Genomic DNA, 43,419 nt, shown 5'->3' with positions numbered 1-43,419 from the left:
GGCGGGGGGTCAGCCGTCGAGGAGGTCGTCGACGGTGCCGTCGACCGGGCGGCCGCGGGCGGCGAGTTCCTCGGCCTGCCGGGCCAGCACGGCGCCCACCTCGGTCATGTCCGCGCCGGCCAGGCCGGTCCGCCGCACCGCGTCCCCCGGGTCCCGGAAGTAGGTGCGGCTGAGCAGGCCGCTCACGCTCGCCGCCGCCAGCCGCGCCTCGCCGAGCATCAGCAGGGCCTGGTCCGTCTCGTACCACTCGGCCAGCCGGGCGGCCCGGGCGTGCGCCGCGCTGCCCCGGTACCAGGCCCGGCGGGCGGCGGTGCTGAACTCGGCGGGCCGGGCCCGGGCCAGCCGGCCCAGGTGCTCGTCGCGCAGCGTGCGCAGCCAGCCGGTCGGGTCGTGCAGCGGCCGGGTGGTGACGAAGCGGTCGGCGGTCAGCGGCCACAGCGAGGTGATCGTGCGGGCCCGGGCCAGGTAGTCGTCCGCGCCGGCGACGGTCAGGTCGACCAGCACGCCGTCCACCCGGCGGGTGGCCGCCGGCGGCCCGGCGCCGGGCCGGTAGGTCACCACCAGCAGCCCGAGTTCGCCGTTGCCGCCGCCGTCGTCGTCGCCGTGGGCCAGCGGGCCGTGCACCGCCACGGCCAGCACGTCGGCCGGGAACCGCCGCCGGACGGCGTCGGCCACCCGCTCGGCCACCGGCCACCGTGGATCGCCCAGGTACCCGTCCGTCCCGGCGTTCGCGGTGCTCGCGTCCACGCCGATCACCCCTGCCTCGTGCGGAGTGCCGCCCGTCGGCCGGGCGCCGGGTCCACCCTAGTCAGGCTCCGCCGGGGTGGCGGGTGCGCCGCGCCCGGTGGGCACCAGCCGGAAGACGCGGATCTCCCGGCCGCCGGCCCGCTGGACGTACGCCCGGTAGGCCGGCCACTCGGTGACCAGCAGCCGCCAGAGCCGCTCCCGTTCGGCGCCGGTGGCCACCTCGGCGCGCACCGGGATCCGGCGGCCCTTGACGGCCACCGCGGCGGCCGGGTCGGCGAGCAGGTTCAGCGACCAGCCGGGCTGGTGCGCCTGGCCCCAGTTCGAGCCGACCACCACGTACGCGTCGCCGTCGGGCACGTAGAGCAGCGGGTTGCTGCGTGGCTTGCCGGAGCGGCGGCCGGTGGTGGTGATGACCAGCGACGGGATCAGGCCGAGGGCGACCACCCGCCCCCGGGTGAGCCGCCCGACCAACCGGTCGGCGGGGACGAGCAGGCGGGCGGCGGCACCGAACCAGCGGTGGTGGCCGACCCGGCGGGTGAGGGATCCCAGTACGGGCACGGTCTCCAGTGTGCCGGCCGGCGGCCGTCCGCGGCACCCCCGGAACCGGCACCCGGTGCTCAGTCGAGCCGGCGCTCCACCGGCAGCCGGGACCGGGTGAACAGGCCCGCGCCGAGCATCGCGACCAGCGGCACCAGCACCAGGACGCCGAGGACGGTCCACGGGACCACCACCGGGTACGGCTCCGACACCGGCCAGGTCGAGGCGTACCGGCGGTTGGTGGCGGTGAGGATGATCAGGGCGGTGCCGAGCCCGGCGACGATGCCGAGCGTGGAACCGAGCACGGCGATCACCCCGGCCTGGCAGAGCGACAGCAGCCGGCGTACGCCCGGACCGGCGCCGACCGCCGCCAGGGTGGACAGGTCCCGGCGGCCCTCGGCCGCCGCGAGCCCGGTGGCGATGCCCGCGGCCCCCACGGTGACCACCCCGGACGCCGCCGCCAACAGGAGCAGCAGCGGACGCGCCCCGCTGTCCGGCCGGCCCCGTTCGATCTCCACCTGCAGGCCGAGCGGCCGCAGCGCGGCGACGAAGCGGTCCTGCCGGCGCTGGTCCGTCACCCCGTCGACCGCCCAGCCGACGGGCCGGGTGACCAGACCGAGCCGGTCGGCCGCCGGCGCCGAGAGCAGCAGCCGGTCGATGCCGGTCCCGGTGCGCAGCGCGTAACCGGGCAGGGCGGCGGCTGCCGGCAGCGGAGCGTCCGGGTCGTCGGCGAAGTGGTTGACCAGCACCCGCACCCGGTCGTCGACCAGGTAGCGCGGATCGGTCACCACGGCCCCACCGCCGCGCAGCACGGCGGTGGCGGCGGCCACGTCCGCCGGGTCGGCGCCGGTGAGGATCGGCAGCGCGGTCCCGTCGTCCACCACGACCTCGAAGTACTGGCCGTACTGGTCGGCCGGCGCATGCCGGCAGCGGGCGTCGGCCAGGGCCTGCCGGCGCTCGGCGGCGGAGAGGCCGTCGCCGGGCGGCCACGGGCAGGTCCGCTCCGGCGGCAGCACCGGGGTGACCGAACAGGAGTCGACCGCCGGCGGGCAGTCCGCCGTGGTCAGCGCCGCCACCTGCTCGGCGCCGAGGTGGGCGCGGGCCGCCGCGACGACCCGGGCCCGCGTCCCGGCGTCCGCCGCCCGCTCCGGGTTGGGCGGGCTGACCACCACGTTGCCGTACGGGACGGTCGGCTCGTACATCCGGTCGGCGCGGGCCTCGTCGCTGGCCAGGTAGACGCCGAGGGCGACGCTGCCGGCGACCGCGGCCATCACCGCGGAGATGGCCGGCGCGGTGGAGGACCGGTTGCGGCTGGCGTCGCGCAGCGCGATCCGCGGGGCCAACGGCAACGCCCGGCCGAGCCGGGCGAGCAGCCCGACCAGCGTCGGCGTGGCGAAGACCAGCCCCAGCTCGCCGACGACCAGCCCGGCGAGGGTGACGCTCGGCGTGCTCCCGGCCGCTCCGGCGGCAGCCACCGCGGCGCCCCCGGCCGTCAACAGCAGCCCGGCGGCCAGCCACCGCCGCCGGTGCGCCGGGGCCGTGCGCCGCCCGGCCAGCCCGGCGACCACGTCCTGCCGGGCCGCCGTCCAGGCCGGCGCCAGCGCGGCGAGCACCCCGGCCAGCACCGCCACCGCGGCGATCGCCAGCAGCGCCGCCGGCCAGCAGCGGTACCCGCCGAAGCGCGCCCCGAACAGGTACTGCTCCACCAGGGGCCGGCCGGCGAACGCGACCGCGACGCCGAGCACCACCCCGGCGGCGGCCCCGACGGCGCCCAGCACCACCCCGTCGGCCAGCACGACCCGGCGGAGCTGGGCGGCGTCCCCGCCGGCCACCGCGACCAGCGCGAGGTCCCGCCGCCGACGCCGTACGCCGACCGCGAAAGCCGGCCCGACCAGGAGCACGACCTCCAGCAGCCCGAGCCCGCCGACCAGCACCATGGTGCTCATCTGCTCGACGTCGACCGCCGGGGAGCGGCTCGGCACGAACACGGCCTCGCCGGCCGGTGGGGCGACCGGTGCCGGGGTGCGCCCGGTGACGACGACGCCGTGCGCGTTGAGTCGGCGGACCAGGTCGCCGTCGAGCCCCGCGGGCAGGTCGACCAGGAAGGTGTTGTCCGGCTCCGTCACCGGCCCGGGCACGGCGGCCGGGTGCAGCGCCGCCACCGGGCGCAGTTCCTCGGGGAACTCGACCACGCCGACGACCCGGTAGCTGGCCGAGCCGTCGGCGGTGGTGACGGTGTCACCGGGGCGGGCGTGCAGGCGGCGCAGCGCCGCCGGGTTCAGCGCGATCTCACCGGCCCCGCCGGGTGGCCGGCCGGCGAGCACCCGGGCCAGCCCCACGCCGAGCGGATCGGTGAGGTCGACGATCCGGCCGGAGAACGTCTCGTCCCGGTCGCCGATCCGGAACGGGACCGGCGCCCAGCGGCGTATCTCCAGGACCCGGCTGCCGGCCGGGAGCAGCCCGCCGACCTGCTCGGCGGTGACCGGCGCGGGCTGGACCGGCTCGCCCTCGTGGCTCCAGCCGTCCCCCCAGGCGCTCTGCACCACCGGGCCGCGGGCCACCCAGCGCAGCTCCGCGTCGGCGGTCCCCAGCTGGCGGTCGACCTGCTCGGCGGGGGTCAGCTCGGACATGTCGTAGCTGGCGGCGGCGAAGCTCAGCGCCAGCACCGGCAGGGTGATCATCGCGAGCACCAGCGCGGTACGGCCCCGGGCCCGGCGGGCCTCCCGCCGGGCGATGCGCAGCGCCGCCCGCCAGGACCCGATCGCCCCGGCGAGCCGCGCGCCGCGGCCCGGGTTCACCGTCCGCTGCCGCTGAGCAGCTGCTCGACACCGACCAGCGGCGCGGTGGTGTCGACCAGCACCCCGTCGCGCAGGAACACCACCCGGTCGGCCCAGCCGGCGTGCCGCGCCTCGTGGGTGACCAGCACCCCGGCCGCGCCCGCGTCCACCCGGCGGCGCAGCAGGTGCAGCACCGCCTCGCCGGTCTGCGAGTCGAGCGCGCCGGTCGGCTCGTCGGCCAGCACCAGCCGGCGCTCACCGACCAGCGCCCGGGCGATCGCGACCCGCTGCTGCTGGCCGCCGGAGAGCTGGTCGGGGAAGCGGTCGCCCAGCTCCGGCAGGCCCACCTCGGCGAGCGCGTCCGCGGCCAGCCGGCGGGCCCGCCGCACGCCGGCGCCGTCGAGTTCGAGCGGCAGCGCCACGTTCTCCATCGCGGTGAGGCTGCCGAGCAGGTTGAGGTCCTGGAAGATGTAGCCGATCCGGCGCCGGCGCAGCTGCGCCAGCCGCCGCCGGTCCAGCTCGCCCAGCGGCTGGCCCTCGACCCGCACCTCGCCGGCGGTCGGGCTGTCCAGCCCGCCGGCGAGGGCCAGCAGGGTCGACTTCCCTGAGCCGGACGGACCCATCACGGCGACCAGCTCGCCCGGCCGCACCGACAGGCTCACCCCGCGCAGGGCGTGCACGGCGGCCGGTCCGGTGCCGTGGGTGCGGTGCACGTCGCGCAGGTCGAGCACGGCCTCGTCGGTCGCGTTGCGCGGGCCGTCCGGTCCGCCGTCGGTGCTCACCGGCGCGCCTCCTCGTCGGTCCGGTCCACCGCCCCGGAGGTCGCCGCCGGACCGCCGGCGGGCGGCCGGTACCGCACCAGGCTGGTCTCGCAGTGGTCCAGCCAGCGCACCTCCGCCTCGGCCTGGAACACCATCGCGTCCAGCACCAGCCGCCACGGCAGGTCCTCGGGCCGGTCGCTGGCGTACTTCAACCGGGTCAACTCCTGCAGCGTGCGCATGGTCGCGCTGCGCTGGTTCTGCACCACCGACCGGACGTCCACCCCGGGGGTGGTGAGCGCCAGGGCGAGCTTGATCGCCAGTTCGTCGCGGGGGCGGTCGGTCCGGCTGATCGGGGTGGCGAACCACAGCGCCAGGTCCGCCCGCCCGGCGTCGGTGATCTCGTACGGGCGTTGCCCGGCGTCGCTCTCCGGCAGCGACCGGACCAGCCCGTCCCGTTCCAGCCGGGACAGGGTGGTGTAGACCTGCCCGATGTTCAGCGGCCAGGTCGAGCCGGTCGACTCCTCGAACGCGGCGCGCAGCTGGTAGCCGTACATCTGGCCGCGTTCGAGCAGGGCGAGCAGCCCGTGACGGATGGACATGGCAACGGAGTATGCATACCTGGTATGTCACCCGCAACCGGAGCGGCGACCGTGCCGCGTCCCGGTTCAGGCAGGTCGGCCGGGGAACGGCACGGTCAGCGGGGTGATCCCCGCGGTGCGCCGCCAGCGGGTGGCCCGCAGCGCGTACTCCACCAGCGCGGCCAGCGCCTGGTCGCGGTCGGCGCCGGTGGTGTGCGGCAGCGCCGCCCGCCAGAACGCCGCGGTCCGCTCCTCGACCTCCACCGCCAGCCGCAGCGCGCTGGCCCGGTCGGTCACCGGGAACGGCAGCGCGTAGCCGGCCCGGTCCGCCGGGACCGTGCCGCCGGTGCTCAACCGCAGCACCAGGGTGTCCCGCCGGCGCCGGTGGGCGGCCTCGGCGTCCCGGGCGGCCGCCCGGGCGGCCCCGCTGAGGCGTACCCCAATCGGGCCGTAGGCCCAGATGGCCGCGTACTCGGCGGTGAGCGCGTCGGCCAGGGCGGCGGGCGGCCCGGCCGGGGTGGTCGGCTGCGTCACTTCAGTGCCTCCACGTGGGTGGCCCGGGCGGCGGCGATCGAGCCGAGCAGCGCGGCCCGCTCGGCCGGTGCCGCCGCGCAGGCCCTCGTCGCGGTCTCCCGGCCGGCGCGCTCGGCCTCGCGCAGCCCGGCGAGGGCGGCGTCCGGGTCGGCCGCGGCGGGTTCGGACGGGCTCGGCGCGGGCGCCGACGGCAGCGGCGTGCCGATCACCCGGGCGAGTTCGGCCGCGTGCGCCTGGTGCGACTCGGCGATCGGGGTGAGCCGGTCGGCCAGCTCCGGGTGGGCGCCGGCAGCCGCCCGGAGCCCGGCGGCCAGCCGGAGCGCCTCGTCGACCAGCGGCGCGAGCGGGTCGGGTCCGGGGGCCGGGTCGTCGCGGTCGAGAAGATCACAGCCGGTCAGCGGCGCGGTCGCGCCACCGAGGACCAGCACGGCGCCGGCCCGCAGCACCGTTCGCCGGGAATGCCCGGATCTCTGACTGTGTTGTGTCGTTCTGCCCGTCGCCACCGGACAAGTCAACACCATCCGTGGCGGTACGTGGGCCAGAGGCGTCGGTGCGCCGCCCGGTCCGGGACGGCGTCGGCGCGTTACGCTCTGCGCAGCCACCGGCGCGTCCGCCCCGGTGGCGTGCCGGCATGGCGGCAGATCGCCGCCGCCGCTCCAGGAGAAGGGTGCGCCAGATGACGCAGCGTGGCCGAGCCACCAGGTCGACGGGGCCGACGGGACGACCCCGCCGGGCCGACGGCCCGCGTGGCCTCGAGCGCGCCGGCGCCCCCCGTGGCGACCTGGCCGCCCGGCGCGCCCGGCTGCGCGAGGTCGTCGAGCCGGTGGTCGGCGCGGCCGGCTACGACCTGGAGGAGCTCACCGTCTCCCGGGCCGGCCGGCGGCACGTGGTGCGGGTGATCGTCGACGCCGACGGCGGGATCAACCTGGACGCCGTCGCCGACGTCTCCCGGGCCGTCTCGGCGGCGCTGGACGCGGCCGAGGAATCCGGCGACGACCTGATCGCCGGGGAGTACCAGTTGGAGGTCAGCTCCCCCGGCGTGGACCGGCCGCTCACCCTGCCCCGGCACTGGCGGCGCAACGTGGGCCGGCTGGTGAAGGTCACCGCCCGCGGTGGCCTGCCCGAGCAGCGTGGCGAACGCCCCGCGGGGGACCGGCAGGTCACCGGCCGGGTGGTCGCGGCCGACGACGAGCGCGTGGTGCTGGAGACCGAGGCCGGCCGCGCCGGGTGGGCCTACGCCGATCTTGGCCCGGGCCGGGTGCAGGTCGAGTTCACCCGCCTCGACGAGATCGAGGAGACGGACGAACTCGACGAGACAGACGACACCGACGACTTCGACGACGACGATGATGTGGAGGACGAGGAGAGGTGAACATCGACCTCGCGGCGCTGCGCGCACTGGAGCGCGAGCGGGAGATCCCGTTCGACACGATCCTCGCGGCGATCGAGACCGCGCTGCTGACCGCCTACCGGCACACCGAGGGCGCGGAGCCGCACGCCCGGGTGGAGATCGACCGCAAGACCGGCGCCGCCCTGGTGTACGCCCAGGAACTGGACGACGAGGGCGGTGTGGCGCGGGAATGGGACGACACCCCGCACGACTTCGGCCGGATCGCCGCCATGACGGCCAAGCAGGTGATCCTCCAGCGGTTGCGGGAGGCCACCGACGAGGTGCACTTCGGCGAGTACGTCGGGCGCGACGGTGACCTGGTCACCGGCGTGGTGCAGGCGCACGAGGCACGGGCCGAGAAGGGCATCGTCAGCGTCGACCTGGGCAAGCTGGAGGGCGTGCTACCGCAGTCCGAGCAGGTGCCCGGCGAGCGGTACGCGCACGGCGAGCGGATCCGCTGCGTGGTGGTGCACGTCGCCAAGGGGATGCGCGGCCCGCAGATCACGCTGTCCCGTTCGCACCCGGCCCTGGTGAAGAAGCTCTTCGCGCTGGAGGTCCCGGAGATCGCCGACGGCACCGTCGACATCGCGGCGATCGCACGTGAGGCAGGTCACCGTACGAAGATCGCGGTCCGCTCGACCGCCCCCGGGGTGAACGCCAAGGGGGCCTGCATCGGCCCGATGGGGCAGCGGGTCCGCGCGGTGATGAGCGAGCTGCACGGCGAGAAGATCGACATCATCGACTGGTCGGACGACCCGGCGACCTTCGTGGGCAACGCGTTGTCGCCGGCCAAGGCGCTGCGCGTCGAGGTGGTCGATCTGGCCAGCCGGACCGCCCGGGTCACCGTCCCGGACTTCCAGCTGTCGCTCGCGATCGGCCGGGAGGGGCAGAATGCCCGGCTCGCGGCCCGACTGACCGGTTGGCGGATCGACATCCGTTCCGACGCGGAGCAGGCGGCCGCACCGGGCCGGGGCGAAGCTGATCACGTACCCGAGCCGGGCGGCGCGATCTCGAGCAGCTAGGGGTAGACTTTCGCCAGTGGTACGACGCGCGCTGCCGGAGCGCACCTGTGTGGGTTGCCGGCGACGTGCGCCGGCCAGCGAATTGCTGCGGATCGTCGCGGTCGGCGACGAGGCTGGCTACAGCCTCCGGCCCGATCCGGCCCGCAGACTGCCGGGTCGGGGAGCGAACATGCACCCGGATCCGGCCTGCTTCGCGCTGGCGGTGCGGCGTCGCGCCTTCGGGCGTGCGCTGCGCATCACCGGGGTCCTCGACCACGGTGCGCTGGCGGAGCACGTCGATGCGCCAACCACTACGTCCGGTCAACCCGACCGGACGAGGGTCGCTAGCAAGGTAGGACGACCGACATGAGCACACGATGAAGTCGCAGAAATGACCAGGCTTCAAGTGCACGAGTGAGGTCGCTGCGGGTGCTGCCCGCACGACCTCGGAGTGAGGAGTGCAGTGGCAGGTAAGGCCCGCGTACACGAGCTTGCTAAGGAGCTCGGGGTCGAAAGCAAGACCGTTCTCGCCAAGCTCAAGGAGATGGGCGAGTTCGTCAAGTCCGCGTCGAGCACCGTCGAGGCGCCCGTCGCCCGACGGCTGCGTAGCGCATTCGTCGCCTCCGCCGGCGCGCCGGCCCCGGCCGCCTCGCCGGCGGCCGCGCCGTCCCCGGCTCCGGCGCCGTCTCCGGCGCCGACCCCCGGCGAGCCCCGGATCACCGCGAAGCCGACGCCGCCCCGGCGGCCGGCGGCGCCCGGTCCGAAGCCGAAGGGGCCGGTGCCCGGTCCGCCGCAGCCGGCGGCTCCGGTCGCCAAGCCGGCGAGTGCCCACGACATCGAGGTGGCGGCCGCCGAGGCGCGTGCCGCCGCGCTGAAGGCTGAGCAGGAGGCCGCGGTCAAGGCCGCGCAGGCCGCCCGCCAGCAGCAGCGCGAGAACGTCCGCCGGGAGCCCCCGACCGAGGGTGGTCCGCGGCCCGGTCCCCGACCGGGCCCGAACGCGGTCCCGCCCCGTCCGGGTCCGGCGACCGCTGGTCGTCCCGGCCCGGCCCCGGGTCCGGGTGGCCGTCCGGGCGGCCGTCCGCCGGCGCGTGGCGCCGGTAACAACCCGTTCGGCATCCAGGGCGGCCAGCAGCAGCGGCCGCCGGCCGCCGGTGCGGGTGGCCCCCGGCCGAGCCCGGCCGGGATGCCGCCGCGGCCGAGCCCGGCGTCCATGCCGCCTCGGCCCAGCCCGGCCTCCATGCCGAGCCAGCGTCCCGGTCGCCCCGGCGGCCCGGGCGCGGGTCGGCCCGGCGGCGGCGCCGGTCGTCCCGGTGGCGGCGGTGGTTTCCGCGGCGGCCCCGGTGGCGGTGGCGGCGGCGGTGGCGGCGGTTACCGTGGCGGCCCCGGCGGTGGCGCCGGCGGTGGCGGCGGTTACCGCGGTGGCCCCGGCGGCGGTGCCGGTGGTGGCTTCCGCCCCGGCGCTCCGGCCGGTGGCGCGGGTCGCCCCGGTGGTGGCGGTCGTGGCCGTGGCGGCGGCGCCGCGGGTGCCTTCGGGCGTCCGGGCGGCAAGCCGACCCGCGGTCGCAAGTCCAAGAAGCAGCGCAGACAGGAGTTCGACAACCTGTCGGCCCCGACCATGAGCTCGGGTGCTCCCCGGGGTCAGGGTCAGGTCGTCCGGCTCTCCCGTGGCGCCTCGCTGTCGGACTTCGCCGACAAGATCAACGCCAACCCGGGTTCGCTGGTCCAGGAGATGTTCAACCTGGGCGAGATGGTCACCGCGACCCAGTCGTGCTCCGACGACACCCTGCTGCTGCTGGGTGAGCACCTCGGCTTCAACGTGCAGATCGTCAGCCCGGAGGACGAGGACCGCGAGCTGCTCGCGCAGTTCAACATCGACCTCGACGCCGAGGTCGACGAGGACCGCCTGGTCAGCCGGCCGCCGGTGGTGACCGTCATGGGTCACGTCGACCACGGTAAGACCAAGCTGCTCGACGCGATCCGCAAGGCGAACGTGGTGGCCGGCGAGGCGGGTGGCATCACCCAGCACATCGGCGCCTACCAGGTCCACGTCCCGCACGAGGGCGAGGACCGGGCGATCACCTTCATCGACACCCCGGGTCACGAGGCGTTCACCGCCATGCGTGCCCGTGGTGCCCAGGTCACCGACATCGTGATCCTGGTGGTCGCGGCCGACGACGGCGTGATGCCGCAGACGATCGAGGCGCTCAACCACGCCAAGGCGGCCGACGTGCCGATCGTGGTGGCGGTCAACAAGGTCGACAAGCCCGAGGCGAACCCGGACAAGGTCCGCCAGCAGCTGACCGAGTACGGCCTGGTCGCCGAGGAGTACGGCGGCGACACGATGTTCGTCAACGTGGCCGCCAAGCCGGGCATCGGCATCGACGACCTGCTCGAGGCCGTCCTGCTGACCGCCGACGCGTCGCTGGAGCTGACCGCTCCGATCGACGGGCCGGCGCAGGGTGTGGCCATCGAGGCGCACCTGGACAAGGGCCGCGGTGCGGTGGCGACGGTGCTGGTGCAGAAGGGCACCCTGCGGGCGGGCGACTCGATCGTCGCCGGTGGGGCGCACGGCCGGGTCCGCGCGATGCTCGACGAGAACGGCAACCAGGTCGCCGAGGCCGGGCCGGCGCGTCCGGTGCTGGTGCTCGGTCTGACCGCGGTGCCCGGTGCCGGCGACACGTTCCTGGCGGCCGAGGACGACCGCACGGTGCGGCAGATCGCCGAGCAGCGGCAGGCACGGCGACGGGCGGCGGCATTCGCCAACTCCCGGGGCCGGGCCACCCTCGAGACGCTCATGGAGCAGCTCAAGGAGGGCGAGAAGACCTCGCTCAACCTGGTGCTCAAGGGCGACGTCTCCGGTTCGGTGGAGGCGCTCGAGGACGCGCTGTTCAACCTCGACATCCCCGAGGAGGTCCAGCTCAGGATCATCCACCGGGGCGTCGGCGCGATCACCGAGAGCGACGTCATGCTCGCGAGCGCCTCGTCCGAGGCGGTCACGATCATCGGCTTCAACGTGCGGGCGGCCAACAAGGTTCGCGAGATCGCCGACCGCGAGGGCGTGGAGATCCGGTACTACACGGTCATCTACCAGGCCATCGAGGAGATCGACGCGGCGCTCAAGGGCCTGCTCAAGCCGGAGTACGAGGAGGTCGAGCTGGGCACCGCGGAGATCCGCGACGTCTTCCGCTCGTCCAAGATCGGCAACATCGCCGGTTGCATCGTCCGCTCCGGTCTCATCCGCCGCAACGCCAAGGCGCGGCTGCTGCGGGACGGGTCGGTCGTGGCGGACAACCTCACGATCAACTCGCTCAAGCGGTTCAAGGACGACGCGACGGAGGTCCGCGAGGGCTTCGAGTGTGGTCTGACCCTGGGTGGCTACAACAACGTCCAGGTCGGCGACATCATCGAAACCTTCGAGATGCGGGAGAAGCCGCGCGCCTGATCCCGAGGTGACGCACTGATCAAGGGGTTTACGCCGGAAGGCGTAAACCCCTTGATCATGTGGGGGTACGTCCCGGTATCGTCCGGAGCGATGTTCACCGGAACCGCGGTCTTCGACCTGCTGCTGCCGGGCGACTCCCGGTCGCTCAAGGCCAAGAGATCATACGTACGCCCAATCGTCGCGGCGCTGCGCCGCTTCGAGGTGTCCGCCGCCGAGGTGGGCGCGCTCGACCTGCACGGTCGGGCGCAGATCGGGGTGGCCGTGGTGGCCGCCGAGGCGGCCCACGTCCGCGAGGTGCTCGACTCCTGCGAGCGGCTGGTCGCCGGCCGTCCCGAGACCGAGCTGCTGTCGGTGCGCCGCCGGCTCTACGGCGCGGAGGACTGACCCGGCCGGTGCCGGCTCGGGCCACCCGGTGCCGCGCGGCGGTCCGGGCCGCGCGGGTAGTGTTCGAGATGTTGGCCGGTCGGCTCCGGCGGCGCCACGGGCGTCGCCGCCCGGCCGGGAGCGGGACGCCGTGGAGGTGGCGGAGATGACGGATCCGGCCAGGGTACGCCGGCACGCGGAGCGCATTCGCGAACTGGTCGCGTCGGTGGTGCGGAGCCAGATCAAGGACCCGCGGCTCGGGATGATCACCATCACCGACGCCCGGATCACCGCCGACCTGCGCGACGCCACGGTCTTCTACACAGTGCTCGGTGACGCCGCGGCCCAGTCCAGCACCGCCGCCGCGCTGGAGAGCGCCAAGGGCATGCTGCGCAGCACGGTGGGCAAGGCCCTCGGGCTGCGGCACTCGCCGACCCTGACGTTCGTCCTCGACGACGTGCAGGACCAGGTCAAGCACATCGACGACCTGCTCGCGGCGGCCCGTAACGCCGACGCCGAGGTGCAGCGGCTGGCCGCCCGGGCCGAGTACGCGGGCGAGGCCCAGCCCTACCGGCTGGACGAGGAATCCGAGGACACCGACGCCGTGGGCGAGGACGCCGAGGACGAGGACGAGACCCCGCCCCGGGGCGGGGACCGGCGGTGACCGACGCCGCCAGCCAGCCCGGAAGCGCCGTCGTCACGGCGGCACCCCCGGCCGGCGCCGGCCCCACCGAGGCCGATTGGACCGCGGCCGTGGCGGCCGTACGACAGCTGCCGGCCGACGCCCGGGTGCTGCTGATCTGCCACGTCAACCCGGACGGCGACGCGCTCGGCAGCATGCTCGGCTTCGGCCTCGGGCTGCGCCGGCTCGGCGTACGCCGGTTGCAGGCGACGTTCCCCGGCCCGCCGGAGGTGCCCGAACCGTTCCGCGGGCTGCCCGGGCTCGACCTGCTGGTGCCGGCCACCGAGGCGTACCCGGATCCGGACCTGGTGGTCTGCTTCGACGCGGCGAGCGAGTCGCGCCTCGGCGAGCTGGCCGACCGGCTGACCGGCGCGGGCGCCGCGGTGGTGCTCGACCACCACGCGTCCAACACCGGCTTCGGCGACGTCAACCTGGTGGACCCCCGGGCCGCGGCCACCTCGGTGGTCGCCGAGGAACTGCTGGCCCGGCTGGACGTGCCGCTGGACGCCGGCATCGCCGAGTGCCTCTACGTGGCGCTGACCACCGACACCGGCTCGTTCCGGTTCGAGGCCACCACCCCGGCGGTGCACCAGATGGCGGCCCGGCTGCTGGGCACCGGCATCAGCCCCGGGGACATCTCCCGGCGGGTCTTCGACACCCGGCCCTTCGGCGCCGTCCGGCTCTTCGGCGAGGTGCTCGGCCGGGCCCGGCTGGAGCCGGCCGCGGCCGGCGGGCACGGTCTGGTCTGGACCTACGCCACCCAGGACGACCTGGCCCGGCACGACCAGCGGCCGTACGTGCTGGAGGCGCTGATCGACTCGGTCCGGTGCACGGCCGAGGCCGACGTGAGCTGCGTGGTCAAGCAGACCACCGCCGGCGAGTGGGCGGTATCGCTGCGCAGCAAGGGGGCGGTCGACGTGAGCCGGGTGGCGGTGGCCCTCGGCGGCGGCGGGCACCGGTTCGCCGCCGGCTTCACCGGCCAGGGCACCGTGGACGAGGTGGTCGACCGGATCCGGGCCGAACTGCCCGGCGCGCTGCTCGGCCCGACCAACGCCTGACGGCGGCGCCGTCCGGCGCGTGCGGTGTGGCCGGCGGCGGTGGCGTGGCGGTGTGGCCGGCGCAGGGTGTGCCGGCCGGCGCGATCAACACCGGCGGCGTGGCCGGTGCGCGTGGTGAGCGCAGAGATCAGGGTCAGCTCCGGGGAGTGTTGACCTTTCCGCGTTTGGTGACGGCGGGGAGAATTGCCGGATGGAGCAGCCCCACGACCTCACCGTCGACGCGCCCCGCGCCTGGGACCGGCCCGCCGTGGCCGTCCCGGTGCTGGTCTGCCTCTCCCTGGTCGGCGGTCGGTTCCCGTCCTTCTCGACGGAGGCGAATCTGTACACCCTCGGCGCCGGCGGCGTGCTGATCTGGCTGGGTCTGAGCAACCGGGTGCCCCGGCGGCCGGCACCGGTCCGGCTCGGGTCCGGGGCGATCTGGTGGACCCTGCCGGTGGTGGTCTTCGGGGTCTTCGAGGGCGCCACCTTCGTGCTCGCCGCGGGCGACGAGTTCCCCACCTTCTCCCGGTTGGCCGACCCCTTGCTGGAGGACCAACTGGTCCGTTCGGCGGGCTGGCTGGTCTGGCTGTCCGCGTTCTGGGGGCTGGTGCGGCGATGATGCGGACCCTGGCCATCGCGGGCTTCCTGACCGCGCTGCTGCTCTTCGCCGCCGTCGAGTGGCTGGCCCGCCGGGAGGGCTCGCGCATCCCCACGCTGGGCGAGGTCTGCGCGTACGTGATGCGGTACGAGGTGGGCTCGGTGCCGGTCGGCCGGATCGGGCTCTTCGGCTTCTGGTGGTGGCTGGGCTGGCACTTCCTGGCCCGGTGACCTGATCAGGTCCGAATGGCGGGAACCTTGGGCAACATGTGGACCTGAACGATAGCTTGGGAAACGGCCGGCGCCGCGCGTGGCGGCGGCCGTGGGCGGTGGGGCCACACCCGGCGCCGCCTCCCTCCAGGGTCGACCGACCCGGGCTCACGCTGCCCCACCAGTCGCTCCGGTGACCCCGGATCGCTGCGCCGGGCGCTCATCACGACCGCCCGTGAGAGCTGCCGTCCGCCGGTGGCCCGCACCCTGGAAGGGGATCACCACCATGCCGAACAAGCCCAAGCCCGAGACCACCGACGAGGCCCGCGAGCAGATGCGCCGCGCGCTGCAGACGTCGATGGACACCCGTCAGTGACGCTGACCGACCGGCGGTGACGCCGCCGACGTCCCACGCCGACGACGTCACCGCCCACCCAGGCGCCTCCGTGGTTACCGTCCACGGGTGCGCCGCATCCTCATCGCCGGCAGCCCGGGCGCCGGCAAGAGCACCCTCGCCCGCGAGGTCGCGCGGCGGCTCGACCTTCCGCTGATCCATCTCGACCGGCACTACTGGCGAGCCGGCTGGGTGCCCAGCGACGACGCCTCCTGGCGCGCCACGGTCGCCGACCTGGCCGCCCGACCGGCCTGGGTGATGGACGGCAACTACGGCGGCACCCTCGACCTCCGCCTGCCCCACGCCGACCTGCTCGTCTTCTGCGACCTGCCGCGGCAACTCTGCCTGTTCCGGGTGCTGCGCCGACGCTGGGCGTACCGCGCCGCCGGCCGGGCCGACCTGCCGCCCGGCTGCCCGGAACGGGTCGACCTCCAGTTCCTCCGGTACGTCTGGCGCTATCCCCGGCAATCCCGCCCCCGGCTGTTGTGCGGCGTGCGGACCTGGGCGCCCGAGTTGCCGGTGGTCTGGCTCCGCACCCGCGCCGAGGTGCGCTGCTGGCTCGCCGCGCTGTCGCATCCGTGATCGTCTGATCCTCTGCAGGGCGGATCCGTGCTCCGGACCCTGCTGACCGACAGACGATCATGTGAGCGGCCGATGTGTAAGTGGTGAGGGGTGTTGCATACCTTACGGGGGGTGTGCCAGGATCGGCGGCGATGAGCCAGGACACCCTCACCGCACCGCGGTCGGCGTCGCCCCGCCGGATCGCCGCGCTCGCCCTGCCGGCCCTCGTCGTGCTGGCCGCGGAACCGCTCTACGTGCTGGTCGACACGGCCGTGGTGGGGCACCTCGGCCGGGTGCCGCTGGCCGCGCTCGCCGTCGGCGGCACCGTGATGACCCTCACCGCCTGGCTCGGCACCGTGGTCGCGTACGGCACCACGGGGCGGTCGGCCCGACGGTTCGGTGCCGGTGACCGGGCCGCGGCGGTGGCCGAGGGGGTGCAGGCGTCCTGGCTGGCGCTCGGCGTCGGGCTGCTGGTCGCGGTCGGCATGCAGCTCGGCGGCGGCGCGCTGGCGCGTACCCTCGCCGGCGGCACCGGCGAGGTGGCCGACGCCGCGGCGCAGTGGCTGCGGATCGCGGCGCTCGGCGCCCCCGGCCTGCTGCTCGCCGCGGCCGGCAACGGCTGGCTGCGCGGCATCCAGGACACCCGCCGCCCGCTCTGGTTCGTGCTCGGCCCCAACCTGCTCTCGGCGGTGCTCTGCCCGGTGCTGGTCTACCCGGTGGGGCTCGGCCTGGCCGGCTCGGCGGTGGCCAACGCGATCGCCCAGACCATCTCCGGCGGGCTGTTCGCCGCCGCGCTGGTCGGCGAGCGGATCGCCCTGCGGCCCCGGCCGCGGCTGATCCGGCACCAGCTGGTGCTCAGCCGCGACCTGCTGATCCGGGGCGTGGCGTTCCAGGCCAGCTTCCTGTCCGCCACGGCGGTCGCCGCCCGGTTCGGCGCCGCCTCGGTCGGCGCGCACCAGATCGCCCTGCAACTGTGGTTCTTCACCGCGCTGGTGCTCGACGCGCTGGCCATCGCCGCCCAGTCGCTGGTCGGCGCCACCCTCGGGGCCGGCGACGCGGTCGGCGCCCGCGCGCTGGCCCGCCGGGTCGCGCTGCTCGGCGGGGCCTGCGGGGTGGTGTTCGCGGTGCTGATCGCCGCCGGAGCGGCCGTGGTTCCCGGCTGGTTCAGCTCCGATCCGCAGGTACGCGAGCAGGCCATGGTGGCCTGGCCGTGGTTCGTCGCGATGCAGCCGCTGGCCGGGGTGGTCTTCGCCCTCGACGGCGTGCTGATCGGCGCCGGGGACGTGCGCTACCTGCGCAACCTCACCGTGGTGTCGGCGCTCGGCGGGTTCCTGCCGGCGATCTGGCTGGCGTACGGCCTGGATCTCGGGCTGGGCGGGATCTGGGCCGGGCTGACCCTGTTCATCGTGCTCCGACTGGCCGCCCTGCTGCTGCGGCTGCGCTCCGGCGGCTGGGCCGTGGTCGGCGCGGTGCGCTGAGCCGCTGGTCGGCAATCCGCACCGGGTACGGCGGCGCGGGCCGGTCGGGTGCCGTCTGGCAGGCTTGGGGGTCGTGAGCACAGACGGTCTGATCGTGGTCGACAAGCCTGGCGGCATGACGTCGCACGACGTGGTGGCGCGGATCCGCCGGCTGGCCCGGACCCGCCGGGTGGGCCACGGCGGCACGCTCGACCCGATGGCCACCGGGGTGCTGGTGATCGGGGTGGGCCGGGCCACCCGGCTGCTGACGTACGTGATCGGCGCGGGCAAGGGCTACACCGGCACCATCCGGCTCGGCCAGGCCACCGTCACCGACGACGCCGAGGGCGACGTGATCGCCACCACCCCGGCCGGCCGGGTCACCGACGACGCGATCCGGGCCGCGCTGGCCGCGCTGACCGGCGAGATCGACCAGGTGCCGAGCGCGGTGAGCGCCATCAAGATCGACGGGCAGCGGGCGTACAAGCGGGTGCGCGAGGGGGAGAGCCTCGAGCTGCCCGCCCGCCGGGTCACCGTGTCCCGGCTCGACGTGCTGGCGATCCGCCGTGCGGGCGACGTAGTGGACGTGGACGTGGCCGTGGACTGCTCGTCCGGGACGTACATCCGGGCCATCGCCCGGGACGCCGGGCTGGCGCTCGGGGTCGGTGGCCACCTGACCGCGCTGCGGCGTACCGCGGTGGGCGGTTTCACCCTCGCCGAGGCCGCCACCCTCGACGAGCTGGAGCAGCGCGCGCCCGAGGTGGTCAACCTGCCGCTGGCCGCGGCGGCCGACCGGTTCTTCCCGCGCCGCGACGCCGGCGCGGACGAGGCGAAGGTGCTCTCCCACGGCGGGCCGCTCGACCCGGTCGGGATCGCCGGCCCCTACGCGGTCTTCGACCCGGCCGGCACGTTGATCGCTATCGTCAGCGAGCGGGACGGTCGGGCCCGCGCGGAGATCGTGCTCGCGCCGGCCTGACGGCGGGGCGAGGTCCGGAGGGTGAGCCCCCAGGTCGCTCAGCCTGCGCCCGGCGGAGGAGGGGCCGATCAGTGGGGGAGTTCTTGTCTACTGTTGCGTATAGTTCGCTGATGTGGGCAAGATCTATCGGATAGGAGAGTTCGCGGAGCGTATCGGGCGGTCGACGAGCACTGTGCGCCGCTGGGAGTCCGAGGGGCGCCTCGTAGGCAAACGCACCCCATCCGGGCAGCGGTACTTCGACGAAAGCGACGTTCGGAAGGTCCTCCGACCCAGCTTCGCCGAACAGGCCCGTCGGACCGTCGTCTACTGCCGGGTGTCTTCACCAGGTCAGAAGAATGATCTCGCCGCGCAGGTCGCAGCCATGGAGCAGTTCTGCCTCGCCCGTGGACTTGCGGTCGACGAGTGGGTGTCCGAGATCGGCGGCGGCATGAACCTGCGCCGCAAGAAGCTCCTCGCGCTCATGGACGCCGTGGACCGTGGCGAAATCAGCACGATCGTGGTAGCGCACCGAGACCGACTGGCCAGGTTCGGGGTCGACTTCCTGGAGCATGTCGCGAACCGCAACGACTGCGAGATCATCGCGGCGAACCAGGAGTCGCTATCGCCGCAGCAGGAGCTTGTTGAGGATCTACTTTCGATCGTGCACACCTTCTCGTGCCGCCTTCGCGGTCTGCGTCGCTTCGAGAGGGCCCTGAAAGACGAGTTGCCAGGCGGTGGCCGGTGAAGGTCACCCGCATCGCCTACTCGGCTCGCCTCAACCCGGGCAAGTATTTTGCTCTGCTAGAGCAGGCGCGGCGCCTTGGCCGGGTCAGGTCCGTGGTGTGGCAGCGATTCGGCTCCGTCGCCGGAGCGGCGTTGCGGGACCGGCAGGTCCGCGATCGGTGGCTGGCCGACGGCGCCGCATGGCGGTTCGGGGTGCCGGCGAACGCGTGGAAGGAGACCCTTCGTGATGCGATGGCCGACATCGCCGCGAACCGCGAGGCCGCGAAGGCTGACGTTCGTCGCACGGTCGCCCGACGGACGGTTGATCCGGTCGAGCGGAAGCGGTTGTTCGCCCTGCTGAAGGCCGACCGGTGGGCCGAGGACGCCTACCTGTCCCGGCTGATGCGTAGGCGCTGGCGGCGGGGCAAGAACCACACCCACGACCAGATCATCGTGCGTGCCGATAAGGCGCGCACCTACACCCTGACCGACGGCGGGAACGTGTGGCTTGCCGTCCCGGGCCTTGAACCGCGCAAGCCGGTCATGGTTCCGCTGTCCACGACAGTCGCTCCGTCGGGAACGCTGCGTCTGATCCTGCGTGGCGGCCGCGTCGAGGTCCATTACCAGTACGACGCCGCGGACATGCCGTCGTCGCGGCGACCGTGCGGTGACCGGAAAATTGGTGTCGACAAGGGCTACACCGAAGCGCTCACCGATTCCGACGGCGACCACCACGGTGCCAACCTAGGCGCGCTGCTGACCGCCGCGTCGGACCGACTGACGCAGCGCAACCGGCGTCGTGCGAAACTTCGCTCGATCGCTAACAACGCCACTCAGCGTGGCAAGCACGCCAAAGCCGCCCGCATCAAGGCGAACAACCTCGGCACGGCAAAGCGGGACCGACAGGCTACCCGGCGGCGTGCCCAGATTCGGACGGAGATCTTCACAGCCGCCCACAGCGTGGTCGACAAGGCCAACCTCGTCGTGGCCGAAGACCTCACCAAGACTTTCGCCGGGCGCAAGAAGCTTGGCAAGAACATGAGCCGGCGCCTCGCTGCATGGACGAAGGGTGTCACCGCCGAAGCGCTGGAGAATGTGTCGGAGCGCAGAGGTTCTGCGTTCGTGCTGGTAAACGCCGCCTACACGTCACAAGTTTGTCCTCGATGCGGCGGCCTCGGCCACCGTGACGGGGATCGGCTTCACTGCACCGGTTGCGGGGTCGTGTGGCAGGCGGACCATGCCGCCGCGATCAACGTCCTGCGAAGACACGGTGACCCCGACATCACCCTCCACACCCCCCATAAGCGGGTGAAGGGAATCTTGCGGGCACGGGCCGATCGCCATCGGATCAGACTGCCGATCCAGGACTCTAGCCGGGCTAACGACGGCGGAGAGCGAATCATCCAACCACGTCCATCCCTGCACAGGGGTGAGCGGTGAAAGGAAGCAGGAGCAGCATGCAGCGGTGGCGGGGGTACGACGCGGCGCCCGGTGGCTGGGGGCGGTCGGTCGTCACCATCGGCGTCTTCGACGGGGTGCACCGCGGGCACCAGGCGACCATCGGGCACGCCGTGGCCCGCGCCCGGGAGCTGGGCGTGAAGTCGGTGGTGGTCACCTTCGACCCGCACCCGGCCGAGGTGGTCCGCCCCGGCTCGCACCCGGCGGTGCTCACCGAGCCGGCCCGCAAGGCGGAGCTGATCGAGGCGCTCGGCGTCGACGTGCTCTGCGTGGTGCCGTTCACCCCGGAGTTCTCCCGGCTGCCGGCCGAGGCGTTCGTGCACGACGTCCTGGTGGAGCACCTGCACGCCGCCCTGGTGGTGGTGGGCGACAATTTCCGCTTCGGGCACCGGGCCGCCGGCGACGTGGCGCTGCTGGAGCGGCTCGGCCGCACCTTCGGCTTCGGGGTGGAGGCCGGCCCGCTGGTCGCCGAGGCGGGCACGGTCTTCTCCTCCACCTACATCCGCTCCTGCGTCGACGCGGGCGACGTGGGCGCGGCGGCCGCCGCACTGGGCCGCCCGCACCGGCTGGAGGGGGTGGTGGTCCGCGGCGACCAGCGCGGCCGCGAGCTCGGCTTTCCCACCGCCAACCTGCTCTGCCACCGGTACGCGGCGGTGCCCGCCGACGGCGTCTACGCGGCCCGGCTGGTGCGCCGCGGGCAGCGCGAGCCGCTGGCCGCCGCGGTGTCGGTCGGCACCAACCCGACCTTCTCCGGCCGGGAACGGCGGGTGGAGGCGTACGCGCTGGACTTCACCGGTGACCTCTACGGCGAACGGCTGGCCCTGGACTTCGTGGCGCACCTGCGGGGGCAGATCCGGTTCGACGCGGTCGAGCCGCTGATCGCCCAGATGGAGCAGGACGTGGAGCGGACCCGCCGGGCGCTCGGCTGAGCACGCCCGGCGGGCGGGTCGCCGGCGCGGACGCCCCGGTTCGCGGCCCTTGACCGGCCGGGGCTCGGGTGGGCTGGTAGTCTTGCGGGGACGTCGGCTGACCGACGTGGGGCCTCGCGTGCCTGCACGACGCCGCGGGTGCGAGGTACCGGTCCGTTTCCGGTCCCCTGACCGATCGACGGACACCATCGAACAACCCACGAAACAGGGAGAACATGGCGCTCGACCAGGAAGCCAAGGCCAAGATCCGCGCGGAGTACGCGACCGCCGAGGGCGACACCGGTTCGCCGGAGGTGCAGGTCGCGGTCCTGACCAAGCGGATCGCGGAGCTCACCGAGCACCTGAAGGTGCACAAGCACGACCACCACAGCCGCCGCGGGCTGCTGCTGCTGGTCGGCCGTCGCCGTCGGCTGCTCAACTACGTCCAGAAGAAGGACATCAACCGCTACCGGTCGCTCATCGAGCGGCTCGGTCTGCGCCGGTGACGTGACGGGGGAGTGGCCGCAAGGCCGCTCCCCCGTTCCACACCACAGAAGAACAGGGCCGCGCGACCACCCGAACAGGGAGCCGGTCAGCGTACCGGTCTCCGGTAGTGGCCCCCGGGCACCCGGCATCTCGCCGCCACCCGGGCGCTTCGATCGAAGACCGGCCGTCTGAGCAGCTCTCCGCGTCGTGGGCCCCCGATGCGAAGGAGCACGACCGCACATGACCGAGAGCAACCTCGGCACCCAGTCCCGCACCGCCGTGATCGACAACGGGTCCTTCGGCACCCGTGAGGTCACCTTCTCCACCGGCCGGCTGGCCCGGCAGGCCGCCGGCTCCGTCATCGCCCAGCTCGGCGAGACGGTGGTCCTCTCCGCCACCACCGCGGGCAAGCAGCCCAAGGAGCAGTTCGACTTCTTCCCGCTGACCGTGGACGTGGAGGAGCGGATGTACGCCGCGGGCCGGATCCCCGGCTCGTTCTTCCGCCGCGAGGGCCGGCCCAGCGAGGACGCCATCCTCACCTGCCGGCTGATCGACCGGCCGCTGCGCCCGTCGTTCGTCAAGGGCCTGCGCAACGAGGTCCAGGTCGTCGAGACCGTCCTCGCCCTCGACCCGCAGCACCCGTACGACGTGGTGGCCATCAACGCCGCCTCGATGTCGACCAAGCTCTCCGGCCTGCCGTTCTCCGGCCCGATCGGGGCCACCCGGATGGCCCACGTCGACGGCCAGTGGGTCGCCTTCCCGACCTACGAGGAGCTGGAGCGGGCCACCTTCGACATGGTGGTGGCCGGCCGGGCGCTGCCCGACGGCGACGTCGCGATCATGATGGTCGAGGCCGAGGCCACCGAGCACACCGTGAAGCTGGTCGCCGGCGGCGCCCCCGCCCCGACCGAGGAGGTCGTGGCCAGCGGCCTGGAGGCGGCCAAGCCCGCCATCCGCGAGCTGTGCCGGGCGCAGGGCGAGCTGGCCGAGGTGGCCGCCAAGCCGGTCGCCGAGTTCCCGGTCTTCCTGGACTACCAGGACGACGCGTACGACGCGGTGGCCGAGCTGGCCCGCGCCGACGTGGCCGAGGCCCTGAAGATCGCCGGCAAGGCCGACCGCGAGGAGGCCCTGGACCGGATCAAGGCCCGGGTGGCCGAGGAGCTCGGCCCGCGCTTCGAGGGCCGGGAGAAGGAGCTCAGCGCCGCGCTGCGGTCGCTGACCAAGTCCGAGGTCCGCAGCCGGGTGCTGCGCGAGCAGGTCCGCATCGACGGCCGTGGCCCGCGCGACATCCGCCCGCTGACCGCCGAGGTCGGCGTGCTGCCGCGGGTGCACGGCTCGGCGCTGTTCGAGCGGGGCGAGACCCAGATCCTGGGCGTCACCACGCTGAACATGCTGCGCATGGAGCAGTCGCTGGACACCCTCTCCCCGGAGAAGTCCAAGCGCTACATGCACAACTACAACTTCCCGCCGTACTCCACCGGCGAGACCGGCCGGGTCGGCTCGCCGAAGCGGCGCGAGATCGGCCACGGCGCGCTCGCCGAGCGGGCGCTGATCCCGGTGCTGCCCTCGCGCGAGGAGTTCCCGTACGCCATCCGGCAGGTCTCCGAGGCGCTCGGCTCGAACGGCTCCACCTCGATGGGCTCGGTCTGCGCCTCGACGCTGGGCCTGCTCAGCGCGGGTGTGCCGCTGAAGGCGCCGGTCGCCGGCATCGCCATGGGTCTGATTTCCGACGAGGTCGACGGCAAGACCCAGTACGTGACGCTGACCGACATCCTCGGCGCCGAGGACGCGTTCGGCGACATGGACTTCAAGGTCGCCGGCACCCGGGACTTCGTGACCGCGCTGCAGCTCGACACCAAGCTCGACGGCATCCCGTCCGACGTGCTGGCCGCCGCGCTCCAGCAGGCCCACGAGGCCCGGCAGACCATCCTCGACGTGATGCAGCGGGCCATCGAGGCGCCGGCCGAGATGTCCGACTACGCGCCGCGGGTCACCACCGTCAAGATCCCGGTCGACAAGATCGGCATGGTGATCGGCCCGAAGGGGCAGACCATCAACGCCATCCAGGACGAGACCGGCGCCGAGATCTCCATCGAGGACGACGGCACCATCTACGTCGGCGCCACCAACGGCCCGTCGGCGCAGGCGGCGGTGGAGCGGATCAACGCGATCGCCAACCCGACCCTGCCCAAGGTCGGCGACCGGTTCCTCGGCACCGTGGTGAAGACGGCCGCGTTCGGCGCGTTCGTCTCGCTGCTGCCGGGCCGTGACGGCCTGCTGCACATCTCCAAGGTGGGCGACGGCAAGCGGGTCGAGAAGGTCGAGGACTTCCTCAACGTCGGCGACAAGGTCGAGGTCGAGATCGCCGACATCGACCAGCGCGGCAAGATCTACCTGGACAAGGTCCGCCCGGAGGGCGCCGAGGCGCCGGCCGAGGGCGAGGCCGCCGGTGGCGAGCGGCCGGCCGGCCGGGACCGGGGCGACCGGGGCCCGCGCGACCGGGGTGACCGCGAGCGCGGCGGCGAGCGGGGCGGCCGTGGCCCGGAGCGGGGCGAGGGTGGCGAGGGCGGCGAGCGTCCGCGCCGCCGGACCCGGCACAGCTGACGCCTGACAATCGCACCACCCACCCCTCGTCGATCTGGGAGCACCACGTGAGTCGGGCCGCAGCTGCGCCGTTTCCACCGGATCGACGGGGGGTGGTCGCGTCCGCCGGGGCCAGCCGCGCCGGCGGCGCCGCCCGGGCGGTGACCCGGACCCTGAGTGACGACCCGCTGGGCGGCACGGTACGCCGTACCGTGCTGCCCAGCGGGCTGCGCGTGCTCACCGAGGCGATCCCGGCGATGCGCAGCGTGTCGTTCGGCATCTGGGTCGCGGTGGGCTCCCGGGACGAGACCGGTCCGCAGTCCGGCGCCGCGCACTTCCTGGAGCACCTGCTCTTCAAGGGCACCCGCAAGCGCAGCGCGCTGGAGATCTCCTCGGCGATCGAGGCGGTGGGCGGCGAGACCAACGCCTTCACCACCAAGGAGTACACCTGCTACTACGCGCGGGTGCTCGACGAGGACCTGCCGTTGGCCATCGACGTGATGTGCGACCTGGTCGCCGACTCGGTGCTCGACCCGGCCGACGTGGAGACCGAGCGGGGCGTGATCCTCGAGGAGATCGCCATGCACGACGACGAGCCCGGCGACGAGGTGCACGACCTGTTCGCCCGGGCGGTCTACGGTGACCACCCGCTCGGCCGGCTGATCTCCGGCACCGAGGAGACGGTCACCCCGATGACCCGGCGGCAGATCCAGGGCTTCTACCGGCGCCGCTACGTCGCGCCGCAGATCGTCATCGCCGCCGCCGGCAACCTGGACCACGCCGCCGTGGTCAAGCTGGTCCGCCAGGCGCTGCGCGGCACCCCGCTGGACACCGACCCGGCGCCGCCGGCGCCGCACCGGCCGGCCACCCCGGCGGTACGGACGAAGCTCGCGACCACCCAGGTCGAGCCGAAGGAGACCGAGCAGGCGCACGTCATCCTCGGCTGCCCCGGCATCGACCGCACCGACGGGCGGCGGTTCGCCCTCGGGGTGCTCAACAACGTGCTCGGCGGCGGCATGTCGAGCCGGCTGTTCCAGGAGATCCGGGAGCGCCGCGGGCTGGCCTACTCGGTCTACTCCTACGCCAGCCAGTACGCCGACACCGGCCTGTTCGCGGTCTACGCCGGCTGCGCTCCGGGCAAGGTCGACGAGGTGCTGGAGCTGACCCGGGCCGAGCTGGCCCGGGTGGCCGCCGACGGGCTGACCGAGGCGGAGGTCGCCCGGGGCAAGGGCATGTCGAAGGGGTCGTTCGTGCTCGGCCTGGAGGACACCGGCTCGCGGATGAGCCGGCTGGCCAAGGGCGAGCTGCTCTACGGCGACCTGATGCCGGTCGACGAGCTGCTCACCCGGGTGGACGCGGTCACCGTGGACGACGTCAACACGCTCGCCGCCGAACTGCTGAGCCGGCCGATGTCGCTGGCGGTGGTCGGCCCGTTCGGCGAGCACGACTTCATCGCCCGCTGACCGGCCGACTGCCGCTCGCCCGGTGCCGGCCACCGTGGCGGGTCGGGCCGGTGCCGGCGGGCCGTGGCGGGTCAGGGCCCGGCACCGGCGGGCCGTGGCGGGTCGGTCCCGACGGCGGTGGGACGCTGGCCGACCCGCGGGGTGACGTCGTCCCGATTGGGATAGGTTGTGCCCCGTGACTGAGGAGCAGGAGAAGGGCGCGGCCGAACCGATCCGGGTCGGTGTGCTGGGCGCCCGGGGCCGGATGGGCGTCGAGGTGTGCAAGGCCGTCGACGCGGCCGGCGACCTGGAGCTGGTGGCCATGGTCGACCAGGGCGACGGGTTGTTCGCCGCCTCCGATGCCGGCGCCGAGGTGGTCGTGGACTTCACCACTCCGGACGTCGTCATGGACAACCTGCACTGGTGCATCGACCAGGGCATCAACGCGGTGGTCGGCACCACCGGCTTCACCGAGCAGCGGCTGGAGCGGGTGCGCGGCTGGCTGGCCCGCAAGCCCGGCGTCGGCGTGGTGGTCGCCCCCAACTTCGGCATCGGCGCGGTGCTGATGATGCAGTTCGCCGCGCGGGCGGCCCGGCACTTCGAGTCGGTCGAGATCGTCGAGCAGCACCACCCGCGCAAGTTGGACGCGCCGAGCGGCACCGCCACGCACACCGCCCGGCTGATCGCCGCGGCCCGCGCCGAGGCCGGGCTCGGTCCGGCGCCGGACGCGACCAAGGACGAGGTCGCCGGCGCCCGGGGCGCCGACATCGAGGGCATACGCGTGCACGCGGTGCGCGCCACCGGGCTGGTCGCCCACCAGGAGGTACTCTTCGGCACCACCGGCGAGACGCTGACCATCCGGCACGACTCGTACGACCGGGCCTCGTTCATGCCCGGCGTGCTGCTGGCCGTGCGCGCGGTGCGCGACCGGCCGGGCCTGACCGTCGGCCTGGACGCCCTGCTGGACTGAAATCGCTGGCCCGGTCCCCGGCCGGCCCCTACGCTGCCCCGGTGATCGATTCGGGAGAACGGGACCGGGCCGGGCGCCGGGTCACCCTGCGGCCGGTGGACGACGACAACTGGCGGGCGGTGGCCGACGTCGCCCCCCGGGACGACCAGCGGGACTGGGTGCCCGCGCTGGCGGCCCGCTACCTGCTGCTGACCACGCGCTCCGAGGTGTGGAACTCGCTCGCCGTGTACGCGGACGAGACGGTGGCCGGGCACGTCATGTGGGGGGTCGACGACGACGGCTCCCGCTGGATCGGCGGGATGATCGTCGACGCCGCCGAGCAGGGCCGGGGCGTCGGGCGCGCCGCTGTGGCCACCCTCGCCGGCTGGCTGGCCGCCCAGGGCGGGCCGGTGCGGCTCTCGTACCACCCCGACAACACCGACGCGGCCCGCCTCTACACGGCGCTCGGCTTCCGGCCCACCGGGGCGATGGAGGACGACGAACTGGTCGCCGAACTGGCTCCGGCCGCGGCCTGAACCGCGCCGGCCGGCGGTGGTGTCGCCCACCGCCGGCCGGGACGGCTGCGGCCCTCAGTGGGGGACCGGGGCGCCGGCGGACCGCTGGGCGGGCACCGCCGGGCCGGTCGGCGTCTCGATGGTCAGGCTGGACGGCAGGCCGGTCACCGTGGCGTGACCGGCCCGGTCCACGGTGACGGCGACCGGTGCGCCGGCGATTCGCAGGCCCTCGGCCGCGATCCCGCCCAGACCGGCCAGCGGGGCCACCGTGACCCGGCCGGCCGGCACGTCCGGGTAGAGCCCGGCGGCGGCCTGGAGCAGCAGCACCGCCCCCGCCGCCGACCAGGCCTGCGGCCGGCACGCCGCCGGGTACGGCACCGGCCGGCCGAGCACCGACCGGTCGTCGCCGCCGTACAGCTCGGGCAGCCGGTAGTCGAACGCCTCGGCGGCGGCCAGCAGCCCGTCGGCCAGGCCGAGCGCGGTGTCGTGGAACCCGGCCCGGGCCAGCCCGGCGAGCACGATCGCGGTGTCGTGGGTCCAGATCGACCCGCAGTGGTACGACAGCGGGCTGAACCCGGCGTCGTCGCTCGACATGGTGCGCAGTCCGAACCCGCCGGCCATCGCCTCGGTGCCGAGCAGCCGGGCCACCTGCGCCTCCTCGTCGCCGGTGAGCAGGCCGGTGCCGAGCAGGTGGCCGATGTTGCTGGTCAGCGAGTCGACCGGGCGCTTGTCCCGGTCCAGGGCGAGCGCCGGCTGCGGCCCGTGGCGGCCGTCGACCCAGAACGCGGCCCGGAACCGCCGGGCGAGCCGGTCGGCGTAGCCGCGCCAGCGGTCCGCGCCGGGGCGACCGAAGGCGTCCAGCAGGTCGGCGGCGTTGACCGCGGCCTGGTACGCGTACCCCTGCACCTCGGCCAGCACGATCGGCGCGGTGGCGAGCCGGCCGTCGCGGAACCGGACCGCGTCGCCGGAGTCCTTCCAGCCCTGGTTGGACAGGCCGTGGCCGGTGGTGTCGACGTACTCGATCAGACCGTCGCCGTCGGCGTCGGCGTGCTCGCCGAGCCAGCCCAGCGCCGCCTCCAGCGGCGGCAGCAGCGGCTCGACCTGGTCGGCGGCCAGGCCCCAGCGCCAGGCGTCGTGCAGCAGGTTGACCCAGAGCATGGTGGCGTCCACCGTGCCGTAGTACGCCGGCGGCAGCCGCAGCCCGGCGCCGGCGAAGGCGACCTCGTGCCGGCGCAGCTCGTGCAGGATCTTGCCGGGGGCCTCGCCGGTGGCCGGGTCGACCCGGGTGCCCTGCCGGCGGGCCAGCACCCGCAGCGTGCCGGCGGCCAGGTCGGTGCCGAGCGGCAGCATCATCCGGGCGGCCCAGAGGCTGTCCCGCCCGAACAGGGTGAGGAACCAGGGCACGCCGGCGCCGAGGAACTCGTCCGCCGGGGCGGCGGCGTCGGCCAACCGCAGCCCGCGCAGGTCGTCCAGCGCCCGGTCGAGCAGCCGGACCAGCCGCCGGTCGTCGGCGTCGACCCGCGGATGTGCCCAGCCGACCTCGGCCGGCGGGCTGACCACTGCCGCCCGGGGGTCGGTGACCCGCAGCCGCCAGCGCAGCGTGACCTCGTCGCCGGGCGCCAGCTCGACCGGCCAGGCGAGCCGGGGCGCCTCGGCCGGCTCGGCGCGTACCTCGGCCTCGGTGCCGGTGACGGTGACCACCGTCCCGTCGGCCGTCCAGGTCAGCTCGCCCGGCCCACCCGTGCGGGCCGGCAGCGCCGGGGTGGCGCCGCCGGACTTGACCACCTCGATCGGGGCCAGGTCGCACGCCAACCGCACGCTGACCGTGGCCCGGACCGGCGTGGCCGCGGTGGACACGACCCGCAGTTCCTCGGTGAGCCCGCCCGGTTCGAGCCGGCGGGTGCGGTCGATCCGGACGGTCGGGTCGGGGGTCGGGTCGCCGAGCCAGCGGGCCAGGGTCACGAAGCGCACGCCGTGCGGGCCGGCCGCGCCCCGGGCCAGCCCTTCCGGCTCGCGGTCGTCGACCCGCAGCTCGGCGCGGGAGAGCACCCGGGCGTCGGCGTGGAAGACCCCCTGGACACCGACCGGGCGGATCTGCCCGGCCGCGTCCCCCAGCGCGCTGGTGGGGGCGTGCACCGCCCCGACCAGGTCGTGCAGCAGGGGTTGCAGGTGGCGTTCGGTCACGGTGGGGCTCCAGATCCTTCTCGGGTGGACCGGTCTCTTGACAGGCGGTCCCCAGGCGGTGCAAAGTGCGAAACATTCCAGCAACTTGAACGATCCAATCCTGCCGTATCTAATTTGGATCGTTCAAGACGGCGAGAGGGATCAAGTGGCTGAAAAGGTGACCATCGCGACGGTGGCCCGGCACGCCCGCGTCAGCCGCCAGACCGTGTCCAACGTGCTCAACGCCCCGCACATCGTGCGGGAGGAGACCCGGGCGCGGGTGCAGGAGGCGATCGACGCCCTCGGCTACCGGGCCAACCAGGCCGCCCGGCAGATGCGCACCGGCCGGTCCCGACTGATCGCGGTGCGGATCGAGCCGACCCGGGACGGAATCAACGGCTCGGTGCTCGACCGGTTCCTGCACGGGCTCACCGAGGCCGCCGAGGCGGCCGGCTACCGCACCATGCTCTACACCGCCGCCGACGTCGAGCGGGAGATCGCCGCGTACGACGACTTGCTCAGCGCGTACGACCTCGACGGTTTCGTGCTGACCGGCACCCACCACGGCGACCCGCGGACGGCCTGGCTCGCCGCGCGGGGGGTGCCGTTCGTGACCTTCGGCCGCCCCTGGGACACCCCCGAGGCGCACCCCTGGGTCGACGTGGACGGCGCCGCCGGCACCGCCGAGGCCACCCGCCACCTGTTGGCCCGCGGCCACCGCCGGATCAGCTTCCTCGGCTGGCCGACCGGCTCCGGCGTCGGTGACGACCGACGTGCGGGCTGGTCACGGGCGCTGCGGGCGGCCGGCATCGAGCCGGCCGGCTGGCACCGGGAGACCGAGGACGGCATCGCCGAGGGCGAGCGGCTGATGCGCGAACTGCTCGCCACCGCCGAACCGCCGACCGCCGTGATCTGCGCCAGCGACTCCCTCGCCCTGGGCGCCCTCCAGGTCGCCCGTGCCGCCGATCCCGCCGTCGCCGTGATCGGCTTCGACGACACCCCGGTGGCCGCCGCCGTGGGGCTGACCAGCGTCAGCCAACCGCTGGGCGAGGCGGCCGCCCGCTGCGTCGAGCTGCTCACCGCGGTGCTCGACGGCACCCACCGGACCACCGACCACGTGCTGCTCCAGCCCGCGCTGGTGCCCCGGCACACCGCATGACCCCCGTCCCCCACCAGGAGAATCCGATGGCATACCGATCCCTCACCCGGGCGGCGGTGGCCGGCCTCGCCGCCGTCGCCCTGCTCGGCACCGCCGCCTGCGGCAGCGGCTTCGACGACAACTCCGGTGACACCGCCCAGTCCAGCGGCCCGGCCAACCTGCAGATCCTGATCGGCTCCTCCGGCGACGCCGAGACCAAGGCGGTGCAGGACGCGGCGGCGAAGTGGGCCGCCAGCTCCGGCAACACCGCCACCGTCACCCCCGCGCAGGACCTCACTCAGCAGCTCGGCCAGGCCCTCGCCGGGGGCACCCCGCCGGACGTCTTCTACGTCGACGCCGCCCGGTTCGCCGACTACGCCAGCGTCGGCGCCCTGGAGCCGTACGGCGACAAGATCAGCAACACCGACGACTTCTACCAGAGCCTGCGCAGCACGTTCACCTACGACGGCAAGCTCTACTGCGCGCCGAAGGACTTCTCCACCCTGGCGCTGCAGATCAACACCGACCTGTGGACGAAGGCCGGGCTGACCGACGCCGACGTGCCGACCAGCTGGGACCAGCTGACCGCCACCGCCCGGAAGATCAAGGCGAAGGGGCAGGTGCCGCTGGCGCTCGGCGACACCCGGGACCGGATCGGCGCCTTCCTGGTGCAGAACGGCGGCTGGCTGATGAGCGCCGACGGCAAGCAGCCGGCCGCCGACACCCCGGCGAACCTGGCCGCCCTCCAGTACGTCAAGAGCCTGCTCACCGAGGGCCTGGCGCGCTTCCCGAAGCAGCTCGACGCGGGCTGGTCGGGGGAGGCGTTCGGCAAGGGCGCCGCCGTCATGACCATCGAGGGCAACTGGATCAAGGGCGCTCTGAAGAACGACTTCCCGAACGTGAAGTACAAGGTCGTCGAGCTGCCCGCCGGCCCGAAGGGCAAGGGCACCCTCTCCTTCACCCAGTGCTGGGGCATCGCCGCCAAGAGCAAGTACAAGGAGCAGGCGATCAAGTTCGTCGAGGCGATGACCAGCGGCGAGCAGCAGATGGCCTTCGCCACCGCGTTCGGCGTGATGCCGTCCCGGCAGTCGGTCCGCGACCAGTACACCGGCGCGTTCCCGGCGGACAAGCCGTTCATCGACGGCGCCGCGTACGCCCAGGGCCCGGTGAACGCCCCCAAGATGGACAGCGTCCTGCGCGACCTGGAGGCCGGCCTGCAGGGCCTGGCCAACGGCGACCCGAAGACGATCCTGGCGAACTTCGACAAGAACGCCAAGGCGGCGCTCGGCGGCTGAGGTGACCGGACGGGCCTCCGGCGACGCGCCGGAGGCCCGGCCCGGCACCTCCACACCAGGGGAGGGGAGATGGCAACGGAGGCGCTGACCGCCCCGGCCACCACACGCGGTGCCGCCCCCCGGCGGCGCGGGTCCGGCGTCCGCGGCAACGAGAACCTCGCCGGCTGGCTCTTCGTCGCGCCGGTCGTCGTGATCCTCGGACTGTTCCTGCTGCTGCCGATCCTGATGGCGCTCTGGGTCAGCCTCACCGACTGGAACGGCCAGGGCAGCCCGTTCACCGGGCAGGTGCCGTTCGTCGGGGCGGAGAACTACACCCGGCTGTTCACCGAGGACGGACTGGACCGCCGGGACTTCATGACCAGCATCCGGAACAACGTCTACTACGTCGCGATCGTGGTGCCGGCGCAGACCGCGCTGGCGCTCGGCCTCGCTCTGGTGGTCAACAACCGGATGCTCAAGGGGAAGGGCTTCTTCCGTAGCGCCTTCTACTTCCCCTCGGTCACCAGCTCGGTCGCGATCAGCGTGGTCTTCCTCTTCCTGTTCGCCAACTCCGGCGCGGTCAACCGGCTGCTCGCCCTGGTCGGCGTCGACGGGCCGCAGTGGTTCGCCGACTCCCGGGGGGTGCTGCACCTGCTGCTCGGTGCGGTCGGCGTGGACGACCCGCCCGCCGCGCTGACCAACAGCGGCCCGTTCGGGCTGACCTGGTGGGACTGGCTCTCCGGGCCGAGCGTGGCGATGATGTCGATCATCACGTTGGTGGTCTGGACCACCTCCGGCACCTTCATGCTGATGTTCCTCGCCGCCCTGCAGAACGTACCGGTGGCGCTGGACGAGGCGAGCACGCTCGACGGCGCCGGCCGCTGGCAGCGGTTCCGGCACGTCACCCTGCCGCTGATCAAGCCGACCACCTTCCTGGTGCTCACCCTCGGCCTGATCGGTTCCTGGCAGGTCTTCGACCAGGTGTACGTGATGAGCCAGGGCGAGCCGGCGAAGACCACGCTGACCCCGGCGTACCTGTCGTACACCACCGCGTTCCGGGACTTCGACTACGGCTCCGGCGCCGCGATCTCGTTCGTGCTGTTCCTGATCATCATCGTGCTGACCCTGATCCAGCGCCGGGCGATGGCCGACCGCGACCCGGTCGGGCGGCGGCGGGGCTGGCGGCGTCGACGCGTACCGGAAGGGTCGTGAGATGGCCGTGCTGACCGACCGCCCGCCGGTCGCGGCGGCGCCCGCGCCGCGTCGGGGCCGCGACCCCCGCGTCCTGGTCTCCCGCTTCCTGGGGTACGCCACGCTGGTCTTCTTCGGGCTGGTCTTCCTCTACCCGTTCGTGATCCAGCTCGGCAACTCGTTCAAGACCGAGCCGAACGCGGCGGCCGACCCGCTCTCGCCGATCCCCGACCCGCTGGTGCTGGCCGGCTTCGAGCGGATCTTCGCCGGCACCGACTTCCCGCTCTGGCTGGGCAACTCGCTGCTGGTCACCGTGCTGGTCACGGCCGGCCGGGTGTTCTTCGACTCGCTGGCCGGCTACGCGCTGGCCCGGCTGCGGTTCCGCGGCCGCGCCGGGCTGTTCGCCGCGGTCGTCGCGGTGCTGGCGGTGCCCGGCGTGGTGCTGCTGATCCCCAAGTTCCTGGTGCTCAACCAGCTCGGCATCTACAACAGCTACGCCGGGCTGATCGTGCCGCTGCTCGCCGACGCGGCCGGCGTGTTCATCATGAAGCAGTTCTTCGAGTCGATCCCGGTCAGCGTGGAGGAGGCGGCCCGGATCGACGGCGCGGGCGTCTTCCGCACCTTCTGGTCGGTGGTGCTGCCGATGGCGAAGCCGGCGCTGATCACCCTGACCATCCTGTCGTTCCAGGGCTCCTGGAACGAGTTCCCGCACAGCCTGGTGGCGGTCCAGGACCCGGACCTGTTCACCCTGCCGCGCGGCCTGGCCGACCTGGTCAGCGGGTCGCTCGGCAAGGGCAGCCAGTACCCGCTCAAGCTCGGCGCCGCCCTGCTGGCCACCATCCCGGTCGCGATCATCTTCGTGGTGTTCCAGCGCTACTTCGTCCGCGACGCCAACGACGGTTCCGACAAGGGCTGACCCCCGCCTCCCGGCGGGGGTCAGTCGGCCGGGACCGGCTCGGTGGGTACGGCGACGTGCAGGCGGAGCTGAGGGACGAGCATGTCGTCCACGTCGAGGGCGCGGGCGGCGCCGTCGGGTTCCCAGCCGGTGCTGGTGAGGAACTTCCGGGTCGCCTCGTCGCCGTCGAAGGCCCAGGCCACCGCCCGGGCGAAACCGTCTTCCCGCCACAGGTCCACGCTGGCGGCGAGCAGCCGGCTGCCGTGCCCCCGCCGGCCCCAGCGCGGCTCGACCAGCAGGTCGGTGACCGCCACCACGTCCGCACCGAGGGCCTCGGCCGGCTCGCCCGGGGCGAGCGCCTCGGCGTCGGCCGGACCGGAGGCGGCGAACCCCACCAGATACGATTGCTCGGCCTGTTCGACGGCGACCAGCACCCGGTGGCTGGGCGACGGCGGCTCCTGCACCGCGGCGCTCCACCGCCGGGCGAGCCACGCCTCGTCCAGGTTGTCGAGCACGTGCCGGGGCAGGATCCGGCGATAGGCGACCCGCCAGGTCGCGAGCTGGATGCGTGCGATCTCGCCGGCGTCCTCCGGACGCGCCGGGCGGACGTACCCGAGAGCCATGGGACGGAAGCCTACGCAGGGCGAGGGAGGCGACGGTGGCCCAGGGTGCCAGAAGGACGGCGGCGCAGGTCGTCGGCGTGCTCGCGCTCGCCGTCGCGGTGACCGCCTTCCTCTCCGTGGCCGCCGTCCGGCACGGCTTCTTCGACCTGAAGGTCTACTACGGCGCGCTCACCTGGTGGGTGCACGACGGCGGCGAGATCTACGACTTCCTCAAGCCGGGCACCCAGTACGGCTTCACCTACCCGCCGTTCGCCGCCCTGGTCATGCTGCCGATGGCGTACCTGCCGTGGCTGGCGGCGATCGTGCTGAGCGTGACCGCCAGCGTGCTGACCAGCGCCGTGTTGATCTTCTGGCTGCTCGACCCGGTCGCCCGCCGGGCCGGGTGGACCCGCTGGTTCGCCCTGGCCGTCGCGCTCTGCCTGGCCGCCGCGTACGAGCCGATGCGCGAGACGGTCAACTTCGGCCAGGTCAACACGCTGCTGCTCTTCCTCGTCGCGGTCGACCTGCTGCGCCTGCTGCCCGGCGGCAGCCGGTGGGCCGGGGTGGGCATCGGCCTAGCCACCGCGATCAAGCTGACCCCGGGCATCTTCATCGTCTACCTGCTGGTCACCCGCCGCTGGCGGGCGGCGGTCACCTCGATGGTCACCGCCACCGTGGCCACCCTGGTCGCCGCGGCGCTCTTCCCGGACGCCTCCCGGGAGTTCTGGACCGAGGCGCTATGGAACACCGGGCGGGTGGGCGAGCTGGCGTTCGTCTCCAACCAGTCGCTGCGCGGGGTGGTGGCCCGGCTCGACCCGGAGCAGCCGAGCACCCTGGCCTGGCTGGTGCTGGTGGCCGCGACGCTGGTGCTGTGGGCCTGGCGCGCCCGGGCCGCGGCGGCCGCCGGCGACGAGGCGACCGGCCTGGCCCTCACCGGCGCGGTGATGTGCCTGGTCAGCCCGGTCACCTGGGTGCATCACCTGGTCTGGCTGCTGCCCGCGCTGATCCTGCTGGTGGACAACGGCATGGCCGCGCCGGCCGGCAGCCGCCGACGCCGGGTGCTGCTGGCCGCCGCCGCCGTCGGGTACGGCTTCCTGACCAGCCGGATCGTCTGGGCCTGGGAGAAGGACTTCACCGGGGTGGACGGTTTCCTCGGCGCCAACACGTACGTCTGGATCAGCCTGGCCCTGCTGGCGTTCCTGCCGATCCGCCGTCCGGCGGAGCCGGCCGGGTCAGCCGTCGAGGCGGCCGGCGTACCGCAGCTCGACGAGCCCGACGGGCGGGCGGCCGCCGGCGAGCGGCACCGGATAGGTCGACCGCTCACCGTCCGGTGACAGTCCGGCCCGCTGGTAGAACCGGCGGGCCCGGTGGTTGCCCGCCAGCACCCAGAGCCGGTACTCGACCCAGCCGCGCTCGCGCAGCCCGGCGCGGGCGGCCGCGAGCAGCGCGCGGGCCGTGCCGTCGCCCCAGTGCGCCGGCTCGACGTACACCGCCAGCACCTCGCCGTACGCCGGGTCGAGGTCGCCCCGGTCCTGGTTGTTGCGGTACGGGCCGAACGTGGTGAAGCCGGCGAGCACGCCGTCGACCTCGGCGAGCAGGGTGGTGAACGGGTGCTCCGGGTCGGCGGTGCCGACGTCGCGGCGGCGCTGCGCCCAGGCCGCCACGTTCAGCCGGGCCAGCACCTCGTCCGGCATCAGCCCGGCATAGCCGGCCTGCCAGCCGTGCACGTGCACCCGGGCGACCGCCTCCGCGTCGTCGGGCTCCTCGCGGCGGATGGTGAGCATGTGTCCGTTCTATGCGGGCCCGGGCGATCGGTCCAGCGGCCGCTCCGATGTCGTAGGGGTGGACTACCGTCGCCGACGATGACCGCACCGGAATCGCTCTCGCTCGCCCAGGCCCGCCGGGTGGCGCTCGCCGCCCAGGGCTTCGCCGACCCGGCACCCACCGGGGTGCCCACCCGCCGGCACCTGCGCCGGGTGCTCGACCGGGTCGGGCTGATCCAGATGGACTCGGTCAACGTGCTGCAGCGCGCGCACTACCTGCCGCTCTACAGCCGGCTCGGGCCCTACCCGACCACGCTGCTCGACACCGCCGCCTACCGCCGGCCCAGGGAGCTGTTCGAGTACTGGGGGCATGAGGCGTCGCTGGTGCCGGTCGGGCTGCACGCGGCGCTGCGGTGGCGGATGGCCCGGGCGCACAACGAGTCCTGGGGCGGCATGCGGCGGATCGCCGAGGAGCAGCCCGAGCTGGTCGCCTGGGTCCGCGACGAGGTCGCCGCCCGGGGCCCGCTGACCGCGGCCGAGATCGAGCACGACGCCCCCCGGGAGACCGGCAACTGGGGGTGGAACTGGTCGGCGGTGAAACGCGCCCTGGAGTTCCTGTTCTGGGCCGGCGAGGTGACCGCCGCCGAGCGCACCACCTCCTTCGCCCGCCGCTACGACCTGCCCGAACGGGTGCTGCCCGCGGCCGCGCTCGACGCGCCGACACCGACCGACGCCGAGGCGTACCGCACGCTGGTGGCGATCGCCGCCCGGTCGCTCGGGGTGGCCGCCGAGCCGGAGCTGCGCGACTACTTCCGCCTCCCGCTGGCCGGCGCCCGGCAGGCGATCGCCGAGCTGGTCGAGGCCGGCGAGCTGCTGCCGGTCACGGTGGCGGGCTGGCGGCAGCCGGCCTGGTTGCACGCGCAGGCCCGGCTGCCCCGGTGGGTACGCGGCAACACCCTGGTCAGCCCGTTCGACCCGCTGGTCTGGGAACGCGCCCGCACCGAGCGGCTCTTCGACTTCAGCTACCGGATCGAGATCTACGTTCCGGCGCCGCAGCGGGTGTACGGCTACTACGTGCTGCCGTTCCTGCAGGGCGACCGGTTCACCGCCCGGGTCGACCTGAAGGCCGACCGCAAGGCCCGGGTGCTGCAGGTGCCGGCCGCCTGGGCGGAACCGGGCGCCCACCCGGGCGAGACCGCGCTGGCGCTCGCCGCCGAGCTCTACCGGCTCGCCGGCTGGCTCGGCCTGGACGCGGTGGCCCCGCCGGCCGCCGGTGACCTGGTCGGCCCGCTGGCCGCCGCACTGGTGGGCGTCGCCGGTGTACGGTGAGCGCGTGACGAGCGTTGACGGACCGGTCGGCCAACCGCAGTCGCCGACCAGCGCGCCGGACGCCCCGGCGTGGCCCGCGGGTCAGGTGCCGCCCTACCCGGTCGCCGAACCCGACCGGCTCACCCGGTTCGTGACCCGGCTCTACGAGCGATCGCCGCGCTGGGTCGTGCCGCTGGCCGCGGTCGGCTGCGTCGCCGCCGCCATCGGCTACACGCTGCTCAGCGACCCGACCCGGTCGGCGCCGGACGCCGCGCCGACCTGCCTGCTGAAGTTGACCACCGGGCTGGACTGCCCCGGCTGCGGCGGCACCCGCGCGGCCTGGTACCTCCTGCACGCCGACCTGCCGGCCGCCGCCCGGCACCACTTCCTGTTCGTCTTCGCGCTGCCCTTCCTGACGTACCTCTTCGTCGCCTGGGCCGGCCGGCAGGCGTTCGGCTGGCGGCTGCCGGAGCTGCGGATCAGCCCTAAGGTGATCGCCGGTTTCCTCGGCGCCTGGCTGGCCTTCTCGGTGGTCCGCAACCTGCCCTGGGCCCCGTTCACCTCGCTCTACGTCTGAAACGCCGGCAGCCCGTCCGCCGGCAGCCCGTCGAGCTGCCGCATGTCGTCCGGTCGCTTCCGAGCTGCCCCACCGATGGGACCACCCACCCCCGGCGCGGCCGGTCGAGGTGGATCCGCTCGGTCGTGGTGCGGTGGACGGTCGGGGTGGGTCCGCTCGGTCGTGGTGCGGCGGTCGGTCGCGGTGGGCCCAGTCGGTCGTGGTGTGGCGGGCGGGGGTGACCACCGGCGTGCTGGGCACGCGTGCCGCGCCGGACGCTCGGGGGCACCGGGCAGGTGGGTCGGCCTCCGCGGCGCTCGCCTGGCCTGGTCCTGTTGCCGGGGCAGCTCGACAGGCCAGCTGCCCGGGGTGCCGTCCATCGCGCGGGCGGGACAGCGGGCCTGCCGTGGAGGTGGCCACCGCGGGAGCACCAGGGTCGCAGGCGCCGGATCGACCCGAGATCTTGACCACGTCCGGTTTCCGGCCGCGCGGCTGCCGGCGGCATTCCGCCTGGCTGGCGGCTTTCCGCCCCGCGCGCCCAAGTTTTCCCGCGGGCCGCGCGCCAGTACAGTCCGAGGAATGCCGGACATGGTGCAGCCGCAGGTGAAGTTGATCGCGTGGACCCACTTCGAGGCGCCGGACGAGGTGCCCTGGTCGACCGACGCCGAGGGCGGCCAGGCGCTCGCCGAGTTCGCCGGGCGGGCCTGCTACCAGAGCTGGAAGAAGCCCAACCCGGCCACCGCCACCAACGCCGGCTACCTGGCGCACATCCTGGAGGTCGGGCACCTGTCGGTGCTGGAGCACGGCTCGGTGAGCTTCTACTTCACCGGGGTGTCCCGGTCGTTCACCCACGAGCTGATCCGGCACCGGCACTTCTCGTACTCCCAGCTCTCCCAGCGCTACGTGCCGGAGCGGGACGCGGCCATGGTCGAGCCGGCCGTGATCGCCGACGACCCGGAGCTGCACAAGAAGTTCGTCGAGGCCGCCGAGGCCAGCGTGCGGGCGTACAACGAGTTGCTGGAGGGGCTGGAGCGACGCTTCGCCGACGTGGAGAACGCCACCCTACGGCGCAAGCAGGCCCGGCAGGCCGCCCGCGCGGTGCTGCCCAACGCCACCGAGACCCGGATCGTGGTGACCGGCAACTACCGCGCCTGGCGGCATTTCATCGCCATGCGCGCCACCGAGCACGCCGACGTGGAGATCCGCGAGCTGGCCGTGGAGTGCCTGCGCCAGCTGCAGCGGGTCGCCCCGAACGTCTTCGCCGACTTCGTCATCTCGACCCTGCCGGACGGCACCGAGGTGGCGGCCAGCCCGCACGCCGAGCTCTCCTGAGCCCTTCCCCGGCGGCGCCCCGGTGGTCGTCCGCTAGGTTGGATGGCATGACGCACGACCACCCTGACACCCCCGCCCGGGCGGTGTCCCGCCCGTTCGGGCGAGTGCTCACGGCCATGGTGACCCCGTTCACCGCCGACGGCTCGCTCGACCTCGACGGCGCCGCCCGGCTGGCGAACCACCTGGTCGACGAGCAGGGCAACGACGCGCTGGTGGTCAACGGCACCACCGGCGAGTCGCCGACCACCACCGACGCGGAGAAGGAGCGCCTGATCCGGGTCGTGGTGGAGACGGTCGGCGACCGGGCCACGGTGGTGGCCGGGGTGGGCACCAACGACACCCGGCACACCATCGAGTTGGCCGCCGCCGCCGAGAAGGCCGGCGCGAACGGCCTGCTGGTGGTCACCCCGTACTACAACAAGCCGCCGCAGAGCGGCCTGCTGCGCCACTTCACCGCGGTCGCGGACGCCACCGGCCTGCCGGTGATGCTCTACGACATCCCGCACCGGGCCGGCGTGCCGATCGCCACCGAGACGATGGTCCGCCTCGCCGAGCACCCCCGTATCGTGGCGGTCAAGGACGCCAAGGGCGACCTCACCGCGACCAGCTGGGTGACCAGCCGTACCAGCCTCGCCTTCTACAGCGGCGAGGACTCGCTGACCCTGCCCGCGCTCTCGGTGGGCGCCGTCGGCGTGGTCGGCACCTCGACCCACTTCACCGGCGCGCTGACCAAGCGGATGATCGAGGCGTACGACGCGGGGGACACCGGCACCGCGCTGGAGCTGCACCGGCGGCTGCTGCCGCTGTACACCGGCATCTTCCGTACCCAGGGCGTGATCCTGGTGAAGGCCGGCCTCGCGGCCCAGGGCCTGCCCGCCGGCCCGGTCCGCCCGCCGCTGGTGGACGCCACCGACGACGAACTGGCCCAGCTGCGCGCGGACTGCGCGGCGGCGGGCCTGGCACTTCCCGAATGACCGAACGACACGACGGACGCCCGGCGACGGCGTCCCAGAATGAGGTGGACGCGTGACCGAGGCGCACATCACGGCGGAGCTCCCCCCGCCGCTGCCGGAGGGTGGACTGCGGATCATTCCGCTCGGCGGGCTCGGCGCTATCGGCCGCAACATGACCGTCTTCGAGTACGACGGCAAACTGCTCGTCGTCGACTGCGGGGTGCTCTTCCCGGACGTGGAGCAGCCCGGCGTCGACCTGATCCTGCCCGACTTCGGCCCCATCCTGGACCGGCTCGACGACGTCCAGGCGATCGTGCTCACCCACGGTCACGAGGACCACATCGGCGCGGTGCCCTACCTGCTCGCCCACAAGCCGGACATCCCGCTGGTCGGCTCGCAGTTCACCCTCGCCCTGGTCGAGGCCAAGCTCGCCGAGCGGCGGATCCAGCCGTACACGCTGACCGTGCGGGAGGGCGGCCGGGAGCGCCTCGGCCCGTTCGAGTGCGAGTTCTTCGCGGTGAACCACTCGATCCCGGACGCGCTGGCGGTGGCCATCCGCACCCCGGCCGGCCTGGTGCTGCACACCGGCGACTTCAAGATGGACCAGCTCCCGCTGGACGGCCGGATCACCGACCTGGCCGGGTTCGCCCGGCTCGGCGCCGAGGGCGTGGACCTGCTGCTCTCCGACTCCACCAACGCGGAGATCCCCGGCTTCGTCACGCCGGAGCGGGAGATCGGGCCGGTGCTCGACTCGATCTTCGCCAAGGCCACCGGCCGGATCATCGTGGCCTCGTTCGCCTCGCACGTGCACCGGGTGCAGCAGGTCTTCGACTCCGCCGCCGAGCACGGCCGCAAGGTCGCGCTGATCGGCCGGTCCATGGTCCGCAACATGGGCATCGCCCGTGACCTCGGGCTGCTCAACATCCCGGCCGGCCTGGTCATCGGGATCGAGGAGGCGACCACGCTGCCGCCGGAGCAGATCGTGCTGATGTCCACCGGCTCGCAGGGCGAGCCGATGAGCGCGCTGGGCCGGATGGCCAGCGGCGACCACCGGCACATCACCATCGCCCCCGGTGACACCGTGGTGCTCGCGTCCTCGCTGGTGCCCGGCAACGAGACCTCGGTCTACCGGGTGATCAACCGGCTGGCTCGGGCCGGCGCGGTGGTGGTGCACAAGGACGTGGCCAAGGTGCACGTCTCCGGTCACGCGCCCGCCGGTGAGCTGCTCTACCTGCTCAACGTGGTGCGGCCCAGCAACCTGATGCCGGTGCACGGCGAGTGGCGGCACCTGCGCGCGCACGCCCGGCTCGGCATCGAGTCCGGGGTGGCGCCGGACCGGGTGGTGCTCTGCGAGGACGGCGACGTGGTCGACCTGGTCGAGGGGCGGGCCAGCCTGGTCGGGCACGTGAAGAGCCGCTACGTCTACGTCGATGGCCTGGCCGTCGGCGACGTCAGCGAGTCGCTGCTCACCGAGCGGCGGATCCTCGGCGACGGCGGCTTCATCGCCACCACCGTGGTGGTCGACTCGGTCACCGGCAAGGTGGTCGGCGGCCCGACCGTCTCGGCGAAGGGCTTCTCCGAGGACCCGGAGGCGTTCAATCCGGTCATCCCGCTGGTCACCGAGGCGCTGAACCGGGCCGCGGCGGACGGCATCACCGACCCGCACCAGCTCCAGCAGATCGTCCGGCGCACCGTGGGGCGGTGGGTCAACGATGCGTACCGCCGGCGGCCGATGATCGTGCCGACCGTCGTCGAGGTCTGACCGATCTGGATCGTTTTCCGTCGATCGTTCAACCGTCCGCCCCGTCCACCCGTACTCCGTCCCGGCAGGCCTGACCAGGCCGGCCGGGAGGAGCGTGGCGGATGGACCGCAGACGGATGACAGCCATCGGTGTCCTGGTGGCGACGGCGGGAGCGGCGGCGGCGGTGACCCTGCCGGCGCTGGCCGGGGAGGGCACCGCCCCACCGGCGGACCGGCCGGGCGGCGCGGCCGCCGGGGTCGCCCCGGAGGTGCTCGACGCGATGCGGCGGGACCTGTCGCTCAGCCCGGAGCAGGTGGTCGACCGGCTGCGCAGCGAGCGTCAGGCGGCCGGGGCGGTGGCCCGGCTCCGTACCGAACTCGGCGCCGACTACGGCGGCAGCTGGCTCAGCGCGGACGGCCGCCAGCTGACCGTGGCGGTCGCCGACCCGGCCGACGCCGACCGGGTACGCGCCGCCGGCGCGGTGCCGAAGCAGGTGGCCCGGGGCGTCGGCGAGCTGGACGCGGTCAAGCGCCGGCTGGACCGGGCCGGCGCCCAGGCCAGCCCGGACGTGGCCGGCTGGTACGTGGACGTGGCCGACAACAGCGTGGTGGTGCTCGCCCGGCCGGGCGCCGAGGCGGCCGGCCGGCGATTCGCCGCCACCGGCGGGGCACCCGCCGGCGCGGTCACGGTGCGGACCGCGACGGAACAGCCGCGGCTGCTGTTCGACGTGCGCGGCGGGGACGCGTACCTCATCAACAACGCCGGCCGCTGCTCGGTCGGCTTCTCCGTGGTCGGCGGGTTCGTCACGGCCGGGCACTGCGGGCGGCCGGGGGACCGGACCACCGGCTCGAACCGGGTCGCCCAGGGCACCTTCCGCGCCTCGTCCTTTCCCGGCGACGACTGGGCGTTCGTCGAGGTGAACGGCGACTGGACGCCGCAGGGCGTGGTGAACGACTTCAACGGCGGCACGGTCCCGGTGGCCGGCGCGCAGGAGGCGCCGATCGGGGCGTCCATCTGCCGGTCCGGCTCGACCACCGGCACCCGCTGCGGGGTGATCCAGGCCCGCAACGCCACCGTCAACTACCCGGAGGGCACGGTCACCGGGCTGACCCGGACCAACGTCTGCGCCGAGCCGGGCGACTCGGGCGGTGCCTGGCTCTCCGGCGACCAGGCCCAGGGCGTCACCTCCGGCGGCTCGGGCGACTGCACCCGGGGCGGGGTCACCTTCTTCCAGCCGGTCAACGAGATCCTCGCCGCCAACCGGCTGACCCTGGTCACCGCCGACGGCGGCGAGGTGCCGCCGCCCTCCGCGCCAGCCGAGCCGCCGGAGGTGACGCCCTGGGCCTGGTCGCCGGAGAGCCAGGCACCGCCCGAGTCGCCCGGCTCGGCGCAGACGTTGGTCCGGGTCAGCCCGG

Annotated in this window: 42 protein-coding genes and 1 pseudogene; 32 read left to right on the top strand and 11 right to left on the bottom strand. The window is 74.1% G+C overall.

The genetic code is table 11. The features are described from left to right. Positions 1–9: 9 nt before the first annotated feature. From DLJ47_RS12025 to DLJ47_RS11995, 7 genes are all read right to left on the bottom strand, one after another. Complete coding sequence (locus DLJ47_RS12025; RefSeq protein WP_233257792.1) at positions 10–747, bottom strand: nucleotidyltransferase domain-containing protein; 738 nt, start codon at positions 745–747, stop codon at positions 10–12. A gap of 57 nt (positions 748–804) precedes the next feature. Beyond that, on the bottom strand, positions 805–1,305 hold the full coding sequence (locus DLJ47_RS12020) for a nitroreductase/quinone reductase family protein (RefSeq protein WP_109900116.1): 501 nt from the start codon (positions 1,303–1,305) through the stop codon (positions 805–807). Positions 1,306–1,364: 59 nt separating this feature from the next. Then, entirely contained in the window at positions 1,365–4,082 is a 2,718-nt protein-coding gene (locus tag DLJ47_RS12015; RefSeq protein WP_109900115.1) for an FtsX-like permease family protein, read from the bottom strand. Then, positions 4,079–4,843 carry an ABC transporter ATP-binding protein gene (locus tag DLJ47_RS12010; protein WP_199235803.1) on the bottom strand — a complete coding sequence of 255 codons (765 nt, stop codon included), beginning with the start codon at positions 4,841–4,843 and terminating at the stop codon, positions 4,079–4,081. The genes DLJ47_RS12015 and DLJ47_RS12010 overlap by 4 nt, the downstream gene beginning before the upstream one ends. Beyond that, the gene (locus tag DLJ47_RS12005) at positions 4,840–5,421 is read right to left on the bottom strand and encodes a PadR family transcriptional regulator (RefSeq protein ID WP_109900114.1); all 582 of its coding nucleotides are present in this window, start codon (positions 5,419–5,421) and stop codon (positions 4,840–4,842) included. Before DLJ47_RS12005 ends, DLJ47_RS12010 begins: the two co-directional genes overlap by 4 nt. 66 nt (positions 5,422–5,487) lie before the next feature. Beyond that, positions 5,488–5,934 (bottom strand): ferritin-like domain-containing protein, encoded by a 447-nt coding sequence (locus DLJ47_RS12000; protein ID WP_109900113.1) that lies wholly within the window; start codon positions 5,932–5,934, stop codon positions 5,488–5,490. After that, positions 5,931–6,380: a hypothetical protein gene (locus DLJ47_RS11995; RefSeq protein ID WP_199235802.1), complete on the bottom strand. Its 450-nt coding sequence runs from the start codon at positions 6,378–6,380 to the stop codon at positions 5,931–5,933. The genes DLJ47_RS12000 and DLJ47_RS11995 overlap by 4 nt, the downstream gene beginning before the upstream one ends. Before the next feature lie 230 nt (positions 6,381–6,610). On the opposite strand from DLJ47_RS11995, the gene rimP reads away from it, so the two are divergent. The 21 genes from rimP to DLJ47_RS11895 all read left to right on the top strand — a co-directional run bounded on the left by rimP (position 6,611) and on the right by DLJ47_RS11895 (position 27,108). After that, positions 6,611–7,306: a ribosome maturation factor RimP gene (gene rimP / locus DLJ47_RS11990; RefSeq protein ID WP_109900120.1), complete on the top strand. Its 696-nt coding sequence runs from the start codon at positions 6,611–6,613 to the stop codon at positions 7,304–7,306. Beyond that, on the top strand, positions 7,303–8,346 hold the full coding sequence (nusA, locus tag DLJ47_RS11985; RefSeq protein WP_088995443.1) for a transcription termination factor NusA: 1,044 nt from the start codon (positions 7,303–7,305) through the stop codon (positions 8,344–8,346). Before rimP ends, nusA begins: the two co-directional genes overlap by 4 nt. A gap of 16 nt (positions 8,347–8,362) precedes the next feature. After that, positions 8,363–8,695: a YlxR family protein gene (locus DLJ47_RS11980; protein WP_088995442.1), complete on the top strand. Its 333-nt coding sequence runs from the start codon at positions 8,363–8,365 to the stop codon at positions 8,693–8,695. Positions 8,696–8,788: 93 nt separating this feature from the next. Next, positions 8,789–11,767 carry a translation initiation factor IF-2 gene (gene infB / locus DLJ47_RS11975; protein ID WP_109900112.1) on the top strand — a complete coding sequence of 993 codons (2,979 nt, stop codon included), beginning with the start codon at positions 8,789–8,791 and terminating at the stop codon, positions 11,765–11,767. A 90-nt stretch (positions 11,768–11,857) separates the two neighbouring features. Then, positions 11,858–12,151, top strand: coding sequence for a DUF503 domain-containing protein (locus tag DLJ47_RS11970; protein WP_088995440.1), 294 nt, complete (start codon positions 11,858–11,860; stop codon positions 12,149–12,151). 145 nt (positions 12,152–12,296) lie between these two features. Beyond that, entirely contained in the window at positions 12,297–12,794 is a 498-nt protein-coding gene (gene rbfA / locus DLJ47_RS11965; protein ID WP_109900119.1) for a 30S ribosome-binding factor RbfA, read from the top strand. 89 nt (positions 12,795–12,883) lie between these two features. Then, a complete protein-coding gene (locus tag DLJ47_RS11960) occupies positions 12,884–13,870 on the top strand; it encodes a DHH family phosphoesterase (RefSeq protein ID WP_446723553.1) in 987 nt (328 codons plus the stop codon). Between the two features lie 190 nt (positions 13,871–14,060). Beyond that, the gene (locus DLJ47_RS11955) at positions 14,061–14,468 is read left to right on the top strand and encodes a hypothetical protein (RefSeq protein ID WP_109900110.1); all 408 of its coding nucleotides are present in this window, start codon (positions 14,061–14,063) and stop codon (positions 14,466–14,468) included. Further along, a complete protein-coding gene (locus DLJ47_RS11950; RefSeq protein ID WP_199235804.1) occupies positions 14,468–14,677 on the top strand; it encodes a DUF6186 family protein in 210 nt (69 codons plus the stop codon). Before DLJ47_RS11955 ends, DLJ47_RS11950 begins: the two co-directional genes overlap by 1 nt. A gap of 214 nt (positions 14,678–14,891) precedes the next feature. Then, the gene (locus DLJ47_RS36810; RefSeq protein ID WP_158289812.1) at positions 14,892–15,032 is read left to right on the top strand and encodes a hypothetical protein; all 141 of its coding nucleotides are present in this window, start codon (positions 14,892–14,894) and stop codon (positions 15,030–15,032) included. 87 nt (positions 15,033–15,119) lie between these two features. Further along, positions 15,120–15,632, top strand: a complete 513-nt coding sequence (locus DLJ47_RS11945) for an AAA family ATPase (protein WP_233257791.1) — start codon at positions 15,120–15,122, stop codon at positions 15,630–15,632. Between the two features lie 131 nt (positions 15,633–15,763). Further along, positions 15,764–17,089 carry an MATE family efflux transporter gene (locus DLJ47_RS11940; protein WP_109900108.1) on the top strand — a complete coding sequence of 442 codons (1,326 nt, stop codon included), beginning with the start codon at positions 15,764–15,766 and terminating at the stop codon, positions 17,087–17,089. Between the two features lie 73 nt (positions 17,090–17,162). Continuing rightward, positions 17,163–18,044, top strand: coding sequence for a tRNA pseudouridine(55) synthase TruB (gene truB / locus DLJ47_RS11935; protein WP_109900107.1), 882 nt, complete (start codon positions 17,163–17,165; stop codon positions 18,042–18,044). A 112-nt stretch (positions 18,045–18,156) separates the two neighbouring features. Further along, on the top strand, positions 18,157–18,768 hold the full coding sequence (locus DLJ47_RS11930; protein WP_109900106.1) for an IS607 family transposase: 612 nt from the start codon (positions 18,157–18,159) through the stop codon (positions 18,766–18,768). Then, complete coding sequence (locus DLJ47_RS11925) at positions 18,765–20,186, top strand: RNA-guided endonuclease TnpB family protein (RefSeq protein ID WP_109900105.1); 1,422 nt, start codon at positions 18,765–18,767, stop codon at positions 20,184–20,186. Before DLJ47_RS11930 ends, DLJ47_RS11925 begins: the two co-directional genes overlap by 4 nt. 17 nt (positions 20,187–20,203) lie before the next feature. Further along, positions 20,204–21,133 (top strand): bifunctional riboflavin kinase/FAD synthetase, encoded by a 930-nt coding sequence (locus tag DLJ47_RS11920; RefSeq protein WP_109900104.1) that lies wholly within the window; start codon positions 20,204–20,206, stop codon positions 21,131–21,133. A 215-nt stretch (positions 21,134–21,348) separates the two neighbouring features. Next, positions 21,349–21,618 carry a 30S ribosomal protein S15 gene (gene rpsO / locus DLJ47_RS11915; protein ID WP_043962418.1) on the top strand — a complete coding sequence of 90 codons (270 nt, stop codon included), beginning with the start codon at positions 21,349–21,351 and terminating at the stop codon, positions 21,616–21,618. A gap of 220 nt (positions 21,619–21,838) precedes the next feature. Further along, positions 21,839–24,202 carry a polyribonucleotide nucleotidyltransferase gene (locus tag DLJ47_RS11910; RefSeq protein WP_109900103.1) on the top strand — a complete coding sequence of 788 codons (2,364 nt, stop codon included), beginning with the start codon at positions 21,839–21,841 and terminating at the stop codon, positions 24,200–24,202. A 47-nt stretch (positions 24,203–24,249) separates the two neighbouring features. Beyond that, positions 24,250–25,644, top strand: coding sequence for a M16 family metallopeptidase (locus DLJ47_RS11905; protein ID WP_109900102.1), 1,395 nt, complete (start codon positions 24,250–24,252; stop codon positions 25,642–25,644). Positions 25,645–25,819: 175 nt separating this feature from the next. Continuing rightward, positions 25,820–26,593 carry a 4-hydroxy-tetrahydrodipicolinate reductase gene (gene dapB, locus DLJ47_RS11900; protein ID WP_109900101.1) on the top strand — a complete coding sequence of 258 codons (774 nt, stop codon included), beginning with the start codon at positions 25,820–25,822 and terminating at the stop codon, positions 26,591–26,593. Positions 26,594–26,634: 41 nt separating this feature from the next. Further along, positions 26,635–27,108 carry a GNAT family N-acetyltransferase gene (locus DLJ47_RS11895; RefSeq protein WP_109900100.1) on the top strand — a complete coding sequence of 158 codons (474 nt, stop codon included), beginning with the start codon at positions 26,635–26,637 and terminating at the stop codon, positions 27,106–27,108. A 54-nt stretch (positions 27,109–27,162) separates the two neighbouring features. Here DLJ47_RS11895 and DLJ47_RS11890 read toward each other — a convergent pair whose 3' ends face one another. Continuing rightward, positions 27,163–29,271, bottom strand: a complete 2,109-nt coding sequence (locus tag DLJ47_RS11890; protein WP_109900099.1) for an amylo-alpha-1,6-glucosidase — start codon at positions 29,269–29,271, stop codon at positions 27,163–27,165. A 157-nt stretch (positions 29,272–29,428) separates the two neighbouring features. Between DLJ47_RS11890 and DLJ47_RS11885 the strand changes: the two genes are divergently transcribed. From DLJ47_RS11885 to DLJ47_RS11870, 4 genes are all read left to right on the top strand, one after another. Continuing rightward, complete coding sequence (locus DLJ47_RS11885; RefSeq protein ID WP_233257790.1) at positions 29,429–30,409, top strand: LacI family DNA-binding transcriptional regulator; 981 nt, start codon at positions 29,429–29,431, stop codon at positions 30,407–30,409. A gap of 26 nt (positions 30,410–30,435) precedes the next feature. Further along, on the top strand, positions 30,436–31,683 hold the full coding sequence (locus tag DLJ47_RS11880; protein WP_109900097.1) for a sugar ABC transporter substrate-binding protein: 1,248 nt from the start codon (positions 30,436–30,438) through the stop codon (positions 31,681–31,683). A 69-nt stretch (positions 31,684–31,752) separates the two neighbouring features. Then, positions 31,753–32,874, top strand: a complete 1,122-nt coding sequence (locus DLJ47_RS11875) for a carbohydrate ABC transporter permease (protein ID WP_109900096.1) — start codon at positions 31,753–31,755, stop codon at positions 32,872–32,874. Position 32,875: 1 nt separating this feature from the next. Continuing rightward, positions 32,876–33,769 (top strand): carbohydrate ABC transporter permease, encoded by an 894-nt coding sequence (locus DLJ47_RS11870; protein ID WP_109900095.1) that lies wholly within the window; start codon positions 32,876–32,878, stop codon positions 33,767–33,769. Between the two features lie 20 nt (positions 33,770–33,789). Here DLJ47_RS11870 and DLJ47_RS11865 read toward each other — a convergent pair whose 3' ends face one another. Then, the gene (locus DLJ47_RS11865; protein ID WP_109900094.1) at positions 33,790–34,371 is read right to left on the bottom strand and encodes a GNAT family N-acetyltransferase; all 582 of its coding nucleotides are present in this window, start codon (positions 34,369–34,371) and stop codon (positions 33,790–33,792) included. 35 nt (positions 34,372–34,406) lie between these two features. On the opposite strand from DLJ47_RS11865, the gene DLJ47_RS11860 reads away from it, so the two are divergent. Beyond that, a complete protein-coding gene (locus DLJ47_RS11860) occupies positions 34,407–35,684 on the top strand; it encodes a glycosyltransferase 87 family protein (protein WP_109900093.1) in 1,278 nt (425 codons plus the stop codon). On the opposite strand, the gene DLJ47_RS11855 is transcribed toward DLJ47_RS11860, so the two are convergent. Further along, positions 35,583–36,134, bottom strand: coding sequence for a GNAT family N-acetyltransferase (locus DLJ47_RS11855; RefSeq protein ID WP_088995418.1), 552 nt, complete (start codon positions 36,132–36,134; stop codon positions 35,583–35,585). The two genes, DLJ47_RS11860 and DLJ47_RS11855, sit on opposite strands and share 102 nt — an antisense overlap. 78 nt (positions 36,135–36,212) lie before the next feature. Between DLJ47_RS11855 and DLJ47_RS11850 the strand changes: the two genes are divergently transcribed. The 6 genes and pseudogenes from DLJ47_RS11850 to DLJ47_RS36805 all read left to right on the top strand — a co-directional run. Continuing rightward, positions 36,213–37,442 carry a winged helix-turn-helix domain-containing protein gene (locus tag DLJ47_RS11850; protein WP_109900092.1) on the top strand — a complete coding sequence of 410 codons (1,230 nt, stop codon included), beginning with the start codon at positions 36,213–36,215 and terminating at the stop codon, positions 37,440–37,442. Further along, on the top strand, positions 37,432–37,998 hold the full coding sequence (locus DLJ47_RS11845) for a DUF2752 domain-containing protein (RefSeq protein ID WP_109900117.1): 567 nt from the start codon (positions 37,432–37,434) through the stop codon (positions 37,996–37,998). Before DLJ47_RS11850 ends, DLJ47_RS11845 begins: the two co-directional genes overlap by 11 nt. Positions 37,999–38,565: 567 nt before the next feature. Further along, positions 38,566–39,309, top strand: coding sequence for an FAD-dependent thymidylate synthase (gene thyX, locus DLJ47_RS11840; RefSeq protein WP_109900091.1), 744 nt, complete (start codon positions 38,566–38,568; stop codon positions 39,307–39,309). 47 nt (positions 39,310–39,356) lie between these two features. Further along, positions 39,357–40,283: a 4-hydroxy-tetrahydrodipicolinate synthase gene (gene dapA, locus DLJ47_RS11835; protein ID WP_109900090.1), complete on the top strand. Its 927-nt coding sequence runs from the start codon at positions 39,357–39,359 to the stop codon at positions 40,281–40,283. 52 nt (positions 40,284–40,335) lie between these two features. After that, the gene (locus DLJ47_RS11830; RefSeq protein WP_109900089.1) at positions 40,336–42,024 is read left to right on the top strand and encodes a ribonuclease J; all 1,689 of its coding nucleotides are present in this window, start codon (positions 40,336–40,338) and stop codon (positions 42,022–42,024) included. 101 nt (positions 42,025–42,125) lie between these two features. Further along, positions 42,126–43,196 (top strand): annotated as a pseudogene (locus DLJ47_RS36805) (S1 family peptidase); the annotation flags it as partial. Here the strand turns inward: DLJ47_RS36805 and DLJ47_RS36800 are convergent. Then, positions 43,085–43,414, bottom strand: coding sequence for a trypsin-like serine protease (locus tag DLJ47_RS36800; RefSeq protein WP_446723552.1), 330 nt, complete (start codon positions 43,412–43,414; stop codon positions 43,085–43,087). The pseudogene DLJ47_RS36805 and the gene DLJ47_RS36800 overlap by 112 nt on opposite strands. Positions 43,415–43,419: the final 5 nt, after the last annotated feature.

The organism is Micromonospora sp. S4605, assembly GCF_003176715.1.
Taxonomy (GTDB): domain Bacteria; phylum Actinomycetota; class Actinomycetes; order Mycobacteriales; family Micromonosporaceae; genus Micromonospora; species Micromonospora echinaurantiaca.
This window is presented reverse-complemented; position numbering and strand designations above follow the sequence as displayed.

Coding starts and splice junctions, on each gene's coding strand:
- DLJ47_RS12005 (WP_109900114.1), bottom strand. CDS start 5,421: ATGTCCATCCGTCACGGGCTGCTCGCCCTGCTCGAACGCGGCCAGATG.
- rimP (WP_109900120.1), top strand. CDS start 6,611: ATGACGCAGCGTGGCCGAGCCACCAGGTCGACGGGGCCGACGGGACGA.
- DLJ47_RS11970 (WP_088995440.1), top strand. CDS start 11,858: ATGTTCACCGGAACCGCGGTCTTCGACCTGCTGCTGCCGGGCGACTCC.
- rbfA (WP_109900119.1), top strand. CDS start 12,297: ATGACGGATCCGGCCAGGGTACGCCGGCACGCGGAGCGCATTCGCGAA.
- DLJ47_RS11955 (WP_109900110.1), top strand. CDS start 14,061: ATGGAGCAGCCCCACGACCTCACCGTCGACGCGCCCCGCGCCTGGGAC.
- DLJ47_RS11950 (WP_199235804.1), top strand. CDS start 14,468: ATGCGGACCCTGGCCATCGCGGGCTTCCTGACCGCGCTGCTGCTCTTC.
- DLJ47_RS11940 (WP_109900108.1), top strand. CDS start 15,764: ATGAGCCAGGACACCCTCACCGCACCGCGGTCGGCGTCGCCCCGCCGG.
- DLJ47_RS11920 (WP_109900104.1), top strand. CDS start 20,204: ATGCAGCGGTGGCGGGGGTACGACGCGGCGCCCGGTGGCTGGGGGCGG.
- rpsO (WP_043962418.1), top strand. CDS start 21,349: ATGGCGCTCGACCAGGAAGCCAAGGCCAAGATCCGCGCGGAGTACGCG.
- DLJ47_RS11910 (WP_109900103.1), top strand. CDS start 21,839: ATGACCGAGAGCAACCTCGGCACCCAGTCCCGCACCGCCGTGATCGAC.
- DLJ47_RS11880 (WP_109900097.1), top strand. CDS start 30,436: ATGGCATACCGATCCCTCACCCGGGCGGCGGTGGCCGGCCTCGCCGCC.
- DLJ47_RS11875 (WP_109900096.1), top strand. CDS start 31,753: ATGGCAACGGAGGCGCTGACCGCCCCGGCCACCACACGCGGTGCCGCC.
- DLJ47_RS11870 (WP_109900095.1), top strand. CDS start 32,876: ATGGCCGTGCTGACCGACCGCCCGCCGGTCGCGGCGGCGCCCGCGCCG.
- DLJ47_RS11865 (WP_109900094.1), bottom strand. CDS start 34,371: ATGGCTCTCGGGTACGTCCGCCCGGCGCGTCCGGAGGACGCCGGCGAG.
- DLJ47_RS11855 (WP_088995418.1), bottom strand. CDS start 36,134: ATGCTCACCATCCGCCGCGAGGAGCCCGACGACGCGGAGGCGGTCGCC.
- DLJ47_RS11850 (WP_109900092.1), top strand. CDS start 36,213: ATGACCGCACCGGAATCGCTCTCGCTCGCCCAGGCCCGCCGGGTGGCG.
- thyX (WP_109900091.1), top strand. CDS start 38,566: ATGGTGCAGCCGCAGGTGAAGTTGATCGCGTGGACCCACTTCGAGGCG.
- dapA (WP_109900090.1), top strand. CDS start 39,357: ATGACGCACGACCACCCTGACACCCCCGCCCGGGCGGTGTCCCGCCCG.